At 38.7% G+C, this 57,671-nt stretch carries 56 protein-coding genes, 2 tRNA genes and 1 other RNA gene (2 of these 59 cut by a window edge); 24 read left to right on the top strand and 35 right to left on the bottom strand.

From position 1 onward, the window contains the following. The 5 genes from AC1PJP_RS13950 to AC1PJP_RS13930 all read right to left on the bottom strand — a co-directional run. Nucleotides 1-252: the 5' portion of a hypothetical protein gene (locus tag AC1PJP_RS13950; protein ID WP_479767329.1), read on the bottom strand. Its footprint begins 66 nt before the window's first position; 252 of the gene's 318 nt are visible here — the first part of the coding sequence; its start codon is at nt 250-252; the stop codon falls past the left edge of the window. A gap of 368 nt (nt 253-620) precedes the next feature. Next, a complete protein-coding gene (locus tag AC1PJP_RS13945) occupies nt 621-2,369 on the bottom strand; it encodes an FAD-dependent oxidoreductase (RefSeq protein WP_479767303.1) in 1,749 nt (582 codons plus the stop codon). Nucleotides 2,370-2,725: 356 nt separating this feature from the next. Continuing rightward, nucleotides 2,726-3,070, bottom strand: coding sequence for a DUF3969 family protein (locus AC1PJP_RS13940; RefSeq protein ID WP_250374566.1), 345 nt, complete (start codon nt 3,068-3,070; stop codon nt 2,726-2,728). Nucleotides 3,071-3,311: 241 nt separating this feature from the next. Next, nucleotides 3,312-3,401: transfer RNA gene (locus AC1PJP_RS13935), tRNA-Ser, on the bottom strand. A gap of 85 nt (nt 3,402-3,486) precedes the next feature. Beyond that, on the bottom strand, nt 3,487-5,517 hold the full coding sequence (locus AC1PJP_RS13930) for an NADPH-dependent 2,4-dienoyl-CoA reductase (RefSeq protein WP_111856122.1): 2,031 nt from the start codon (nt 5,515-5,517) through the stop codon (nt 3,487-3,489). Between the two features lie 263 nt (nt 5,518-5,780). Between AC1PJP_RS13930 and argG the strand changes: the two genes are divergently transcribed. Then, entirely contained in the window at nt 5,781-7,139 is a 1,359-nt protein-coding gene (argG, locus tag AC1PJP_RS13925) for an argininosuccinate synthase (RefSeq protein WP_009390370.1), read from the top strand. A 62-nt stretch (nt 7,140-7,201) separates the two neighbouring features. Here argG and AC1PJP_RS13920 read toward each other — a convergent pair whose 3' ends face one another. After that, entirely contained in the window at nt 7,202-8,464 is a 1,263-nt protein-coding gene (locus tag AC1PJP_RS13920; protein ID WP_005303451.1) for a GGDEF domain-containing protein, read from the bottom strand. Between the two features lie 149 nt (nt 8,465-8,613). On the opposite strand from AC1PJP_RS13920, the gene pyrC reads away from it, so the two are divergent. The 4 genes from pyrC to AC1PJP_RS13900 all read left to right on the top strand — a co-directional run bounded on the left by pyrC (nt 8,614) and on the right by AC1PJP_RS13900 (nt 11,215). Continuing rightward, nucleotides 8,614-9,648, top strand: coding sequence for a dihydroorotase (gene pyrC / locus AC1PJP_RS13915; RefSeq protein ID WP_004793881.1), 1,035 nt, complete (start codon nt 8,614-8,616; stop codon nt 9,646-9,648). After that, complete coding sequence (gene rnt / locus AC1PJP_RS13910) at nt 9,633-10,295, top strand: ribonuclease T (RefSeq protein WP_002117536.1); 663 nt, start codon at nt 9,633-9,635, stop codon at nt 10,293-10,295. The genes pyrC and rnt overlap by 16 nt, the downstream gene beginning before the upstream one ends. Nucleotides 10,296-10,313: 18 nt before the next feature. After that, nucleotides 10,314-10,389 (top strand) — tRNA-Glu (locus tag AC1PJP_RS13905). Nucleotides 10,390-10,531: 142 nt separating this feature from the next. Then, entirely contained in the window at nt 10,532-11,215 is a 684-nt protein-coding gene (locus AC1PJP_RS13900; RefSeq protein ID WP_479767301.1) for a glutathione binding-like protein, read from the top strand. Between the two features lie 5 nt (nt 11,216-11,220). On the opposite strand, the gene AC1PJP_RS13895 is transcribed toward AC1PJP_RS13900, so the two are convergent. The 6 genes from AC1PJP_RS13895 to AC1PJP_RS13870 form a co-directional block, all read right to left on the bottom strand. Further along, the gene (locus tag AC1PJP_RS13895) at nt 11,221-12,465 is read right to left on the bottom strand and encodes an NADH:flavin oxidoreductase/NADH oxidase family protein (protein ID WP_004793891.1); all 1,245 of its coding nucleotides are present in this window, start codon (nt 12,463-12,465) and stop codon (nt 11,221-11,223) included. 187 nt (nt 12,466-12,652) lie between these two features. After that, nucleotides 12,653-14,248 (bottom strand): ABC transporter ATP-binding protein, encoded by a 1,596-nt coding sequence (locus AC1PJP_RS13890; protein WP_479767299.1) that lies wholly within the window; start codon nt 14,246-14,248, stop codon nt 12,653-12,655. Beyond that, nucleotides 14,223-15,233 (bottom strand): ABC transporter permease, encoded by a 1,011-nt coding sequence (locus tag AC1PJP_RS13885; RefSeq protein ID WP_447501072.1) that lies wholly within the window; start codon nt 15,231-15,233, stop codon nt 14,223-14,225. The genes AC1PJP_RS13890 and AC1PJP_RS13885 overlap by 26 nt, the downstream gene beginning before the upstream one ends. Continuing rightward, nucleotides 15,233-16,285: a microcin C ABC transporter permease YejB gene (locus AC1PJP_RS13880; protein ID WP_479753832.1), complete on the bottom strand. Its 1,053-nt coding sequence runs from the start codon at nt 16,283-16,285 to the stop codon at nt 15,233-15,235. Before AC1PJP_RS13880 ends, AC1PJP_RS13885 begins: the two co-directional genes overlap by 1 nt. A 34-nt stretch (nt 16,286-16,319) precedes the next feature. After that, entirely contained in the window at nt 16,320-18,152 is a 1,833-nt protein-coding gene (locus AC1PJP_RS13875; protein WP_479753833.1) for an extracellular solute-binding protein, read from the bottom strand. A gap of 15 nt (nt 18,153-18,167) precedes the next feature. Further along, nucleotides 18,168-21,383, bottom strand: a complete 3,216-nt coding sequence (locus AC1PJP_RS13870; RefSeq protein WP_479753834.1) for a lytic transglycosylase — start codon at nt 21,381-21,383, stop codon at nt 18,168-18,170. A gap of 233 nt (nt 21,384-21,616) precedes the next feature. Between AC1PJP_RS13870 and dnaQ the strand changes: the two genes are divergently transcribed. From dnaQ to nudC, 3 genes are all read left to right on the top strand, one after another. Beyond that, complete coding sequence (dnaQ, locus tag AC1PJP_RS13865; protein ID WP_416666922.1) at nt 21,617-22,993, top strand: DNA polymerase III subunit epsilon; 1,377 nt, start codon at nt 21,617-21,619, stop codon at nt 22,991-22,993. Between the two features lie 130 nt (nt 22,994-23,123). Further along, a complete protein-coding gene (locus tag AC1PJP_RS13860; RefSeq protein ID WP_479767296.1) occupies nt 23,124-24,767 on the top strand; it encodes a chemotaxis protein in 1,644 nt (547 codons plus the stop codon). Next, a complete protein-coding gene (gene nudC / locus AC1PJP_RS13855) occupies nt 24,767-25,510 on the top strand; it encodes an NAD(+) diphosphatase (protein ID WP_013198584.1) in 744 nt (247 codons plus the stop codon). Before AC1PJP_RS13860 ends, nudC begins: the two co-directional genes overlap by 1 nt. Nucleotides 25,511-25,538: 28 nt before the next feature. Here nudC and AC1PJP_RS13850 read toward each other — a convergent pair whose 3' ends face one another. The 3 genes from AC1PJP_RS13850 to AC1PJP_RS13840 all read right to left on the bottom strand — a co-directional run bounded on the left by AC1PJP_RS13850 (nt 25,539) and on the right by AC1PJP_RS13840 (nt 27,592). Continuing rightward, a complete protein-coding gene (locus AC1PJP_RS13850) occupies nt 25,539-26,402 on the bottom strand; it encodes an alpha/beta hydrolase (protein ID WP_005303430.1) in 864 nt (287 codons plus the stop codon). 3 nt (nt 26,403-26,405) lie between these two features. Then, entirely contained in the window at nt 26,406-27,113 is a 708-nt protein-coding gene (locus AC1PJP_RS13845; RefSeq protein WP_005303429.1) for a BON domain-containing protein, read from the bottom strand. A 77-nt stretch (nt 27,114-27,190) separates the two neighbouring features. Next, nucleotides 27,191-27,592, bottom strand: coding sequence for a YraN family protein (locus AC1PJP_RS13840; RefSeq protein WP_003652834.1), 402 nt, complete (start codon nt 27,590-27,592; stop codon nt 27,191-27,193). A gap of 208 nt (nt 27,593-27,800) precedes the next feature. On the opposite strand from AC1PJP_RS13840, the gene rsmI reads away from it, so the two are divergent. Both rsmI and AC1PJP_RS13830 read left to right on the top strand, forming a co-directional pair. Next, a complete protein-coding gene (rsmI, locus tag AC1PJP_RS13835; protein ID WP_009390409.1) occupies nt 27,801-28,637 on the top strand; it encodes a 16S rRNA (cytidine(1402)-2'-O)-methyltransferase in 837 nt (278 codons plus the stop codon). A gap of 90 nt (nt 28,638-28,727) precedes the next feature. Next, nucleotides 28,728-29,114 carry a hemin receptor gene (locus tag AC1PJP_RS13830; RefSeq protein WP_151987247.1) on the top strand — a complete coding sequence of 129 codons (387 nt, stop codon included), beginning with the start codon at nt 28,728-28,730 and terminating at the stop codon, nt 29,112-29,114. A 2-nt stretch (nt 29,115-29,116) separates the two neighbouring features. On the opposite strand, the gene AC1PJP_RS13825 is transcribed toward AC1PJP_RS13830, so the two are convergent. Next, the gene (locus AC1PJP_RS13825; RefSeq protein WP_151987245.1) at nt 29,117-30,007 is read right to left on the bottom strand and encodes a LysR family transcriptional regulator ArgP; all 891 of its coding nucleotides are present in this window, start codon (nt 30,005-30,007) and stop codon (nt 29,117-29,119) included. Between the two features lie 105 nt (nt 30,008-30,112). Here AC1PJP_RS13825 and AC1PJP_RS13820 point away from each other — a divergent pair, with 105 nt between their 5' ends. Continuing rightward, on the top strand, nt 30,113-30,715 hold the full coding sequence (locus AC1PJP_RS13820) for a LysE/ArgO family amino acid transporter (RefSeq protein WP_016138876.1): 603 nt from the start codon (nt 30,113-30,115) through the stop codon (nt 30,713-30,715). Nucleotides 30,716-30,771: 56 nt separating this feature from the next. Here the strand turns inward: AC1PJP_RS13820 and AC1PJP_RS13815 are convergent, their stop codons facing one another. Beyond that, on the bottom strand, nt 30,772-31,413 hold the full coding sequence (locus AC1PJP_RS13815; protein WP_151767178.1) for a cation efflux transmembrane domain-containing protein: 642 nt from the start codon (nt 31,411-31,413) through the stop codon (nt 30,772-30,774). Nucleotides 31,414-31,478: 65 nt separating this feature from the next. Here AC1PJP_RS13815 and AC1PJP_RS13810 point away from each other — a divergent pair, with 65 nt between their 5' ends. Continuing rightward, nucleotides 31,479-31,880: a MerR family transcriptional regulator gene (locus AC1PJP_RS13810; RefSeq protein WP_009390419.1), complete on the top strand. Its 402-nt coding sequence runs from the start codon at nt 31,479-31,481 to the stop codon at nt 31,878-31,880. Nucleotides 31,881-31,940: 60 nt separating this feature from the next. On the opposite strand, the gene AC1PJP_RS13805 is transcribed toward AC1PJP_RS13810, so the two are convergent. From AC1PJP_RS13805 to AC1PJP_RS13785, 5 genes are all read right to left on the bottom strand, one after another. Continuing rightward, complete coding sequence (locus AC1PJP_RS13805) at nt 31,941-32,192, bottom strand: hypothetical protein (RefSeq protein ID WP_005303414.1); 252 nt, start codon at nt 32,190-32,192, stop codon at nt 31,941-31,943. 206 nt (nt 32,193-32,398) lie between these two features. Continuing rightward, nucleotides 32,399-33,631 (bottom strand): FAD-dependent monooxygenase, encoded by a 1,233-nt coding sequence (locus tag AC1PJP_RS13800; protein WP_322005140.1) that lies wholly within the window; start codon nt 33,629-33,631, stop codon nt 32,399-32,401. Beyond that, nucleotides 33,628-34,836 carry a 2-octaprenyl-6-methoxyphenyl hydroxylase gene (gene ubiH, locus AC1PJP_RS13795; RefSeq protein WP_004793923.1) on the bottom strand — a complete coding sequence of 403 codons (1,209 nt, stop codon included), beginning with the start codon at nt 34,834-34,836 and terminating at the stop codon, nt 33,628-33,630. Before ubiH ends, AC1PJP_RS13800 begins: the two co-directional genes overlap by 4 nt. A gap of 31 nt (nt 34,837-34,867) precedes the next feature. Beyond that, a complete protein-coding gene (gene pepP / locus AC1PJP_RS13790; RefSeq protein ID WP_479767293.1) occupies nt 34,868-36,187 on the bottom strand; it encodes a Xaa-Pro aminopeptidase in 1,320 nt (439 codons plus the stop codon). Between the two features lie 67 nt (nt 36,188-36,254). Then, nucleotides 36,255-36,884 carry a UPF0149 family protein gene (locus AC1PJP_RS13785; RefSeq protein WP_005303405.1) on the bottom strand — a complete coding sequence of 210 codons (630 nt, stop codon included), beginning with the start codon at nt 36,882-36,884 and terminating at the stop codon, nt 36,255-36,257. A 64-nt stretch (nt 36,885-36,948) separates the two neighbouring features. On the opposite strand from AC1PJP_RS13785, the gene AC1PJP_RS13780 reads away from it, so the two are divergent. From AC1PJP_RS13780 to ssrS, 3 genes are all read left to right on the top strand, one after another. Beyond that, nucleotides 36,949-37,509 (top strand): hypothetical protein, encoded by a 561-nt coding sequence (locus tag AC1PJP_RS13780; protein ID WP_003652857.1) that lies wholly within the window; start codon nt 36,949-36,951, stop codon nt 37,507-37,509. Then, nucleotides 37,506-37,790, top strand: a complete 285-nt coding sequence (locus AC1PJP_RS13775; RefSeq protein WP_003652859.1) for a cell division protein ZapA — start codon at nt 37,506-37,508, stop codon at nt 37,788-37,790. Before AC1PJP_RS13780 ends, AC1PJP_RS13775 begins: the two co-directional genes overlap by 4 nt. Before the next feature lie 189 nt (nt 37,791-37,979). Beyond that, nucleotides 37,980-38,163, top strand: a non-coding RNA gene (gene ssrS / locus AC1PJP_RS13770) — 6S RNA. A gap of 132 nt (nt 38,164-38,295) precedes the next feature. On the opposite strand, the gene AC1PJP_RS13765 is transcribed toward ssrS, so the two are convergent. The 3 genes from AC1PJP_RS13765 to AC1PJP_RS13755 all read right to left on the bottom strand — a co-directional run bounded on the left by AC1PJP_RS13765 (nt 38,296) and on the right by AC1PJP_RS13755 (nt 39,280). Continuing rightward, on the bottom strand, nt 38,296-38,616 hold the full coding sequence (locus AC1PJP_RS13765) for a hypothetical protein (protein WP_192837127.1): 321 nt from the start codon (nt 38,614-38,616) through the stop codon (nt 38,296-38,298). Between the two features lie 92 nt (nt 38,617-38,708). Then, nucleotides 38,709-38,822, bottom strand: a complete 114-nt coding sequence (locus AC1PJP_RS13760) for a hypothetical protein (protein WP_004793930.1) — start codon at nt 38,820-38,822, stop codon at nt 38,709-38,711. 113 nt (nt 38,823-38,935) lie between these two features. Next, complete coding sequence (locus tag AC1PJP_RS13755; protein WP_005303401.1) at nt 38,936-39,280, bottom strand: hypothetical protein; 345 nt, start codon at nt 39,278-39,280, stop codon at nt 38,936-38,938. A 223-nt stretch (nt 39,281-39,503) separates the two neighbouring features. Between AC1PJP_RS13755 and AC1PJP_RS13750 the strand changes: the two genes are divergently transcribed. The 5 genes from AC1PJP_RS13750 to AC1PJP_RS13730 all read left to right on the top strand — a co-directional run bounded on the left by AC1PJP_RS13750 (nt 39,504) and on the right by AC1PJP_RS13730 (nt 45,918). After that, nucleotides 39,504-40,088, top strand: a complete 585-nt coding sequence (locus tag AC1PJP_RS13750) for a 5-formyltetrahydrofolate cyclo-ligase (protein ID WP_192834672.1) — start codon at nt 39,504-39,506, stop codon at nt 40,086-40,088. Between the two features lie 445 nt (nt 40,089-40,533). Continuing rightward, a complete protein-coding gene (gene lon, locus AC1PJP_RS13745) occupies nt 40,534-42,963 on the top strand; it encodes an endopeptidase La (RefSeq protein WP_005303397.1) in 2,430 nt (809 codons plus the stop codon). A 306-nt stretch (nt 42,964-43,269) separates the two neighbouring features. Beyond that, entirely contained in the window at nt 43,270-43,749 is a 480-nt protein-coding gene (gene rlmH, locus AC1PJP_RS13740) for a 23S rRNA (pseudouridine(1915)-N(3))-methyltransferase RlmH (RefSeq protein ID WP_004793934.1), read from the top strand. Nucleotides 43,750-43,861: 112 nt separating this feature from the next. Then, nucleotides 43,862-44,638, top strand: a complete 777-nt coding sequence (locus tag AC1PJP_RS13735) for a DODA-type extradiol aromatic ring-opening family dioxygenase (RefSeq protein WP_005303395.1) — start codon at nt 43,862-43,864, stop codon at nt 44,636-44,638. Between the two features lie 170 nt (nt 44,639-44,808). Beyond that, complete coding sequence (locus tag AC1PJP_RS13730) at nt 44,809-45,918, top strand: META and DUF4377 domain-containing protein (RefSeq protein ID WP_004793936.1); 1,110 nt, start codon at nt 44,809-44,811, stop codon at nt 45,916-45,918. Between the two features lie 54 nt (nt 45,919-45,972). Here the strand turns inward: AC1PJP_RS13730 and gdhA are convergent, their stop codons facing one another. Then, the gene (gene gdhA / locus AC1PJP_RS13725; RefSeq protein ID WP_479767288.1) at nt 45,973-47,376 is read right to left on the bottom strand and encodes an NADP-specific glutamate dehydrogenase; all 1,404 of its coding nucleotides are present in this window, start codon (nt 47,374-47,376) and stop codon (nt 45,973-45,975) included. A 272-nt stretch (nt 47,377-47,648) separates the two neighbouring features. Between gdhA and AC1PJP_RS13720 the strand changes: the two genes are divergently transcribed. Both AC1PJP_RS13720 and nth read left to right on the top strand, forming a co-directional pair. Beyond that, nucleotides 47,649-48,440, top strand: a complete 792-nt coding sequence (locus AC1PJP_RS13720) for an RnfABCDGE type electron transport complex subunit B (RefSeq protein WP_479767287.1) — start codon at nt 47,649-47,651, stop codon at nt 48,438-48,440. After that, complete coding sequence (gene nth / locus AC1PJP_RS13715; protein WP_479767285.1) at nt 48,441-49,130, top strand: endonuclease III; 690 nt, start codon at nt 48,441-48,443, stop codon at nt 49,128-49,130. It begins immediately after the preceding gene. 37 nt (nt 49,131-49,167) lie between these two features. Here nth and AC1PJP_RS13710 read toward each other — a convergent pair whose 3' ends face one another. From AC1PJP_RS13710 to AC1PJP_RS13695, 4 genes are all read right to left on the bottom strand, one after another. After that, the gene (locus tag AC1PJP_RS13710) at nt 49,168-49,305 is read right to left on the bottom strand and encodes a hypothetical protein (protein ID WP_004793939.1); all 138 of its coding nucleotides are present in this window, start codon (nt 49,303-49,305) and stop codon (nt 49,168-49,170) included. 71 nt (nt 49,306-49,376) lie between these two features. After that, the gene (gene adk / locus AC1PJP_RS13705) at nt 49,377-50,030 is read right to left on the bottom strand and encodes an adenylate kinase (protein WP_005303386.1); all 654 of its coding nucleotides are present in this window, start codon (nt 50,028-50,030) and stop codon (nt 49,377-49,379) included. An 86-nt stretch (nt 50,031-50,116) separates the two neighbouring features. Next, nucleotides 50,117-51,430, bottom strand: coding sequence for a DUF445 domain-containing protein (locus AC1PJP_RS13700; protein ID WP_004793941.1), 1,314 nt, complete (start codon nt 51,428-51,430; stop codon nt 50,117-50,119). Between the two features lie 61 nt (nt 51,431-51,491). Then, on the bottom strand, nt 51,492-52,010 hold the full coding sequence (locus AC1PJP_RS13695; protein ID WP_479767282.1) for a hypothetical protein: 519 nt from the start codon (nt 52,008-52,010) through the stop codon (nt 51,492-51,494). 235 nt (nt 52,011-52,245) lie between these two features. Here AC1PJP_RS13695 and mrdA point away from each other — a divergent pair, with 235 nt between their 5' ends. Further along, complete coding sequence (gene mrdA / locus AC1PJP_RS13690) at nt 52,246-54,264, top strand: penicillin-binding protein 2 (protein WP_479767280.1); 2,019 nt, start codon at nt 52,246-52,248, stop codon at nt 54,262-54,264. Beyond that, nucleotides 54,264-54,815, top strand: coding sequence for a 16S rRNA (guanine(966)-N(2))-methyltransferase RsmD (gene rsmD / locus AC1PJP_RS13685; RefSeq protein ID WP_198306848.1), 552 nt, complete (start codon nt 54,264-54,266; stop codon nt 54,813-54,815). Before mrdA ends, rsmD begins: the two co-directional genes overlap by 1 nt. A gap of 41 nt (nt 54,816-54,856) precedes the next feature. Here rsmD and AC1PJP_RS13680 read toward each other — a convergent pair whose 3' ends face one another. The 5 genes from AC1PJP_RS13680 to ureC all read right to left on the bottom strand — a co-directional run. Further along, a complete protein-coding gene (locus AC1PJP_RS13680) occupies nt 54,857-55,426 on the bottom strand; it encodes a HupE/UreJ family protein (protein WP_322005120.1) in 570 nt (189 codons plus the stop codon). Between the two features lie 9 nt (nt 55,427-55,435). Continuing rightward, nucleotides 55,436-56,050 carry an urease accessory protein UreG gene (gene ureG, locus AC1PJP_RS13675; protein ID WP_002117800.1) on the bottom strand — a complete coding sequence of 205 codons (615 nt, stop codon included), beginning with the start codon at nt 56,048-56,050 and terminating at the stop codon, nt 55,436-55,438. Nucleotides 56,051-56,074: 24 nt separating this feature from the next. Continuing rightward, nucleotides 56,075-56,740, bottom strand: coding sequence for an urease accessory protein UreF (locus AC1PJP_RS13670; RefSeq protein ID WP_151827569.1), 666 nt, complete (start codon nt 56,738-56,740; stop codon nt 56,075-56,077). After that, nucleotides 56,727-57,209, bottom strand: a complete 483-nt coding sequence (gene ureE, locus AC1PJP_RS13665; RefSeq protein WP_151821564.1) for an urease accessory protein UreE — start codon at nt 57,207-57,209, stop codon at nt 56,727-56,729. The genes AC1PJP_RS13670 and ureE overlap by 14 nt, the downstream gene beginning before the upstream one ends. A gap of 72 nt (nt 57,210-57,281) precedes the next feature. Continuing rightward, nucleotides 57,282-57,671, bottom strand: the end of a protein-coding gene (gene ureC / locus AC1PJP_RS13660; protein ID WP_479767277.1) for an urease subunit alpha. It continues 1,311 nt past the right edge of the window; only the last 390 of its 1,701 coding nucleotides appear in the window; its start codon lies beyond the right edge, outside the window; the stop codon is at nt 57,282-57,284.

The raw sequence follows: 57,671 nt of genomic DNA, 5'->3' as shown, positions 1-57,671 counted from the left end.
CATTTTCACAGGCCCATCGTTGTAGATTGTTACCTTACAGCCTTTCACGACATATTCCTGTTGAATGCCACCGTACATTTCATCCTCAGAAACAGCAGATGCAACATCACATGCCTCATCAACACGGCACATATCCTCTTGTCCACCTACGGCTTCTGCTCCAGCAGCTTCCATTACATCTAAAGCACTCTCCTGTACTCCAGCATCTACAGTCTGTATTTTTGCTGCATATGTATTTGAAAGACTCATCATAAGAAAAACTGCAAGAAAGAACTTACTACTGTGATTTATTAAATTCATGAATTATCCATATCTCTTAATTTAAATTCGGTACATATCTGGCGATTTTACTTTGCAAATTAGTGATGCAAAAGGGTTAGTATTATAAGGAGCTATTCTACCCATAATTATATATATAGCGGCAATAGTTGACTCGAAAGAATTCTTCACACAATGACAAGATATTGACCATTATGAGGGTGCAATTAACTACAAAATATAAAATTAAGCTGAAGTCTAATTGTGCCCAACTCAATCAAAATTTTTATATGGATTGCTAAGTAATAAAAAAGCCCCTGCTTTTAACAGAGGCTTTTCGAATTTGGTGAAGCAGTGAAATTCTAATTCAAACTAAGTATTGATGATATGGCTTTGTGCAACTCATTGTCCGCCGATTCAATTTTGTTGCTTTGCCAAGCAATATAGCCATCTGGCCTAATCATTATGCAAGCATTTTCATCATTACCCCAAGAGCGAGAAAGTTCTCCATAAGAGTCTTCAACGTCTCTTTTTGGACCTACCTGTATAACTTTAATATCCAAGTTGAGCTGGTTATTAAGTTTGTCTACAGCACACTTCCATTTGTCACCTTGTAACCAACAGAACAGCGTAAACTTTCCATTTCCGATTAAGTCTAAGGTTGATATTTTTTTATGATTTTTAACTAGCCATACATGAGGGAGTTTATGACCAGGGGTAAATGAAGGATAATAATGAAGATCTTCATCTCTACAAGAATCTATTTTATTTTCAATATTATATTCTGCCCCAACAATTGCTGCTGAATGATAACGTACGTTAGTTTCTACGCCTAAGGCAGCAAATTCATAAGCTTTATATTCAATTGCAGATCTTAAATCACGACGTTTAATAGCACCTTTTTCACTACCTTCGCTTAAGGCATTTATGCTTCCTTGCATCGTCTCTGTACTGTACTTTCCATCTAACTCTAAAGCAGAAAATATTGTAGAGAACTCTCTAACACTTTGATTTGCTCGCTTAACAATTCGCTCACCAACAGGTGCTCTTTCGTCATTAAAACTGTCTAATAAACCACTACCCGCTTTGCCATTTAATACAAATGCTAATTTCCAACATAAGTTATAAGCGTCTTGTATAGATGAGTTTGAACCTAATCCATTCGAAGGAGGATGACGATGGACAGCATCGCCAATACAGAAAACTCGACCTTTCGAGTATTGTTCTGCATACATTTCATTTACTGTCCATAACGACTTACTACTTATGTTTATTTCAATGTCGTTATCACCAATAAGCTGTTTGCAAATCGCAATCGCCTCATCATCGGTAAGAGATGGTTCTTCCTTTTCAATGTCGTAACCCCAAACAATCTGCCATTCATTCCAAGGTCTGACCATTCGCAGTAAGCCTAACCCAATCCCGCCAATGTTTGCTCCGGGTTGTATAATCCACCAGAGGTATCCAGGTCGATGCGAAACGTATTTTGTTAAATCGGCTTTAAAAATAATACTGATACTGCCACTTTTTCCCATTTTACCTGCCATAGGTAAATCTAAATCTTTTACGACTTGGCTGCTTGCACCATCAGCTCCGATTAAATACTTACAACGGATTAAGTATGTTTGTTTAGTTAATCTATCTAAAACAGTGACTGTTACGCCGTTCTCATCTTGTACATGAGATAAATATTCTGTATCAAATCTTGGGTGGCTCCCTCGTGATGCTGCATTTGAAAGTAAAATAGGTTCAAATAGGTGTTGAGGGAGATCGCACTGTTCACAGGGGCTCGCTTTAGCATACTCTGACATTCTTTCTGGATGATTCATTCCATAAGGAAAGCGTCCAATTTCATCACCCGTTAAAGATGTGCAATAAACAACATCTCCCATAACTTCTTTTGGTGCTGCTTTTGCTATTACTTCATCAGATATTCCTAAATCTCGAACAATTTCCATAGTTCTTTGACTGATATAATGAGCACGAGGGCTGTTTGCCAGCCATCTATATTTAGTTATTATGATATTTCTAATTCCATAACTACTTAACATAAGTGCAGCAGAAGAACCAGCTGGACCACTTCCAACAATTAAAACATCAGTTTCTAACATTTTTATCCTATTACTTACATATTCTTGGTAGCTAAATCTCTATTGCATAAACTTAACTAAAACAACCATTTTGGATATAATCTTGTTTCTAAAAACAAGCTCAGTTATTAATAAAGTACTCACAACATTAAGCGTAAAATAAAATTTCGCCCTAATTTTTAAATATAAATTATTCCTACAACCCCCTATTTACAAAATAATCATAAATACAATCTCTATCCAATAACAGCTATTTATAAATTTTGATAATTCTTTAAACTCTAAAATTATTCGTAAATTTTCAAAGCTCCTAAACTACTTTCTATAGTATCAAGATCTAATAAAGTGTCAGCAATATTTTTTATATTAAATATATCTCAATTATATTTGTTAAATAAATTTTGATCATACCATTTTTCAAATTCAAAACTAGTTTCAGGAAAATTCTTGATCATATCCTCACATTCCTTAAACATTTTTTCTACTTCACTTTTAAAATCAATCTTTAATTCCCCAAGATCTTCTAGTTCGGTCCCTTTATGAATTATATTAATTAAGTCGATAGAGCAATTATTTTCTTTCAAAAGTCTAAGCATATATGGTGTATACAAAAAATATTCAGCTTCATTTATATCTATATAATTATTTTTTAAAGAGTACAAAACACCTAGATTAATTAGTAAAATTAACTTTTCCAAATCAGTTTTTCCAGATCTACTCATTTTTCTCTCCAACTATTCTTATATTAATCGAAAAATCTTATTAAACTAGCTTTAGTAATAATCGATATGTTCATTTTATATCTAAGTAACTCTATTAAATTTTTCTATTTAAAGCCACTTTAAATCCTACAGAATAAGTATAGTAACCTTCAACCTCCAGACTAGATGCTGACGCAACTCAATCAATTTATGCCATAGAAATAAAAAAAAGCCCCTGCTTTTAACAGGGGCTTTTCGAATTTGGCGGAAGCGGTGAGATTCGAACTCACGGAGGACTCACACCCTCGTCGGTTTTCAAGACCGGTGCATTAAACCGCTCTGCCACGCTTCCATGTGCGTAAGAATACAAAGCTTATTCATTTTATTCAAGAAAAATATCATCTCTTTGTGTTCAAGTGCATATTGTTTCATCAATTTTACAATCGAGCAGCTAATTCTGCTCCTTCTTTGATCGCACGCTTCGCATCTAGCTCTGCTGCGAGCTTTGCTCCACCAATAATATGGTAGTTCGCTATAGTCGACTCACCTTCTTTTGGCATCAAGTCTTTTACCGACTCTTGACCAGCACACACTACAACCGTGTCTACACGTAAAAGTTGGTCTTGACCATTGTGCTCAATCCAAAGCCCTTCATCAGTGACTGCTTTATATTGCACACCACGTAACATACGCACGCCATGTTTTTTAAGCTGTGCACGGTGTACCCAACCTGAAGTCTTGCCAAGGCCAATACCGAGTGGTGTTGTTTTACGTTGTAGTAAATAAATCTCGCGTATTGCTGGTTCAACTACTGGTGGCTGCATACCACCTTCAGAAACATAGTTCGGATCTGGGTCTACACCCCATTCACGTTGCCACTCGGCTAAAGGTTGAGGCTGTGGTTGATGGGGAGGTTTAAGTAAAAATTCAGATACATCAAAACCAATACCGCCTGCACCAATCACTGCTACTTTTTGCCCAACTTCTGCACCTTTTAAAACTTGAGCATAAGAAAGAACTTGTGGTGCATTGCTTCCTTCAATTTTTAATGCGCGAGGGATTACACCAGTAGCAACAATTACTTCATCAAAACCTTCGCGTTCAAGCTGCTCGCGATTCACGCGAGTATTTAAACGTACATCCACCCCTGTTTTTTCGAGTTGTACTTTGAAGTAGCGAATCGTTTCGTGGAATTCTTCTTTACCCGGCACAACTTTGGCAAAGTTAAATTGACCACCCACATCTGAAGTTGCTTCAAATAGCGTCACTGCATGACCACGGCTTGCCGCAACAGTTGCCGCGGACATACCTGCTACACCACCGCCTACAACAGCAATACGTTTAGGCTGCTTGGTTTTTAAATAAACCAGTTCTGTTTCATGGCCTGCACGTGGGTTCACTAAACAAGACACACGCTTATTTTTAAAAGCATGGTCTAAACAGGCTTGGTTACAAGCAATACAGGTATTAATTTCATCAACGCGGTTAGTCGCAGTTTTATTTACCCAAAATGCGTCAGCCAATAAAGGACGTGCCATTTGAACCATATCTGCTTTGCCAGTTGCCAAAATTTCTTCGGCAGTTTCAGGCATATTAATTCGGTTTGATGCAATAATCGGAATAGAAATATGTTGTTTTACATGCGCCGTGTAATCGACAAAAGCTGCACGAGGCACAGAGGTTACAATGGTCGGTACACGCGCTTCATGCCAGCCAATGCCGGTATTTAATAAAGTCACCCCTGCTTTTTCTAACGCTTTAGCAACAGTCACCACTTCTTGCATGGTGTTACCGTCATGTACAAGGTCGAGTAGCGATAAACGGAAACAAATAATAAATTTTTCGCCTACTTTCGCACGGATTGCTTTTACAATTTCAACCGGAAAACGCATACGGTTTTCAATTTCACCACCCCAACGGTCAGTACGCTGGTTTACGTGGCTACTTAAAAACTGGTTAATTAAATAACCTTCCGAGCCCATAATTTCGACACCGTCATAACCTGCTTTTTTGGCAATATCAGCGCACTGTGCGTAATCTTCTATTGTGCTGAGAATATTTTTTTCAGAAAGCTGGCGTGGTTTAAACGGTGAAATTGGAGATTTAATTGCTGTTGAAGACACAACAAATGGTTGATAACCATATCGGCCAGCGTGCAAAATCTGCATTAAGATTTTAGAGCCATGTTTATGAACAGCATGGGTTACCAAACGGTGCTGAGGAACATCAAAGAGACTGTTCATGGTTCCACCCGCAGGTGCCAACCATCCCTGACGGTTCGGAGAAATACCACCTGTCACAATCAGGCCAACCCCGCCTTTTGCACGCTCTTCAAAATAAGCTGCCAGTTTTGGGTAGTTAAAAAAACGGTCTTCAAGTCCCGTATGCATGGATCCCATCACCACACGGTTTTTAATGGTGGTAAAGCCTAAATGTAATGGTTTTAATAAATTGGCGTAACTTGTCATGCTGCGTCCCAATAGTTTTTGCAACTTGTTGCATAATACTTTAATACTTTTTTGATAATTTTGGATGACCCAGAATTATTTTTTATTCGAGATTATGGTCAATCTATATATAAAGAAGACAATCCCTTATTTTCTTCAAATAATAAATACCAATCAGAACAAGTGAATTAATGCTTTTTTTGCCAAAAAAACCACCATGAATAGTGCTACAATAGCCGCCATTCAGAATTCTCGAGACCACCTCAACGGGGTCTTTTTTATAAATGTTAGGATTAGCAATGACTGATAATGCAACTATCTTGCAGCATGTACCAGTAGGCAAAAAAGTTGGGATTGCCTTCTCCGGAGGCCTAGACACTTCAGCTGCTTTATTATGGATGAAACAAAAGGGCGCAGAGCCTTATGCATATACTGCAAACTTAGGCCAGCCTGATGAAGATGACTACGATGCAATTCCAAAGAAAGCAGAACAATACGGCGCTGTAAAAGCTCGCTTAATTGACTGCCGCTTACAACTTGCACTTGAAGGTATTGCTGCAATTCAGTGTGGTGCATTCCATATCAGTACAGGTGGTGTTCCTTATTTCAATACGACTCCATTAGGTCGTGCAGTAACAGGTACAATGTTAGTTACTGCAATGAAAGAAGATGACGTAAACATCTGGGGTGACGGTTCAACTTACAAAGGTAACGATATTGAACGTTTCTATCGTTATGGTTTGTTGACCAACCCGAATCTTAAAATTTATAAGCCTTGGTTAGATCAAAACTTCATCGATGAACTCGGTGGCCGTGCAGAAATGTCACAGTTCCTGATCGACAACGGTTTTGACTACAAAATGTCAAAAGAAAAAGCGTATTCAACTGACTCAAACATGTTGGGCGCAACTCACGAAGCAAAAGATCTTGAATACTTAAATGCTGGTATCAAAATCGTTGACCCAATTATGGGCGTTGCTTTCTGGAAAGAAGAAGTTGAAATCAAACCAGAAGAAGTAACTGTACGTTTTGAAGAAGGTGTACCTGTTGCGTTAAACGGTCAAACTTTTAACAATCCAGTTGAGCTTATTCTTGAAGCAAACCGTATTGGTGGTCGTCATGGTTTAGGTATGTCTGACCAAATCGAAAACCGTATTATCGAAGCGAAATCTCGTGGTATTTATGAAGCACCGGGTATGGCCCTTCTTCATATTGCTTATGAGCGTTTGGTTACTGGTATTCATAACGAAGATACGATCGAACAATACCGCATTAACGGTTTACGCTTAGGTCGTTTACTTTACCAAGGTCGTTGGTTCGACTCTCAAGCGCTTATGTTGCGTGAAACGGCTCAGCGTTGGGTTGCTAAAGCCGTTACAGGTGAAGTGACTCTTGAACTTCGTCGTGGTAATGATTACACCATCATGAACACTGAATCTCCAAACTTAACGTACGAAGCTGAACGTTTAACAATGGAAAAAGGTGATTCAATGTTCTCGCCTATGGACCGTATTGGTCAGTTGACTATGCGTAACCTCGACATTACCGATACACGTGCAAAACTTGGTATCTATACAGATGCTGGTTTACTTTCAATCGGTCAAGGTTCTGCTATTCCTCAATTAGACAGTAAGAAAAAATAATTTTCTTATAGCGTCAAAAAAGGCCACCTATTAAGGTGGCCTTTTTATTTTTAATAATTTATTTAGGCAATTTCGGCGACTTGTAAAGGCTGATAATAAATCTGGTTACGCCCAAGCTGCTTAGCCCGATATAAAGCTTGATCGGCAGCATGAATTAAATTTTCCTGAGTAACTTTCAAGCCCTCTGTGTAAACAGTAAAACCCAAACTAATCGTTACATGCGTAGAGACCAAAGATGCAGCATGAGGAATCGCTTGGCGCTCAATCGCTTTATAAATATTGGCAGCCACAGCATATGCACCTTGAGCAGGTGTTTTTGGCAAAAGAACCACAAACTCTTCTCCGCCATATCGGGCAACAAAATCAACATGACGAATCGAATTTTTAATTGCAGAGGCTATAGACGAGATGACTTTGTCCCCCATCTGATGCCCATAAAAATCGTTATAGTTTTTAAAAAAATCGATATCAATAAATAAAACGGCCAATGGACGTTGCTCTTGTTTTGCCCGATAGTAAAAAAAGTCAAACATCTCATCGAAAGTACGTCGATTAGAAATTTTAGTGAGTGCATCTTGCTGACTTAAATGAAGCAATTCAGATGCCTCAATACGTAAAATCTTTTCGTTAAGCTCAGCAAGCTGATTATTTAAAAAAAGACTTCTTTCTCTAGACGTAAGCATCGTACTAATTGAAAAACCTAAAATACAGCTACCAAACAGTGCTCGCCCCAAAGCAATATAGTCACAATTCGCTTGCAATAGAATCAATGAAGAAAAAACAAAAATTGCTGCTGTTAAACCCACATAAAGCATATGTAGAGGTTTTATACCGCTCAAAATAAAACCGAGCATATATAAAAAAGAAAGTAGCAACATCGACTGATTTTTAAGAGCGATATTTCCTACACTGAGCAGCAACATTGCATTGAAAATAATGGTAAAAAATACAATCCCGCACGCAGCGATGTAAAAATATTCAGTGAGTTTTTTAAACTTGGCAAAAACCCAAAATAGCAGCAGCGCACAAGCAATATTAATTGCGCTCAGTAAGCAATAAATAAAGTCCCAAGTAATGTAAGGTACGCCAATCACTAAGTAGTCTGTTGGGAGCGCTAATAAAATAAAAATTAGATAGGTGAGAACGCCACTTGCCAAAAATTTGGAGATATTTTGTTTAGTTCGTTCAAGATTTAAGCACCAGAACTTTTTTTCTAATTGATGAGGCAAAGGTGTATTGGCATAACGATGGGTATGTAAAGTTACCAGATATTCTATTTCTTCTTTTGCTTTGAGTAATTCCTGTACATTTCCCCTATTTACCACTACCCGATTCCTACCTATTACACATTAACAAAATATAACATTATTTTTTGAGGCCTCTTGCGCTTTATTTTGCCATTTGTCCGTAATTCTCGTTACCATTTTCACACTTTATCGATTATCATTTGTTTTATTTCGAAGTTTGAACTGCCTTGGACTCTATTACCCTGCTCCAGCCAGATGACTGGCATGCACATTTACGTGATGGTTTAGCATTAAAACGTACTGTACCTGATTTGGCTAAACAGTTTGCACGTGCGATCTGTATGCCAAACCTTGTTCCACCTGTAAAAACTGTGGAAGAAGCGCTGGCTTACCGTGAACGTATTCTTGCTCATGTTCCAGAAGGTCTCAATTTTGACCCGCGTATGGTGCTTTATTTTACTGACTTCACCTCACCAGACGAAGTTCGTAAAATTAAAGAATCTGGACATGTAAATGCAATTAAACTTTATCCAGCGGGCGCAACCACCAATTCTGATAATGGTGTGAGTGATATCCGTAAGGTTTATGCAGTTATTGAACAATTAGAAGAACATCAAGTTCCGTTATTACTTCATGGTGAAGTAACTCATAACCATGTAGATATTTTTGACCGTGAAAAACGTTTCCTTGACGAAGTACTCAACCCACTCTTAAAACAGTTTCCAAAACTTAAAGTGGTACTTGAGCACATTACAACAAGCGATGCGGCTCATTTTGTTTTAGAGCATGACCGTAATGTTGCGGCAACAATCACTCCTCAGCATTTATTATTTAACCGTAATGATATGTTGGTTGGTGGCATTAAACCGCATTTTTACTGTTTGCCAATTTTAAAGCGCCAAACACATCAAACAACTTTGCTTGAAGTTGCAACGAGTGGTAACCCTAAATTTTTCTTGGGTACAGACAGTGCTCCACACTCACAAAATGCAAAAGAAAATGCGTGTGGCTGTGCGGGCTGTTATAGTGCACCTAATGCAATTGAGCTTTATGCCCAAGCATTTGACCAAGTGGGTAAATTAGAGCGCTTAGAAGGTTTTGCTAGCCATTTTGGCGCAGACTTCTACGGTCTACCACGTAATACTTCTACCATTACTTTGGTAAAAGAAGATAACCTTGTCCCAGAATCTTTTGATTATTTAGATGATCAAAAAATTATCCCGCTGCATGCCGGGAAAACGCTGCAATGGAGAAAAGTGTGACACAAGAAACCTCTGTCCCGGTCATTGGCCAACGTTTTCGTGGCTTCTTACCTGTTGTTGTTGACGTTGAAACGGCAGGTTTTAATGCCCAGACAGATGCATTGCTAGAAATTGCGTGCATTCCGATTGTGTATGATGCTCAGGGACAATTTGTCCCTGGTCCAGCATTTCATGCGCACATTAACCCATTTGAAGGGGCTAACCTCGACCGTCGTTCGCTAGACTTTATTGGTATTGATCCATTCAATCCAATGCGTATAGCAATGGCTGAAGATGAACGGACTGCATTACGCCGTATTTTTAAATCAGTCAATGAAGTTCGCAAACAGCAGCACTGTACGCATGCAGTATTGGTCGGTCATAACGCTCACTTTGATCTTGGTTTTGTTCAAGCTGCAATTGCACGTACAAGCACAAAAAACCAGAACCCATTTCATAGTTTTTCAGTCATGGATACAGTTACTTTAAGTGCTGTTATGTTTGGACAAACCGTCCTTGCTAAAGCCTGCATTCAAGCTGGAATTGAGTTCGATGGTAAAGAAGCACACTCTGCTTTATACGATACTCAAAAGACTGCTGAACTGTTTTGCTATATTTTGAACAAACTGTCTCCTTACCTACTTGACAGTTTGGTGGCGGCTTCTTAAGATACCGCCATCCTCAACGTCCCTATCGTCTAGAGGCCTAGGACATCGCCCTTTCACGGCGGTAACCGGGGTTCGAATCCCCGTAGGGACGCCATTATTGAAAAAATTATTCATTTTCAAGTCAGTCATTCTTATTAATTCTATTCAACTTAATGATTTTTAAAAATATTTAATTATAGTCACTTTGTCTTCTATACTATACTCAACATAGATCAAAACTATAATTTAGACATAACATGCAAATTCGATTATTTCACCTAAAAAATTCGCGCTCTCAACGCATCATTTGGTTTTTAGAAGAATTAGAACTCAACTATGAACTCATTATTAAAGATCATTCAGGCATAGGCGAAGATAAAAACTCACCTCATCAATTATCAAAATTTCCAACTATCGAAATTATTGAACAAGGAAAAACTTCAGTCTTAGCTGAAACCTCAGCAATTTTAGATTACCTATCTCATTTACACCTACAATTGGGACCGAACAGCCTATCACGCCAACAACTCCCAAATTTTTGTTATTGGAAAAATTATTGCGAGGCAACATTTATTCCCGATTTAGTACTCAAACAAATCTTTCACCAAATTGCACAACGTACACCTTTTCCAATCCGTTTCATTCCTAAACTTTTAAAATATGGATTCGATCAAGGCTATCTCAATCAATCATTACAACGACAAATGAAAATGATTGATGAACATTTAGAGCAACATGCATGGTTTGCCGGAGATCAGTTTACTATTGCTGATATTTTGATGTGGTTTCCATTACTGGCTTGCTCACAAAATTATAGTGAGTTTAAACATATAAACCGTTATCTTGCCCAAATAGAAAACAGACCTGCCTTTAACAATGCTTTAATTAAAGGCCAATGGTCTGCTTCTACATTTAACGCTTACTGGACGACTGCATGGTAATGAAATTATGCAGACTTACGCGAATTCACTTGTCCTTGAATCACCGCTTTAATATTGCCTTTGGCATAATTTAAAAACACCACAAGTGGTGAAAGTTTGGGATTTGGCTTTTTACCTTTTCCAATGGTTTTAAATTGAGCGGCGTACCAAATGATTTCCATGATTGCCATTTTATCGACAAAAGGTAAACCTGTTTTAATCGGTTTTACGGCATAACGCACGTCTTGCCCTGCAATTAAACGTTCTGTTAAATCGGTTTCCACGGCAAATGGGCGAGCAATACCAATAAAGTCACATGCGCCACTTGCGAGCGCAGCATTCATGCCCTCTACAGTACGGAACCCACCTGTCACCATGAGCTTACATTTAACATGCTGACGGATTTTCTCTGCAAAATCTAAAAAGTATGCTTCACGTGCAATCGTGCTTGCCTTACGTTTATCCGCCTTAGCCCCAGCCATTGCTGGTGCCTCGTAAGTACCGCCTGAAATTTCAATTAAATCGATACCAGCTTCATCCACTGCTTTAAATACTGAAATTACATCTTCTTCGCTAATACCACCACGCTGGAAGTCAGCCGAGTTAAGCTTCACGGAAATAATAAAATTTTCTGAGGTTGCTTCACGTACCGCTTTATAAACTTCTAATAAAAAACGGCTACGATTTTCAACTGAACCACCCCATTGATCTGTACGCTTATTAGTTAATGGCGATAAAAACTGACTAATTAAATAACCATGTGCGCCGTGCAATTGCACGCCTTCGAAACCTGCTTTTTCACAGATCTGAGCTGCTTTCGCAAAACGATTAATAATATCTAGAATTTCATCATGAGTAAGTTCACGTGGCGTTCCAAACATGGTTGCTAAAGCTGGGCTAAAAGGTACTGCTGATGGCGCCACCGTTTCTTTATTTAAACCTTTTGGACACTGGCGACCTGGGTGTGACAATTGAATCAATTGCACCATACCATATTTTTTACCTAAGGCAGCCCACTCTTTTAAGCGATCTAGGTCACGTTCAGTTTCAATAACCACAACACCCGGTTCATTCTTTGCTCCAGCATTTACCATGACATTGCCCGTAATGGCACAGCCAAGCTCACCTTTTGCCCAAGCACCATATAAGCCCAAATGTAAATCATTTGGTTGGCCTTCATAATTTGCAAGCGCCTCACTCATCGCACCTTTAATAATTCGGTTTTTAAAGGTGGTATTACGAATTGTGATGGGTTGAGCAATCTGGTTCATGGTTAACCTCTTTTTTTGAATTATAGAGCAATTACTCTAATTTAAATGAGTTATTGGGCGTGTCAAGACATAATCGATAACTGACAATAGCACATGTCAATTTTAAAGAATATAAAAATATGCAACTTTTTGCATAAGATAAATTTTTTAATTATTTTATTAAAAAACAAATAATTAAAATAAAATATTAAAGAGATGCTTTAATTAACTGTATGGTATATTCAGTTTTTGGTTTAGAAAATAAGAGTTCAGTTTCCTGATATTCAACAACTTTAGCATAACGTAATACCATCACTTTATGGCACAGTGATTTCACAATATTTAGATCATGACTAATAAAAATATAACTTAACTGCTCTTTTTGCTGTAATTGTCGCAACAACTTAATCATAGCTTTTTGCGTGGTTCGATCTAAGGCCGATGTAGGTTCATCTAAAATTAAAAGTTTAGGCTGAACCACCAAAGCTCTGGCTAAGGCGACACGTTGACGTTGGCCGCCTGAAAGTTCATGAGGGTAACGATGTTGAAAATCTTCCGCCAATTCAACTTTTACCAAAGCAGATTCAACTTGCTGGGTTACCTCTTTTTCATTCACAGCTTTTAACTTTAACCCTTCAGCAATAATCTGCCCTACTGTCATACGGGGGTTTAAACTGCCAAATGGGTCTTGGAATACAAGTTGAAAATCTGATCTCATCAACCGTAGCACTTTTGGCTGTAACTGATTCAAATCTTGCCCTAAAAAAACAATTTGCCCTTTACTCTTAACAAGCTGAACCAAAGCAAGGGCTAAAGATGACTTACCCGCACCACTTTCACCAACCACTCCAAGTGATTCACCTTGAGCAAGATCGAAACTCAAATCTTCTATTGCAGTGAAATATCCTTGAATGCGATTTAAAATTCCTTTTCTTATAGGAAATTGCACGCTGAGCTGTCGAACTGATAAAACATTCTGTTGAACGGGTCTAGACTCTACACTTCCCAAATCATGATCTAATAACTGTGCTGTATAAGTTGTTTTAGGGTTTGCAAAGATTTGGCTCAGTTCACCTTGCTCTACTACACGCCCACTTTGCAATACAATCAGTTTCTCAGCATAGCGATGTACTAAATTTAGGTCGTGGCTAATTAAAATAAGTGCCATTCCATATTTTGCTTGTAAAGATTTTAATAGCTCTAAAATCTGTATCTGTAAGACCACATCCAACGCAGTCGTAGGTTCATCAGCAATCAAAATTTTAGGCTGAAGCACTAATGTCATCGCAATCATGACACGTTGTTTTTGTCCACCAGAGAGCTCATGTGGATAGCGTTTTAAAAGTTGTTCTGGTTCAACAATTCCCACATCTTCTAGCAGTTCAACTATTTGTTGTCGAACCTCGCGTTTTGAAAAACCTGATAAAAGAAGATTTTCCCCTATGATTTTTTCAACCCTATGTAGCGGATTTAACGCACTAGCAGGCTCCTGAAAAATCATAGCGATTTGACGACCACGTAAATTTGATTGAGCTATTTCATCTAACTCAAGCATATTTTTTGAGCCAATCCAAACCTGACCCGTTACTTCTAATTTTTGTTGTAGCAATCCCATTATTGCTAAGCAGCTTATCGATTTACCTGAACCACTTTCGCCCACAATAGCGAGTGTTTCACCTTCATTTAAGTAAAAATTCAGATGTTCCAATAAAACCTTTTGGTCTTTAGTTTGAACCGAAAGTTGCTCTACTTTTAATAATGTTGAAGTGGGATTTAAATTATTTTCTTGGGTCAAAAGCATCACGGGCCGCCTCCCCAATATAAATTAAAAGTGAAAGAACAATCGCCAAACTAAAAAAGCCTGAAATTGCTAGCCATGGCGCATCTAAATTATTTTTACCTTGCAACAATAACTCGCCTAAAGATGCTGCATCAGGTGGCAGGCCATACCCTAAAAAATCAAGAGCAGTTAAAGCGCTAATATTAGTTGTTAAAATAAAAGGTAACTGAGACAAACTCGAACTGATCGCATTTGGCAAAATATGCCTAAAAATAATAGCGCGATCGGTCACTCCCAAAACTTGGGCTGCACGAACATAATCAAGCTGGCGAGCTTTTAAAAATTCTGCTCTAACAATACCCACCAAAACGGTCCAGCCAAAAAACAACATAATGAAAAAGAGCCAATATACATTTGGAACAAACATACTGACTAAAATCATGACCATAAAAAGCATGGGTAAGCCATTCCAGACCTCAACCAAACGTTGTCCTAATAAATCTACCCAACCGCCATAGTAACCTTGAATGGCACCTACAGTAATTCCAAATAAAGCGGAACAAAAGGTTAAGGCTAAACCGAAAAGCAACGATACTCTTAATCCATAAAGAATACGGGCGAAAACATCCCTTCCTTGATCATCTGTTCCCAACCAGTTTTGCTTGGAGGGTGGTGAAGGTACAGGAACGGCTAAGTCTAAATTGGGTGTTTGATATGAAAATTGAATGAGCGGCCAAACAGCCCATCCTTTAGCCTCAATAAACGCTTGTACGGCAGGATCTTTATAATCAGCTTCTGTTTCAAACACCCCACCAAACGTGGTTTCAGGATAAGTTTTTAACACGGGTAAATAGTAAGAATCTTCATACTTCACTAACAATGGTTTATCGTTAGCAATTAACTCCGCAGCTAAGGATAAAACCAAAATCAGACTAAACAAAATAAAGCTGGCCCAGCCCAATTTATGCTGTCTAAAACGCTGTAATCGTGTGCGCACAATTAAAGACATTATTTGCCTCCTTGTGCGTCAAAGTGAATTCGGGGATCAATCCATTGGTACAACACATCACATATGAGACGTAAAATTAGGCTAAATAAAGTAAAGAAAAATAAAACCCCAAAAATAACAGGATAATCACGCTGAACAATTGCTTCAAAGCCCAACAACCCCACCCCATCTAAATGAAAAATAATTTCTACGAACAGGTTACCGACAAAGAAAATACCTGCTAACACTTCTGGTAATCCTGCGAGCACAACTAAAATGGCATTACGAAATACATGCTTATATAAGACCTGTTGGTCATTCAACCCTTTTGCATAGGCTGCCAAAACGTAGGGTTTATTGAGTTCTTCTAAAAATGAGTATTTAGTTAAATAGGTTAAACTGGCAAAACCGCCTAATACCATGGTAATCAGTGGCAAAGTCATATGCCATAAATAATCGGTAACTTTGTCCCAAAGACTAAGTTGATGAAAATTATCCGATACTAAATTTTGTAATGGAAACCATTGAAAATAAGAGCCGCCCGCAAAAAAAACAACTAACAAAATGGCAAATACAAAACTTGGTACAGCATATCCCACCACAAGAACTAAAGAGGTAGACCGATCAAACCATGAGCCTTGCTGTCTTGCTTTCTTAATTCCCAGCGGAATAGAAATTAAATAAATCAGAAAAGTGCTCACCAGTCCAAGTGAAATCGAAACAGGTATTTTTTCCCACAACAATTCCACGACTGGTTTATCTTTAAAGAAACTTTGTCCAAAATCTAAAGTTAAATAGCCTTTTAACATTAGAAAAAATCGTTCAGGGCCAGAACGATCAAAGCCGTACTGAGTCTTAATTTGCTCAACCATTTCAGGGCTTAAACCTTGAGCACCTTGATAATAAGTTTCTGCACTCAATGCACGGCCAATTCCCAAATCGCTTTGTGCCTGATGTATTGCTTGCTCAACTGGCCCACCCGGTGCAATTTGCACAACCACAAAGTTAATCAATAAAATGACAAACAATGTGGGAATCATTAAAAGAAGTCGCTTGAGAATATATGAACCCATATAACAGGATTTCCTTTATGGCAGGTGCTTTTTATTATTGATGTAAATATTTGGCAACTGTTTTGGCTTTGTTTGCATCACTCCACCAATATTCTATTCCGGAAGAAAGTACTGGTTTAACTTTAGGTTGTTGATACATATTCCAATAAGCATACCAGTTTTCACCTTTACCATAGGTCGGAATTTGATAATAACCAGCTCTAAGCAATCGATCGAGAATGCGAGTATAAATAATCTGTTGTTCACGGCTTTTACTTGCAACGAGTTTTGAAATCACTTGATCAATTACTGGGTTGCGAATACCTGCATAATTGTAATTTCCATCCTGCACTGCGGCGATACTTCCCCAAAACTGAGTTTGTTCATTGCCCGGGTTGAGAGATTGCGGCAGATTCATTGTGGTCATATCAAAATCGTAACGACGAGTCCTTTCTAAATATTGCGGAGCATCGACCTGACGCAAATTAACTGCAATGCCTAACTTTTTTAGGTTACGAATAAAAGGTAAAAGTGTTCGTTGTTTACCATCTTGCTGAATTAAAAACTCAAGCTGAACTTTTTTTCCTTCTGGTGTAAATAGCTGCCCTTCTTTAACTTTATAGCCAGCCTGTATGAGTAATTGCCGTGCAGTTAACAAGTTCTGACGGTTGAACCCACTTGCATCCGACACTGCATATTTCCAGTCGGCTAAAACACCTTGTTGCATGAGTGGAGATAATTTAGGCAATAACGGTTTTAACAAGTCTAATTCAGTTTTTGAAGGTCGATCTGTTGCTGCTAATTCACTATTTTCAAAATAACTTTGAAGACGTTGATATTGACCATAAAACAAAGCTTTATTTTGCCATTCAAAGTCATAGGCATAGGTTAAGGCTTGTCTAAAACGAATATCATTTAAAGGTTTTCGCCTAGTGTTAAACACATAGCTTTCAGTGGCAATCGGGTTATGGTGACGAAATTTATATTGAGTAACCAGCCCTTCTTTTACGGCAGGAAAACGATAATCTGTTACCCATTTTTTAGGATTAGTTTCTTCATGCAAAGTGTATTGCCCAGATTTAAATCCTTCAAAAGCAATATCCCAATTTCGATAATAGACATATTTTAATCGGTCAAAATTATAACGTCCCTTGTTAATAGGCAAATCTTTTGCCCAATAATTTGGGTTTCTTTTATAACTAATGCTTCTACCTGCATCAACTCGTTCAACTACATATGGCCCCGAACCAATAATCGGTTGTAAAGTAATTCGGCTAAAATCTCTTTTTTCCCAATCTGCTTTTGAATAAATCGGTAAGGTTGCCAAAATGAATGGCATTTTAGGATTATGGGTAGACTTAAAACTAAACTTTACTTGATGGGCATTGATGACTTCTGTTTTTGCTAAATCAGCAAGGTACATCTGTAAACCTAAATTGGACTTCGTCTGATAGGCATCAAAACTAAATTTAACATCTGCCGCAGTGACTGGCTGTCCATTACTAAAACGCGCTTTAGGGTTTAAATAGAAAGTAACAGACTGCGTTTTTTCTGGGTCATAACTCACTTTCTCAGCTAAAAGTGGATATAAAACTCCGACCTCATCTAACGACTGCGTCATTAAAGTATCAAAAAGATAATTAACGCCCTCAGTAGCATTCCCCTTACCATTCATACTATTGAGGTTATCAAAAGTTCCTTGAGCAGCCTGACTTAACAGACCACCTTTAGGAGCATTCGGGTTTGCATATGGCATAGCCATCATTCCTAAATATTTAGGTTTGGAATGAATCGCTATATATGAGGTGGTTTGCTGTGCAGAAAAAACTGCATGCGAAACGACACTGAGCCCGACTAGCAGGCTCAGTTGAAAAGATGATTTATGCATAAGTTGCTAATTATTTTATAAATTAGGCACTTTAATAACATCACCAATGCGAAGCTGAGTAGAAGGTGTCAAATTATTCAGCTCAGCCAAGAAATTGGTTTCTAAACCATATTTGCTAGCAAGACCAATTAATGTATCACCACGCTTCACTTTGTATTCCACAACAGTTTTTGGAATTACAATATTTTGGCCGCGCTGTAAATTAGCACTCGCTTTTAATGCATTCATTTCAGCAAGTTCACGCACTGAAATGCCTGCACGGCTCGCAATACTATTTAAAGACTCACCAGATTTCACAGTATATTTTTCAGTGTTTTTACCAGCCACAACTGTTTTAGTTGAAGACTTGGTATCTACTTTAGCTGTTTCTACTGTAGGTACATCACCTGTCAGCTTTAAACGTTGCCCTACACGAACGCTACTGGTACGTGAAAGACCATTTAATGAAGCAAGGTAGTCCAACTGTAAGTGGTAACGGTTAGCGATATTACCTAAGCTATCACCAGATTTGACTGTATAAGTTTCGGGTGTTTCTTCTTTAGTATTTTTAGAAGGCTTAGTTGGTGCTTCTTCTTCAACTGTACCTGTGAGTTTTAAACGTTGACCAGCACGCAACCCAGCAGTACGAGACAAACCATTTAAGTCAGCCAAATAACCTGTTTGCAAGTTATATTTAGCCGCAATCGCATTTAAGCTATCACCCGACTTTACAACGTATTGTTCTGGAACACTTAACCCTGCTGGTACTTTTATCGTTTGACCAAGCTGTACATGGCTATTTGCTTTTAAGTTATTTAACTCGGCTAACTCAGCTAGGCTAATTTTTGATTTCGTTGCAATACTCGATAAAGTATCACCGCGCTGTACTTTATAGCCTTCTGTTTTATAAGAAATACTAGCAGCAGCCTTCTCAGATTTATTAGAAGTTTTAGTTTCAGCAACTTCATCTACAGAAATATCTTGTGTAGGCACATTAATTTTTTGGCCAGCCATCAAGTTACTACCCGCAGATAAACCTGGCGTTAATTCAGCAAGTTCTTGATTAGAGAGCGCATAACGATCTGCAATCAATTTAAGGTATTCACCGCGCTTCACAGTATAACTTTTCGTTGCTATACGTTTTGCATTTGCCTGAACTGCTTTCGGCTCGACTTTCGCACTTGAGCGACTATTCTTCGGCTCTTTTAACAGTAATTTTTGCCCAACAAATAGACCATCTGTTACTGATAAATCGTTATATTCAGCCAATTGTCTTACTGACAAATTAAACTGATTAGCAACACCGCTTAAACTGTCGTTAGCTTCAACTACATATACATCTGGTTTAGCTGTACTTTTAGATGTTGTTTGAGTTTCTTGTGGTTTAGCATCATAGAGGTAAAGTGTTGAACCTACATATAACGTCTTTTCAGGGTCAATCTGGTTCCACTTAGCAACATCGCGCCAGTTTACGCCGTTTTTCATTGCAATAACGGCCAACGTATCACCTGGTAAAACAGTATAGGTACTACGCTTACCTTTAGGCTGTACAACCACTACATCAGTATCAGTCTTGATGTAAGGTTTGTCTTTATTACGCTGTCCGTCTTCAGAGTTAGCTACAGTCACGTCTTCAGCTAAAGTTTTTGGATAAGCAAACCCTCTACTGACCTCTTTACCTTGTTGCTCTGCAACTGACTGGCTCGTCTGAATTGCGGTTAACCTAATTTTGCCATCATACGGATCGACAATTTCGGTTCCTTTAGGCGCGATTGCTTTTAATTCAGCAACGACTTGATCTTTTTCAGCTTGTGTGGGTTGCGGCTCTAAAGCTTGTTGAACTGTTTCTTTTTCACCTTCAGCTCGTACTGCCGCTAAAATCTTCTCACGCTCTGCAGCTGAAATTGGTGGCTCCATCTTAACAGGCTTCGTAATGTTAGCTGCATTGGTCACAGCTACAGGAATACGCGGCGCACTTGGTACATCCGCTGATGCTGCAAAGGCAGCTAACGCATCTGAACCACGTGGAGTAGATTTTGAAATCGTTGAAGTATTCTTCACTGGTGAAGAAGGTTTAACTGGCTGAACTTGTGTTGTTGGTGTTGTTCTTGTTGTCACTGTAGTAGATGGAATAACAGTTGTAGGTGTAGACGGTGAAGTTGCATTTGCCCACCAACCTGAGCTACCACCCGTTTTTTTCCCTTTTAATTTATTATCAATTGAAGGACTTAAATCTGCTGGAATCAAAATACGCATTGGACTCGCAGGGTCTACTGCTTCACCACGATATCCTGGGTTCAATGCATAAAGTTCTGCACGGCTTAATCCTGCTGTAGAAGCAATTTCATTTAACGTTAAAGGTGCAGATAAAGTCACTTCACGGAAATGGGGTCTATTTGCAATAGGTGGTAGTTCTACACCATAAGCCTTTGGATTTTTAATAATTTGAGCAACAGCTAAGAAACGTGGAACATAGTTCATTGTTTCTTGAGGCAATTTTAATGACCAATAATCAGTTGGCAAACCAGCAGCTTGGTTGCGGTTAATCGCCTGCTGAATACGTCCAGGGCCAGCATTATAGGCTGCTAACGCAAGTTCCCAAGAACCAAATTGGTTATAGAGGCTTCCTAAAAACTCATAAGCTGCGCGAGTCGATTCAACCACATCTCGGCGCCCATCATACATACCAGTTTGCTTTAAGCCATAAATACGACCAGTACTTGGAATAAACTGCCAAAGGCCCGCTGCTGCTGCACTACTTGTTGCAGCTGGGTCATAAGAACTTTCAATTACCGGTAATAATGCAAGTTCTGTCGGTAAGCCACGGCGTTCAGCTTCTTTCACAGTATGGTACAAATAACGACTGGCACGAGCACTCAAGCGATCAAGGTAAGGCTGACGAGAAATAAACCAGCTACGCTGAGCTTCAATACGTGAATCCCAATGATTCAAGTCCATTTTGAAACCAACAGACATACGCTTCCAGACATCACCATGCTTCAAAATAAGCAGACGATCGCCTTCTACAGCGCGCATATCGGTTGCTGAGAGTAAGTCTTCCAAAGAGTCAAGACTACTCGCATCTAAATAACCTGCACCACTGACCTGTTTCGATTTTGAGGTTTTTGCAGATTGCGGAGTCGATGAACAGCCTGTTGTAATACCCAACGCAGCTAAAGCAGAGCTAAGTACGGTAATTTTGAACAATGATGCCGCAGATGGCTGCCACACAAATGTGGTTGGTTTATACATAAAAACTTCCAAACAACTCGCGTAATATTTTTTTGGGGTTTGGCCACAAACCCTAGGTCTTCGATGCCATTGTAGTAAAGCGTGCAAGATAGACAAGGCAATAATTTGATGTCATTTGCATGGAAATGTTACAAGAAATTAAAAAAACCTTGCTTTGTAACGATGGAACCGAACTTTTTGCGTATACAATACACCATATTCAGTTCTTTTTCTTTTAGTTTAGGTTTCGATTTATGTCTCAAACAATCACACTGTATGTTGATGGTGCATGTCGTGGCAATCCGGGTTTAGGTGGTTGGGGCGCATATGTCATTACCGAGCAGGGTGAGCATAAATTATTTGGCGGTGAACCTGAGACAACCAATAACCGTATGGAGCTTACTGCTGCGATTGAGGGTGTTTCATTTTGCCCACCCGATGCTCACTTAATTATCTGGACAGATTCAAATTATGTGAAGCAAGGCATTACTGAATGGATTCATGGCTGGAAAAAGAAAAACTGGAAAGATGTAAAAAATCCTGACCTTTGGCAAAAATTAGATGCTGTATGTGCAGGTAGAAATATTGAGTGGAACTGGATTAAAGGCCATGCTGGACATGCAGGCAACGAAATGGCCGATGAGCTTGCAAATATCGGAGCCGATCAAACCGCACTTCAAAAAAAAACAGTTCAAGCGACTGCCCTGCAAGATATAAAAAAGCCTGAAGAGGATTGGTTGCTTGATGACCCTTTTGGGTTTGATATGGCAGAAGTAGCCGAAGAAGATAATATTGATCTTGAACAGCCCGAAGAAGTTGAGATGATTATTGTGGAAGAAGAAGTTATTGAAGTTGAAGCTGCTGAGCCAGAAAGTAAGCAACCCGTTAATAATATTCATCCTCAAATTGTTGTGACCGAAGCCAAATTACAATTACAAGGGCCTCGACAACTGATTCTCGATACGGAAACCACTGGTTTTTATTTCCAAGATGGCGACCGAATTATTGAGGTGGGCGCTATTGAAATGATTAACCGGAAACTTACCGGTAGCTCAATTCATATTTATATTAACCCGCAAAAACCAGTGGGTGACTCAGAAAATATCCATGGTATCAGTGATAATTTCTTAAAAGATAAACCGCTCTATGCGGAAATTGCCGACACGCTCTTTGATTATCTAAAAGGCGCAGAGATTATTGCGCATAACGCAACCTTCGATATGAACTTCCTAGATATGGAGTTTAGACGCGCTGGCCTTCCCGCGCTTTCCGAAGTATGTGAGGTAACAGATACGTTAGCTTTAGCAAAAAGCAAACATCCTGGACAAAAAAACTCGCTTGATGCTCTTGTAAGACGTTATGAAATTCCAGCACGTGACCGTACCTTCCACGGTGCATTACTCGATGCTGAAATTCTTTCAGACGTTTACCTAGCAATGACAGGTGGACAGGTTTCTTTTGATATAGATGCCTTATCCCAAAGTGAAAATAGCCAGAACACAACAAATAAAACTAGGATTCAAATTGACCTACCAGTTATTTACCCTTCTGAAGAAGAGCTAAATACACATGAGACTTGGGTCAAAGAATTTGAGAAAAAACATGGAGAACCTTGCCTTTTTGCAAAATAAATTTTTGATTCTTTAGCGTTTTTAGCTTTTCCCCTTTGTAAGTTAAGTTATATTAGTCACATAGATTTTTAGCTCAAATTACCGAGCACTACGAATATAACAATTGATTTTTTTTCAAAGGGGAACGTTTATGTCTGAGCATACTTCGATTCATTTCGATCCAACAGCTTTACTCATCATCAAACATGAAATTGATCGCTCAATAAAACTGGTTGAAGGTGCAGTAAGCACTTTAATTGAAGAACAAACGCTCCCTTTTGGTATTGATGATGCATTAGAACAATTTAAGCAATGCACTCAAGTCCTACGTTTAATTGATATCCCCTATCTTGCAAAAATCACTCAATATTCAACTGAGCTGATGCAAAAAATTATTGCGAAACCAACGCAAATTAATACTGATGATGTCGTTGCGCTGAGTGAAGGCACGACCATGGTAAAACGATATATTGAGTTTATCTGCTTGCGTGAATTACAAGTTCCTCAGTTTCTTCTTAATACCTTAAATAATTTAGAATTAGCTTTAAATAAACCACTGACCTCTTCTGGGCAAGCGATTGCGCCTTTACTTGCAAATGCTTCGCTTGAACTTCCATTCCCAGAAGTATTCATTAATGAAAAAACTCAGTTTATTCATCAACTCTATAAACTATCGCTACATCAATTTTTAAATAAAACTGAAGCTACTCATCATTATCAGGCTTTTAAACTGATCGGTACCTATTTGGTCAGCTTGGCAAAACACCAGCCAAGCCAACAATATTGGCAACTCGTAAATTATGCTTTCGACCATATTGATAACCTGCTTTTAAATGATTCACGCCTACGTGTACTCATTAATGTTGAAAGTTATATTGGTCAGTTCTTAGCAACGCCGGAAACTTTCAAGCCTGATTTACCTGCACTTGCAGATATTTTAAGTATAGTTATCGCTCAAGAAGATGAGGTTGCTCACCATATTCGCAACCAACTTCATATAGGCGATGAAACACCGACAGATACGCAACTACTGGTTTTAAGCCGCCACCTTTTTGGTCCTGATTTCGACACCATGCACGCAGTCAGCCAATTAATTTTGAGCGAAATGAACAAAGTGCGTAACGATATTGAATATAACTATCAAAATATGTCGACTGAAAAAGCACAACAATTGCAAACGAGTCTTTTACAGCTCGCATATACATTCAAACTACTTAACCTTGATGAAGCCTCAGTTGAGCTTTCTCAACAAGCGAGCAGTTTAAGTCAGCTCAATATATTAAGTAATGAAAACTATGCACAGCAGCTTATGGACAGCATTTTGTCTGCCATGAACTCAATTGGTATTTTGGTCCGCCAATATACGTCTAGTCGCTTACAACTTAATGTGAACAATACGAATATTTCTTTAGATCGCCTTGATGAGGCACATCAAGCCTTACTCACCGAGACAAAAAATCTAATTGATTTTATTTGTCAGAGCCTTACGTTATATGCAAATGATCAGACACAAAATATTGAAGCAATTGCAGGTTCACTAAAAGAGCTAGCAGGCGCGGCCGAATTCCTAGGAAGTGCCATTCAACAAGATGCTTTACTTAAAACTGCTCAATTTGTTCAACAACAACTTGAGCAAAACCAGCCTTTTAATACAGACCAAATTCACTGTATTTTTAACGTATTAGCGGGCCTTGACATGTTGGTTGACAATTTAAAAAATAAACAACCTGTTCTACAATCCATGTTTAATGTAGCATTGTCGAGTAGTCAACAACTTCAAGAAAAGGCAGCTTAATGTCTGAATTATCAATTGCTTATATTTTTCATCATCAACAATTACTGGTTGATCAAAACCTTCAACTACCCAAAGTCGAAAAGTTAGCAAGTGATTTACTTTTCACTCATGATGAGCAGGTCATTGCACGTGACTTGCTTGCTGAGGAACCCATTCCCGAAGGCTTACAACTGGTTCCAATTCGTCAACTCATTACAAGTTGGTCGAAAGAACAGTTCTTGCAAGCAAGCCGCGCTGTACAATTACTTGAATGGCGACGCAATCATAAGTTTTGTAGTCACTGCGGACACCCAACAGAAGTTCATCCAACTGAATATGCAATGGTGTGCCCTTCTTGTCGCTATCACCAATACCCTCGTGTAAACCCGTGCATTATTACGGTCATTACTCGAGGTGATGATGAAATATTGCTAGCGAAGTCAGTCCACAATAAAACCAATATGTATGGTTTGATTGCAGGTTTTGTCGAGGTCGGTGAAACGCTTGAAGAAGCTGTACAACGTGAAGCTTTTGAAGAAGTAGGCCTAAGACTCAAAAATGTTCAATATATGTCAAGTCAGCCTTGGCCTTTCCCAAGTAACCTTATGGTTGCGTTTAGAGCAGAATATGAGTCTGGTGAAATTAAACTGCAAGAAGAAGAAATTGCAGATGCACAATTCTTCAAAATTGATCAATTACCTGAAATTCCCTTTAAAGGCAGTATTGCTCATTCAATGATTATGCAGATTACCCAAGCTGGGTAATCTGCCGTGTTTTAAACGAGATTATCGTTTAAAACACTTCTTCAAGAAAATGTAAGATCGTTCTTTTCGTTCTAAAATAATGACTAATAAAACTAGAAAGACTAGCCAAAATTGTAATATGTCCAGTTTTAGGAATCACAGCGATATGGCTGTGATTTCCACTTTGTCTTAAAGCTCGGTCCAAATCTAAAGTATTTTCTTTGCCTACAAGTTGATCATTTTCAGCCATAAGTAAGTAATGTTTAATACTATTTTGATTGACGAAATAGTATGGCATCACTTCTTGATAAGAAATACTTTGGTCAAAAGCATCTTCGGCCAGTGGATCGCCCTTGTAATCAAAATGATACGGTCCAGCTAAACCAAAAATCGCTTTGATATTGCCCAAACATTGAATAGTGGTGGGTTTTGGATGATAAACAGCAGACATCACATTAAATGCCCCTGCTGAGTGCCCCATAAGCACAACATTTTCTGTAGAGATTTCTAGCTTGTCTTGGTTTTGATGCAAATAATTCAATGCCTGAGTCAGGTCATCAACAAAACTTGGGAAAATATTTTTAGGTGCTAACTGATAGTTAATCACAGCAACGTCATAGCCTTCTTTGGCAAAGGTCTCACCAATAAAAAGGTAATCTCGTTTATTACCATGTTGCCACGCCCCACCATGCACAAACACGATAAGAGGTTGATGAGATAGCTTTTTAACAGATCTATAAATATCCAAACGGTGGCGAGGCTTTAGCCCATAACGAACATTTGGAACCTGTTCAAAACCATCTTTTGGCGTAAAACGGTTTAAAGCAAAACTCCCCAAATCATACAGGCGGAACTCTTTATAGAGAGTTCGCGCCTGTTCAATTTTGCTTTGTAGTTGTTCAATCAGATTCATATATTACTGTGCAGTCGAAGCAGGATCTGTTTGGTCAGGATCAATTGCAACAGGTGTTTGAACTGTTGGCTGAGCAATGACATTATTAATAATTGGTGTAGTCGTTGTGCTACCAGTACTCGCTGCTGGAGCAGGCGCCAAATCAACATTATCAATGAGCGTCACAATTTTGGTCACGTTACCAACATTTTGAAGCACATTATTTAAATCATTAATTTCAGCAGTATTTAAACGGCCCATCACATATAAAACACCATCTTCAGTATGGACAAGTACTTTACTGTCCGATACAACTGGCGCTTTCATTAAAAGAGCACGTGTATTTGCTGTTACACCCGCATCTTGCATGATGGTGTTATAGCTAACTTTGTTACCCACCGTAATATAGTTATGTACAGCTTTCACATCACTCATGGCTTTAAGATTGTCTTCTGCCAATTGTTTCAAGTACGGGTCTGGCACTTGGCCAGTTAATAAAACTGTACTGTGGAAGCTTTCAATATTAATACGTGACTGCTTGAAACGTTGATCAAGTTTATAAATGTTGATATTCGCCGTACGTTTAATTGAAGAGTCAATGAATACTTGGCCTAGACTGCGGACACCGCTATCTGTGCCCACTGGAGCTGTGCCTGTTCCACCAGAAATAAAACTTGCGCAACCTGATAAACTTGCGACACAAAGCATTGTTACAGCAATACGGTTTAACACTCCACCAGACTCCTATCAATTTCTTGGCTTGATCATAAAGCATCAGACTTAAATTTGCTCAAAAGAGTAATGAACTCTTAATCCAAAGTAAATGCATTTTCGATCCATTGCAGATCATAATGGAATTTTGAAAAGTCATGCTGTACTGTTTTTGCAATTTTCTGTGGAAAATCAAAACAAATCACATCAAAACGACAATAAAAATCCTGATAAGATGGATAGCGCTGTAAAAAACGCATCGCAGTTTTGATAATTTTCTTCTGTTTTGTCCACGTTACCATTTCACAAGCTTGTCCATAATTTCCTATAGTGCGTGCTTTTACTTCAACAAAAACTAACTCTTGCCCTCTTTTGACGATTAAATCAACTTCGCCACGGCGTGAATGATAATTACTTGTGACCCATACATAGTTTTGTGCTTGTAAAAGGTTTAAAGCAGTTTGCTCTGCCCATTTCCCCAACTGTTGCGCCAATAACATTTTTAATTTCCCCAATGAAAAGCATCTCTAGATGTTTTTATAAATAAGTTATTTTCTTAAATTCATCTGACATATCAGATCCAAATCGAACAAATGAAAATCAGATCATTTTCGAAAAGCTCAAGCTAGCAGACATTGTTCACGCCCAAATCATAATTTCGGGTAAACTACCCCATTAAAATTGTTTATCTGTACGGAGTAAAACCAAATGAGTGCTCAGTTATTTGTTGTAGCCACCCCAATCGGGCACTTAGATGATATGACTTTCCGTGCAATTGATATTTTAAAATCAGTTTCTATTGTAGCTGCCGAAGATACTCGCCAATCAGCACAATTATTTAAGCACTATAATATATCGACTCAACTTACTGCATGCCATGACCACAATGAAAGCAATAAAATTGAGCAGTTAGTTCAAAAATTACTTGCTGGCGATAGCGTTGCTTTAATTAGTGATGCAGGCACACCGCTCATCAGTGATCCAGGCTTTAAATTAGTCCGTGCTGCTCAAGAGAACGGCATTAAAGTTGTTCCTGTGCCAGGTGCATGTGCTGCTATTGCTGCCTTAAGCGCGGTAGGTTTGCCAAGTGACCGTTTTAGCTTTGAAGGATTTTTACCATCTAGAGCTTCACAACGTATTTCTCAATTAGAAAAACTTAAAAACGAAACCCAGACCTTAATTTTCTATGAAGCACCCCATCGTATTTTAGAGTCCATTAAAGATATGGCTCAGGTATTTGGTGAAGACCGTCCTGTAGGGTTTGCACGTGAAATTACCAAAACCTTTGAAACCATTAAAAAAATGACCTTAAAAGATTTGGTTAGCTTCATTGAAAATGACCACAACCAAGAAAAAGGTGAAATTGTAGTGGTTGTAGGTGGTGCAGCTGCAAAAACCGATCTAGAACAAGAAAAACTAGATGAACTGTTAAAGCGTTTACTTCAAGACTTATCTGTTAAAGCTGCATCTCAACTCGCTGCCGATTTAACAGGAATTAAGAAGAAAGTCGCTTATCAACGTGCGCTCGAGTTAACTCAATCTTAATTTTTTAATTAGATATGGTGATGACACAGACTATTTGTCATCACCATCTGTTAATTTTGCATAATAAAATATAAGAATAAGAGTATTAATATGACTCAACAAATGGGCAAACTTGGCCCCCATGAAGGACAAGAGCTAGAATTATTACTTTCAGGCGAGAAATCTATCGCTCTATTTTACGATCTATTACCTGTCAGTTTCTTAAAGCATCTCGAACAAGGTACTTTATCAATGCTGAGTAAAGATATTGAAACTTCTCTGCCTTTACCCTTTTCAATTATGCTGATCTATAAAGATGCAGCTTTAGCAGATTTAAATGAACTCATGATATGTATTGAAACTTTATTTAAAGAAACTAATTTTGAAAAATGCATAGAGCTTGAACGAAGAATTGGACAACTTTTAGGTTACTCAGCGCAAGATATAGAGTTTTATATTCAGCATATTTCCAATCGCCATTTAAAGAGAAACCTCTAAAACTATCTCAATATGTGTTTTGCTGACTCGACAATAGTTTCCGTCAGTGCATCCAACTGTTTAGACTGCCTTTTCCAATGGTGCCAATATAACGGAATGTCGAGCCCAGCCTCAGGTATAACATCCACTAAAGTTCCATTGCTTAGTAAAGATTGAACCTGAAGTTCAGGCACCATGCCATATCCCAAACCTAATTGGATTGCTTTCACAAACGCATCTGTAGCAGGAATAAAACTATAAGGATAGCTCTGCAAAGGCAAACCATAATATTTCAGTAATACCTCTGAATGCATAAGATCTTTATGGTTAAAAATTACAGCTGGTGCACTTCTTAAAGTTTCTCGGTTTACGCCATGTTTAAACCAGTCAGCTGCAAATGCATCAGAAGCCAACATTTTATAACGCATTTTCCCGAGTGGTTGAGCTAAACAGCCTGACATGACCTGCTCTTCTGCAGAGATACATGCGTTGACTTGCCCTGTTTCTAATAAAGTATGCGTATGCGATTGATCATCAATTTTTAGTTCTAAGACTATTTTTTCTTTAAAAAGTGTTTGCTGAATGCTCGGTAAAAGCCAAGTCGCTAGCGAATCTGCATTGGACGCTAGAGCAATTTTATAAAATTCCGATTCAGATGATTTTCCCATCAAACCTTGTAATAAGTTTTGCTCCATTAATCTCGTATGACGTAAATGTTGCAATAGCGTTTGCCCAGCTTGTGTGAGTACACATGGCCGCCCACGGATAATTAAAATTTGGCCTAAATACTTTTCTAAAGCTTGCACGCGTAAGGACACTGCCGAAGGCGTAATATATAAATGCTCACCTGCCGCGTCAAAACTTCCCACTTCTGCGACTGCAAGAAAGGCTTCACACTGTTTGCTATCTAACATATAAAACCTAAATTTTTTTTAGCCAAACCTAAATATTCTTAATTTTACTTATTTCTCAATAAAAAGTCAGATAATTCCCACATCTGATTTTTCCACCTTATTGTTATGTTCTCTCTTAGTATATTTTTTAAAGGTTTCGGTATTGGTAGCGGGCTTATTGTAGCAATTGGAGCGCAAAATGCTTTTGTTTTAAAACAAGGGCTCAAACAGCAATACGTATTTTGGCTATGTTTAATTTGTGCGCTGTCCGACTCAATTCTAATCGCGTTTGGTGTGTTAGGTTTTGCCGAAATCATGACAGCATCACCCATCTTAATTACGGTCGCTAAATATTTAGGGGCAACATTCTTATTGGTTTACGGTGCCAAAGCATTCTATGCTGCCTTGAAAACTACCCAGAGTATGGAGCTTGATAGCAGCCAGAAACAGACCTTAACCCAAGCATTAGTGACCTGTCTTGCCTTTACTTGGCTTAACCCACATGTCTATTTGGATACCATTGTTCTGATTGGTTCAGTTGCAACCCAGTTAGAAGACAAAATTAGTTTTGCTTTGGGCAGCATTGTTGCCTCTTGGATTTTCTTTTTCAGTTTAGGTTATGGCGCAAGATTATTAAAACCATTATTTATCAATCCTAAAGCATGGAAAGTTTTAGATTTTATTATTGGTTGCGTTATGTGGAGTATCGCAATATCACTACTTATCTAATGCATTCAAACAGTAAAAAGTACCACGTATGAATGGTACTTTTTATGCGCTCATAATTATGCTTGAGAACCCAACACCAGTTTTGACTGTTTTCTTTCTTGCTGAGACTGTTTTATGACAGCGTAACCAGAAGACACACCCAAGTACGCAATTACAAAGGCAACAAATAAATCTGGAAATACACTACCTGTTCCAAATACGCCAACGGCCGCTAAAATCACAGCAATATTGGCAATAGAATCGTTTCTGCTACACAACCAAACAGAACGCATATTGGCATCTCCATCACGGTACGCATAGAGCATAAGTGCGACTGAAACGTTAGCAATTAAAGCCATCACGCCAATTGCTCCCATGACCATTGGTTCAGGTGAAACACCATAAAAATAAGACCAAACCACTTTTGCAATAACAAAAATACCGAAAGCGGCCATCGTTATTCCTTTAAGTAATGCAGCTGTTGCGCGCCAATATAAACTCATCGAAAGCACAACTAAAGATAATGCATAATTTGCTGCATCTCCGGCAAAATCTAATGCATCGGCCCATAGCGAAACAGATTGAGCCTTATAACCGCCCAATATTTCTACCACAAACATCAAAGCATTGATCACAAGAGCAATCCATAACGCTTTTCTAAAACGTGGACTCACTTTCTTTGAAGGAGAACATGTTGAAGCACAACCACATCCAGCCATTTTATTTCCTCAAGAACTCTTTTATAGTGATTAAAAACCCTTGAGTAACTCCAGAGTCAAGCCTTATGAGTCTTTCTATTGGTCAATTATCAAAAAAAGCGGATGTTCCAATTGATACGATCCGTTATTACGAAAAAGTAGGTGTGTTGGACCGTATTCAACGTTCAGAAAATAATTATCGTGTTTATACCGAGCAGACCCTCAACGATCTATTGTTTATTAAGCATTGCCGCGAATTAGATATATCACTCAGTGATATTAAAACGTTAAAAGAAATGAAAGCTCAGCCTAAACAGGCATGTACAAAAATTGATAATTTAGTAGATAAATACTTAAATGAAGTATCTGAAAAAATTGAAAGATTATTACTTTTAAAAGAATCTTTAATTGATTTAAAACAGCACTGCTCTACCAATCGAACAGTAGATGAGTGTGGAATTTTAAAAGAACTGCAAAGCTCGCCTTAAACCTATTTTGATAAATTCATACAAATAAAAAAGCACCACTCATGTGATGCTTTTTTAAGATTAATGGTCGCTATGCTCATCAGGAGGAACTTCGGTAATTCTACCCCCTCGAGCTAAAAATGCGGCAACTTCATCTTCCAACGCTTGGCGCTGTTTCTGCTTAGCAGTTACAGTCAGCGTTTCTGCTTCGGCAAGGTCAGTATCACTCAAACTGCCTGCTTCTTCATCAGCTGCACCGCTTTCGGCTGCTTTCGCTTCATCTTCATCTACAGCAGAATCTTCTGCATCTTCATAATCATTGATATCTGACATTTCACACTCCCCAGAATGATTTTATTGCATCATTGCTATGGTCCCAAGACCTCAGAAATTTAGCAACCTCTTTGCATTTAGCAAAGAGCCAATTTGGTCAATTCCGTATCTTTTATGACCAAATTGGTAATGATATATAAATGATTGTTCAAAAAATATCTACTGGTATTTAATTCACTCAGTAGAGTATAGACCCAGTAAATATTTTAATGCTTATAGCGGGTACTTTGTAAAGCCCCTAAACCATTTGCTTGTTGCATAAATCGGTCTTTTAAAACCGGTGTCAGCTCAACTTGCTTAAGCCCCATATTGCGAGCCCACACGACTGGAAATAGCTCACTACTTTCAAGCCAACCAATTGCCGACATGCTATGCATCATTGCATCATTCTGACCTTTACGGCGATGTTCATAGCGCAATAAAGTTTGCTCATGTGCCCATACACCACGCTTTAAATCATGAAGCAACACATCACACAGTACTGCGGCATCAAGACAGCCAATATTTACCCCTTGCCCAGCAAGTGGATGAATCACATGTGCTGCATCACCAATCAAAGCTAAACCTGCTTTTACATATTGTTTTGCAGCGCGAGCTTTGAGCGGAAATTGTGCTCTTGAACGAACCTCTAATACCTCACCCAACATGTGTTGACTTTCTTGAGTTAAAAGCTGCATAAAGGCGGTATCGCTTAAAGCTGAATATTCATCGGCATAATCATCTGGTAGTGTCCAGACAATCGATTGCCAATATCCATTTTCAGCTTCTTCAAGACTTGCCATTGGTAAATATGCCAAAGGTCCTGTAGGTAGGAAAATTTGGCGGGCAACATAGTGATGAGGCTTTGCTGTTCTAATCGCACAGCTAATAGCTGCTTGTTTGTAATCTAGTACATCGAGGTCAATAAAAGCCTGTTCGCGCACAAATGAATCCGCACCATCTGCACCAATAAGCAGTTTAGTTTTAAGTGTAGTACCATCTGCTAATTGAATATGCCAACATCCAACACCCTGCTCAATACGTGTAACACGAACTTGAGTACGGTAATCTGTAAGCTGCTGCAACATTTTTTGCTGAATAGCAACGTTCAGTACACTTGGTTCCACCATAGAACCCAAGGCTTGCTCAGCTAAAGGCTGACATACAGAATCTTGACCAAAATTAATTTCACCGTAGCCATTAAGATTCCAGACCTGCATGCCTGTATAAGGCATTTGACGTGCAAGATCATCCCAAACATTTACGGTTTTAAGCAAATGAATAGTCGCTTGGCTAAGTGCTAAAACACGTGGATTCATTACGCTTAATGTTTTCTCAACATCAAGCACCGGAGCCGCATCAAGCACAGTGGGTTGTACACCACCTTGCGCAAGTAATAAAGCAGTTAAACCACCAACCAATCCACCTCCAACAATGACGACATCCAACACTTCACTCATGCTTTTAACCCCATTGCATAGTTAGCCACCAATGGTTTTACACCTGGGATAACATCAAACGCAATTAACCCCGTATTACGAATTAATTTTAATAATGGGTTTTGATTACTAAAACCACGAACTACAGTGTCACAGAACTTAATTACGCGCTGCTGATCTGATAAACGAGCTTGCTCATAGGCAAGTAAGTTATCAGGGTTACCTAAATCATCAGAAGTAGTTAATTGGTTCACTAAATAACGCACTAAAACATCGGCATCACGTAGGCATAAATTAAAGCCCTGTCCTGCAACTGGATGAATTGTATGCGCTGCATTACCCATTAGAATAACGCGACCAACAGCTTGTTTATGTGCAAGTACTTGTGAAAGTGGATAGCTAAAACGCTTACCCGTTTTTTCAAATTTACCCGCTCGGTCACCGTAAGTTTGTTGTAAAGCACTTAAGAAATGCTGGTCATTTTCATCGCCCAACCATTCATTTTCAGTGCCTTTTTTAACAGGCCACACCACTGAGCGGCGGTACTCACCCGGTAAAGGTAATAAGGCTAAAGGACCTAATGCGCTAAACCGTTCAAAACCTACCTGCTCATGCGGTTTTGATGTCTGAACCGTAGTCACAATTGCAACCTGATCATAATCATGAACATCCACACCCACACCAATTGCCTGACGACAAAAAGAATCGCGTCCATCAGCCGCAATTAATAATTTTGACTCAAGTTTTAAAGTTTCCTCACCACGCAAAGCTTCAATATGTACTTGCTCAGCATCTTGAGTTAAAGCGGTAACCTGTACACCATCAATGAGTTCAATCAAAGGTTGCTGACGCACTTGAGTTAACAACACACGACCAAGCCAAGCATTTTCAATTACCTGACCAAAGCTTTCGACTTTCTCTTGTTCTGCAATTAAACGTGCTTTACCAAAACTGCCTTGCTCAGTAATGTGGACTTGCAAAATTGGGGTCGCATGTTGCTGTAATGCATCCCATAACCCTAGCTTCTGATAAATCTGTACGCTACGACGCGATAAAGCCGTATTACGCGCATCAAAACTCGAATGGTAAGGAGCAACATTTTGATCATCATAGTTTGGGTATTTCACAGCTTCTAATAGCTTTACCGCAATATTAGCCTTCGCGAGCATGAGTGAAAGGCTCAAACCCACCATTCCTCCACCTACAATAATCACTTGTTGTTGCATCGAGTTTTGCTCCTTTGGCGAATACGTTTAATTATGCTTTAGCTTGCGCCATTAAATGTTCAATATCTGCAATATCTTTAACCACATTAGCAGTTAAAACTCGTGGTCCTTTCGAGGTTGCGACCACATCATCTTCAATACGAATACCAATACCACGCCATTTTTCATCTACAGTTTCATCATCTGGTGCGATGTATAAACCAGGTTCAACTGTAATAACCATACCCTCTTCATATTGACGCCAGTCTTCACCCTTTTTGTAAGACCCGACATCGTGTACATCCATGCCTAGCCAATGACCTGTGCCGTGCATATAAAACTGACGGTATGCTTCGGTTTCGATGAGTTCGTTAACATCACCTTTGAGTAAACCTAAATTAACTAGACCTTCAGTTAAAATTTTAACTGCTATTTCATGAGGTTCACGGTATGAATTACCAATACGAACTGCGTCAATCGCTGCATATTGGGCAGCCAATACAACTTCATATAATGCTTTTTGTTCAGCACTAAATTTACCATTGACTGGAAAAGTACGAGTAATATCAGAAGCATAGAATTCATATTCACATGCAGCATCAATTAAGACTAAATCACCATCTTTGAGTGGCTTGTTATTTTCAACATAATGTAAAACACAAGCATTAGCTCCACCGCCTACAATACTGTTATAAGACGGAACACAGCCATTTTTCCCAAAAATATAATTGAGTTCAGCTTCAAGAGCATATTCCATCATTTCTGGGTGCACCGTTTGCATCGCACGCTTATGTGCTTCAGCACTAATATTTGCAGCAATTTGCATTAGCTCAAGTTCTTGTGGTGACTTAACTAAACGCATTTCATCAACAATACGGTCGAGCTGGAGTAATTGAGCTGGGGCATTCTCATGTCGATGCTCGGCATCTGCTTTTTTAATCCACTGGCTCACTCGCGCGTCAAACTCAGCATCGTGCCCAATCCGATAATAAAGACGCTCTTTATTTAATAATTTTTCAATAATTTCTTCATCAAGCAAATCAATTACATATGCTTCATCAGCATCGTAGTCTTCAACTGCACCATCAACTCCAGCACGGAAACCATTCCAGATTTCCATCTCGCGATTACGTTCACGGCAAAAAAGACTATAGCTATAGTCTTCATCGTCGAAGGTTTCAATGACAGCAACTGCCTCAGGCTCAGCAAAGCCCGTCAAATAGAAAAAACTACTATCGGCACGGAATTTATAATCCGCATCACGATTACGGTACATTTCTTCACGCGTTGCAATAATTGCAATGCTGTTTGGACCCATTTTTTCTGCCAGACGGTCTCTACGATGTCGAAAATCAGCTTGAGGCAATTTCATAATGATCTACTTGATTTAGAATTTTAAAGTCAAAAAATAAAATACAACCAATAACACATCGCCTCAATTAGCTTGGGCGATGTGGAGTAAACATTTCTACAATATTTTGTTCTGTGTCTAACGCAGCAGATTTACTTTTTGCATGAAATTTTTTCAATAAAGAACTTTCAGCTACAGTAATTTTTTTTCTGCCAATAGACAAACTTACAGGAATTAAGCGTACAAATTCATATAACTCTTCGTAGCTGCTTTCACCTTCTTCATCATTGTCAGAGTCTTCAAATTCGACTGCTGCAATATCTTGAAGGTTCTCAATCAACTCAAGTTCATCTGGACGAATATGACCCGATGCCAATCCAAAACCTAATACAACGCCTGCACACCAATCTGATAAAGCTTGTACACGCTCTTGAAGTAGATGGTCATCGTCAGGAAGCATAGGTAAATAATCTAATTCATCTTCAGATAACGCATGAATAACATCTTCTGCTTCATCAGTTAAAAGCGTTAGAGCATCTTCACTTAACTCTGGCACATTAAGGGTTGTTAAAATTTGTGACCATTGTTCACGCGTCGGCGCTTCTGTCACACAAACAATACCTGTTAATAGACCATGTAACTCACTAGGGCTTGAAATTTCTTCAATTCCTTCAAAATGAGCGTTCCAATCTGTCCAGCCTGAAATATCGTCTTGCATTCGTTTATCCAATCTCTATACTTTGTATATATTACCTTTGATTGCAATTCTGTGCGACCTCGTTATGTTAGAACAATTACAGCGGCTACAAGCGCATATTAGCGTATTAAAAACACGCTTACATCATTTAGAGAGTGAACATGCGGCACTCTCAGAAGCTAAAGAACTGGCTGAAACAGAGCATCACGCACAAGTTGTGCAAAAAAATAGTATTATCACTAAAAAACAAGAGGAAATTGAGTCGGTAACTGAGCAACTATCTCAGTTAAAAGGTCAATTTCAACAGTTGAATCAGGATGCTAACACACTTGCGGAACGTTATAGCCGATTAGAAAAAAGTACGACTGATTTAAAAAATCGTTTTCAAGAAATTCTTGCCGAACGTAATGAATTACGTGTCGCAAAAGAAAAGTTACAAGCCCACCAGCGTCAAACTCAACAAGAGCTTCATGATTTACAACAAGATCGTGATCGTTTGTTACAAAAAAATGAGCTTGCTAAATCAAAAGTTGAAGCCATCATTCAACGTTTAGGAATTTTAGGCACTGCTCAAGATCAGCATGCTCAAGAAATTCAGCAGCTTGCCCATCCCAATGCTGAAACTGGTGAGGAGACCCAATCATGAGTGAACAAGTCATGGTAGAGCTTAGGCTGATTGAGCAGACCTTTAGACTCGCGACTACTTTAGACAAAAAAGATGAACTTGAACGTGCAGCAGAACTTCTCAATGAGAAATTTAATGAGATGCGTCGTAGTGCTCCACGTGTTGAGCACAACAAACTGGTCATTATGGTTGCTCTACAATTGACTCAAGAAGTACTGAGCCTTAATAAGTCTTTGCAAGAATACACTCACTGTGAACGTTTACTGCAAACGATATTGGATGATGTTGAACAAATTGTTTAAATAAATTATCCATACAAAAACGCCTTGCTCTATGAATAATAGATGCAAGGCGTTTTTTATTGACACTATTAAGCGTAATTGAAATTACTTTATGCCTGTTAATGTACAAAGCTTCATCAAACGCAAACTAAGTTTACAGTTCCAGAGGTTTAGGTGATTGCCAACATGGTCAGATCGGTTATACTTAAACTGTCTCTGGGATGTTCGCCAGCGGGTCTATTCCCCTGCCGATACTTAAACTTATGGATGTGTTCTGTATATTTAGAGTGTATGCCTACCTTCGTGTAGGAAACCCAGCAAGTATACGTCGCCTCCACCTTGAACTCATCGGGTTCAGGGTAACGACACATGCAGCGGCATCTTCGGAGCATTTAGTTTTAACTTTAAGAAAAATTCAAAATATTTATTTTAATTTAGCTTTCCATACAGACCTTTCAGTCTAAAATTTTCTTTTTAAACATTAAATTGCAGCTTATCTGATTAATCTACTCCGCCTTCTCTAATATTATTTTTCATTTCTACTCAGACACTCTTCATACCAGCCTGCTTGAAAATCTTCTATTGCCTTTCTTTTAAAGAAATTGGTTCTAAATATTTTGGCAGAGTAAGCCGAGTTAATTAAATCTTGGTAAAGTTGTTTGGCTTCTGGGTCTTCAAGACCATTCGCTATCTGTTGCAAGTCTTGAGATGGAACTTTTTGTTGACGTGCTTCCATGACAGTATAAGCGACTTTTTTTACTACATTACAAATATCAGGATCTCTTACATTGTCGTCGGCATGACATCCTAAAGCTAAAAAACTAAGAATAAATAATTGAAACTTCATGATCCTACCTTATTTTTATAGTTTGAAATTTATAACAAAATTTAATTATAAAAAAAGAAATAGAAGATTTCTTACTATTTCTTTTTAAAAGATTACGCTGGATTAATCACGTAAAAATAAATAATAAGCCCAGCTAAAACAGTTGAAGCAATCGTTAAGTATGTACCAACCGTATTAAAACTCTGTAAGAATTTCAAGATTTCCATATCTAGAACCCCCTAAATTAGCAACTATAAAGACAAAATGAAATTTACCACAACTTAATAATGCCAATCAATTCACACTTATCGGATTTTTTGAGAGTTAAAACATCAATTAATTATTGGTTACACCGAATCGCAAAGGCATCTTTGTAGTAATCAGTTGCACTCTTCAAATCTGACAATAATTTTTCTTCGGTATAAGGTTTAGGTGAAATTTTAATTAATGCAGGCATATATTGGGTCTTATAAACCTCAGGATAATCATGGCACAAGATTTTGACTTTAACTTCTTGTGGTGTATTCGGATTATCCAGTTGATCTAAAAACTCTCCAATTTTACGGTCAGACTCTTCAAATTGAGCTTTATAGTCAACTTCAGCAGCTTCAGGTTCTGTTTGTTTTGTACACCCGCCTAGCATCAATACGGCGCTTATTGTAATGGTTAAAATTTTTAACTTCATAGGCTTAACAATTTCACATTCATCCTTTTAAATATTCTTATCTGATTAAATGTAAATAAATACTGGTAATACGTAAAGAAATAGAATTTTTTATCGCTAAAGAAGAACCCTCGCATGAAGTAAATTTAAAGTTATTTCTTAATTAGTTCTCTATTTCCATAAATCTTAAGAAAAATAGGTATAATTTTGCTCGACTGATCTCAAATCTTTGTTAGATTTACGCATGAATGAACTTAGTTTTATTAGAAAAAATTTAAGATCTAAAAGACGCTCTTTGTCCCCCTTAGAGCAAAAAAAAGCTCAGCTTAGTGTTCTGCATCATTTAAACAGTCTTGCTATTTTTCATTCATCAAAAAAAATGGGTTTATATTTACATGCCTTTGGAGAAGTTCATACAGATCTGATCATAAAGTTATGTTTTCAAAAAAATAAACAAGTTTATTTACCTATGATTTGTTCTATGAATCAACGTTTAGTTTGGGTAAAAATATCTAGAAACCAATATTTAAATCGACGTTTTTCTCATCATCCATTGGGTATGAAAGAACCCATGGCAACAAGAGGAAAACATGTATCAAAACTTGATTTACTGTTGATGCCACTTTTAGCTTGTGATCAATACGGTACGCGTATTGGTATGGGAGGCGGCTATTATGACCGTACATTGGCTAGTGCAAAACATAAACCTTATCGTTTGGGAATAGCTCATCAATTTCAATTTATTGAACATACTTTAAAACGTCAAAGTTGGGATCAACCCTTAGATGCTTTACTCACCCCTCAACATATTTATTATTTTAAAAGATAATATCTATATGAAAATTAAAATTAGTCTTAAGTTTTTAATGCCCCTAAAATCATAAAAGTAACCACCCTAAGGATGGTTACTTCTACGTGACAGACCGTTTTACCAACTTATAGTAACACGACTATTTAATGTTCAATATTAAATAAGTTTTGCATTATTGTTAATTATACAATGCCGATAAATGACATAAGAAAATGGTTATTTTCCATCCAAACGTCTTTTCTACTATATGAATATTTCATAATTATTAAGCTAAATTACCTATCCTTTCTACAAAATTTTATTCTTCTTAAGAATTAATCCGTTGATTCATAATATTTTAATAAAAAAGTTGACTAAATTAGTCATTTTTTCCACATTTTCTATAGAGAGGCCCTTGTAATTTTTGAAATACACATCACTATAAAAAACATGGCAACCTCGTTGTCACTCATTAGGAGTGCCCATGTCTGAACTTATTATGAATGAAAAAACTGACTTAGAGCCTCAGGTTCCAAGTGTATTACCACTTTTAGCGTTACGTGATGTAGTGGTCTACCCACACATGCAAATTGCGTTATTCGTGGGTCGTGAAAAATCGATCAATGCAGTTGATGTGGCTCGTAACAGTGACAATTTAGTATTTGTAGTTGCGCAAAAAGATTCGCTTACAGAAGATATTGATCACGATAACCTTTATCAGTACGGAACTGTCGCTAAGATTGTTCAGGTCGTAAATCATGAGAATGATGAAAACTGTATCAAAGTACTTATTGAAGGGTTACAGCGCTCTAAGCTTGAAAAAATTATCGATGAAGATAGCCATTTGACTGCTGAGCATAGCTTAAGTCCAATGACAATTAACGTAGATAAAGCTACTCAAGAGACTCGTTTACAGGAGTTGCGTAATTTATTTGCTCAATATGCTGAAGCAAAATTACGTAATGCACGTGAACTCGTTGCAGCTGCTAATAAAATTGAAGACTTGCTACAGCTTATGTTCTTCGTGGCAACACGTGTACCTCTAAATATTGAAATTAAACAGAAGTTTTTAGAGCACGATGAATTTGAAGCACATTTGCAAGAGCTTATGAGCTACTTGGTAAATCAATCTGCCGAACAGCAAATTGAACAAACTTTGCATGACAGCGTAAAACGCCAAATGGAAAAAAACCAACGTGAATACTTTCTAAATGAAAAAATGAAAGTCATTCAACGTGAACTTTCTGACATGAATGGTGGCGCTGAAGATGACGTTGCTGAAATAGAAAAACGTCTTACTGAAGCTGATTTACCTGAACACGTACGTAAAAAAGCTGAAGCTGAGTTCCGTAAGCTTAAAGCAATGCAACCTGCATCTAGTGAAGCGGCTGTTGTACGTAACTATCTAGAAGTAATTTTAGATACGCCGTGGAATAAAGCGAGCAAAGTCAGCATTAACCTTGCGAAAGCTCAAGAGATTCTTGATACCGATCACTACGGCTTAGATGACGTTAAAGATCGTATTGTTGAATACTTAGCTGTTCAGTCTCGTGTTAAAAAACTCAAAGGCCCGATCCTATGTTTAGTAGGCCCTCCTGGTGTAGGTAAAACTTCGCTTGGTGAATCAGTTGCGAAAGCAACAGGTCGTGAGTTTGTTCGTATGGCACTCGGTGGCGTACGTGACGAAGCTGAAATTCGTGGTCACCGTCGTACTTATATTGGTGCGATGCCAGGTAAAATCGTGCAGTCTTTAACAAAAGTTGGCGTGAAGAACCCACTGTTCTTACTCGACGAAATTGACAAGATGGCACAAGACTACCGTGGTGATCCTGCTTCTGCATTGCTTGAAGTATTAGATCCATCACAAAACAGTAAGTTCAACGATCACTATTTAGATCTTGATCTTGACCTATCTGAAGTGATGTTCATCTGTACTGCAAACAGTATGAATATTCCTGAGGCATTGCTTGACCGTATGGAAGTTATTCGTCTACCGGGTTATACCGAAGATGAAAAAGTTAACATTGCTGAACGTTACCTTGTTCCAAAAGCGATTAAGAACAATGGTCTGCGTGCAAAAGAGTTAACAATTCATGAAGAAGCGATTCGTGACATTGTTCAGCGCTATACACGTGAAGCTGGTGTACGTAGTTTAGAACGTGAAGTGTCTAAAATTGCGCGTAAAGTGGTAAAAGAAGCAGTAAGTAAAAAGTCTAAAAACTTACAACTTGATGTGACTTCTGCCAATCTTCCAGAATACTTAGGTCCACACAAGTTTGACTTTGGTATTGCAGAAGATGAAGCGCAAGTAGGCCGCGTAAATGGTCTAGCTTGGACATCTGTAGGTGGTGAGTTGCTTACTATTGAAGTTGCAGCTGTCAAAGGTAAAGGTAAATTCATTACAACTGGTTCACTCGGCGACGTAATGAAAGAGTCTATTACCACAGCAATGACTTTAGTACGCACACGTGCCGATGAGCTAGGTATTGAAGCTTCTCGTTTTGAAGAAACTGATGTACACGTTCACTTACCAGAAGGTGCAACACCAAAAGATGGTCCATCTGCTGGTTTAGCATTAACAACTGCGCTTGTATCAGCATTTACAGGTATTGCGATTCGTCCTGATATTGCAATGACTGGTGAAACAAGCTTAGGTGGTCGTGCAATGCGTATTGGTGGCTTAAAAGAAAAACTTCTTGCAGCACACCGCGGTGGAATTAAACTTGTATTTATTCCACAAGATAACGTTCGTGATTTGGCAGAAATTCCAGCCAATGTTAAAGAAGGTTTAGAAATCAAAGCTGTGAAAAGTATTGATGACATCTTACCTTTAGCATTAGTTTCGATGCCAAAGCCTTTACCTAAAACACCGATTGTAAAACCGGTGGAAGGTTCAAAAGCAGCACGTCACTAATTAAAATACGAAAAAAGAGAGCTTCGGCTCTCTTTTTTTTGTTACACAATTTGATTGAAAAATATCCAACCATCCTCATAATAGGTATTAAGAGTATTTAATTAAATTAAGTATTCTTCGTTATCTATTATTTTATAGATAGCCTTGTTTTTTTATTCTCTATGATCATCTGAACTCCAGACAGATGATCATTTGATCGCAGTCCAACACCGTTTTTTGGACTGCGTTTTTTATGCCTATTTTACTACCACGAACTTATCTCTTCCTCAGGTATAATGCGCCAGCTGTTTTAAATGAATAGATAATATGAAAATTCGTATTCTGACCATTGGTCAAAAAATGCCTGCTTGGGTTCTCACTGGTTTTGAAGATTACTTCAAACGTATTCAGCCTTTTGTGCAAACTCAAGTCATTGAACTTCCTATGGCCAAACGTGGTAAGAATGATTCAGAAGCGGATATTTTAAAATATTGTCAAATTGAAGGTGAAAGCATTTTGAATGCTTTAAAACCAAATGAAACTTTAATTGCTCTAGAGGTTGGTGGCCGAGAACTCAGCACAGAGAAACTGGCTGACACCATGAAACAGTGGATGCTTGAAGGCAATGATGTAGCACTTGCTATTGGTGGACCAGACGGTTTATCAGATCAAGTACGTAAAGCTGCCGCATGGCATTGGTCACTTTCAAAACTCACAATGCCCCATCCTTTGGTACGCGTGTTATTAATTGAGCAACTATATCGGGCAATGACTATTAATCATAATCATCCCTATCACCGTGCATAAAAACAACAACCGTTTCATTTTAGGAACAATCCGTTGAAATCAGGATACTTTTAACATGTCCTGATTTTGGCATAATAACTATTATTCTGCTTTTTAACTCAGGTGTAATGCAATGGAACTACAAACCCTTCCCGGACTGTTTATTTCACATGGTTCACCCATGCTTGCACTTGATCCAGAACAAGTAGGCCCCGCTCTACACCGTTTAGGAGCAAATCTTCCCGTACCAAAGGCAATCATTGTGATGTCTGCGCATTGGGAAAGTAAAGCACTTGAAGTGAGTATTTCGACTCGCCCTGAAACATGGCATGACTTCCGCGGCTTTCCTAAAGAGTTATATGAAATTCGCTACAGCGCACCTGGGCAACCAGAACTTGCTGAAGAAATCTTAAAATTACTGGCAGATGCTCATTTAGTTGCACATGCGAATAGTACGCGTCCTCGTGACCACGGCGTATGGATGCCTTTATTGCATATGTATCCTGATGCTGACATTCCTGTCGTCGAGATTTCTTTACCAACCAATTTAAGCGCACAAGAAATTTATCGTATAGGACAAACACTCGCGCCTTTACGTGACAAACAGATTTTACTCATTGGTTCAGGCAGTATCACTCATAATCTTGCAGAGCTATCTTGGCAAGGAGACAACTCTAAAGTTCCAGAATGGGCTTCAACGTTTAGAAATGCTGTGGTGAATAAACTTACCCATCAAGATTATGATGGCGTACTGGACTGGCAATCATTGCCGTTTGTAAAACGTAATCATCCTACCCTTGAACATTTTGCCCCGTTGTTTTTTGCTATGGGTACAGGCAATCGTTTTACGATTGTTCACAGCAGCTTCACAATGGGCTCACTAGGCATGGATATCTATCGTTTTGATTAATTATTAGCAAATACCCCGTTTCGCGGGGTATACCATTATTTTTGTTGAAAATTAGAATAACTTACAAACTTATACATTTTAAAAACCGAAACAATCAAATGTTTACATTTTCTTTTTTTAAGAATGTTTTAAGCTTATTGCTGTTGTTTTTTTACTTGAAGTTTTTTTAAATGAAAATTAAATATTTAATTCTTGCGTTATTACCTTTTTCTTTGATGGCGTGTCAAACAGTTACCAACACTCCTGCTCCAATTGTATCTGAGCAACAACAAAACCTTGCAGCCACTTTAGGTGAATATGCTTGGACTTATCAAAATGTAAAAGCTTCTAAACCACTTATCCTTAACTTTAATGCAGATGGCAAATTAGCAATCAATACAGGTTGTAATGGCCAAGGCGGTACTTGGAAAGTTGAAGGTAACCAACTTGTTACATCTAACCTTGTTTCAACAATGATGGCTTGCCAAGATGATTTAATGAAACAAGAACAACTTTCTAATAGCATCTTTAGTGACGCAAAATTACCAATCGAAATTAGCAACAATAATGGTCAGGTGATTTTAAGCGTGACAGACAAAACTGGTCAAAAGCATATTTTCCAAGGTCAAAAAGCAGTGAATACTCAAGCTTTAACAGACTACTCTTGGTCTTATCAGCCTGAAAATACAAAAAAACCTATCGTTCTTAACTTTACTAACGACCGTTTATCAATCGCAACGGGCTGTAACCGCCAAGGAACAACTTGGAAAGTTGAAAACAATACCATCGTCACTGCTGATGTAATGTCAACAATGATGGCGTGTGAACCTGCTTTAATGAAACAGGAACAATTTTCTAGCAGCCTTTTCCAAAAACGTGCGATTCCATTTGAACTCAACACCACAAACGTTGACCAACCAACACTAACGGTATCTGATGCTCAAGGTCAAAAATATACCTTTACTGGTAAAATGACACCTGAAGCAAAATATCAATCTGAAGGAAAAACTGTTTTCCTAGAAGTTGCTCCACAAACTAAATCATGTACTGGTGTTGCACCACAAACTTGTATGCAAGTTCGTGAAATTAAATATGATGACAAAGGCGTTAAAACTTACGCTGACAAAAACTGGTCATTATATTATGGCCAAATTGAAGGTTTTGAACACAATCCAGATCAACGCGTAATTTTACGTGTAAAACGTTTTGAAGTGAAAAACCCAGCAGCAGACCAATCTAGTCAAGCTGATGTATTAGATATGGTTGTAGAGCAAGAATTAGTTAAAAAACCTAAAAAATAAGTTTTTAGACTAAAAAAATCCGATGCTTTTGCATCGGATTTTTTATTTCTATTTTTAGAAAATACCTTGAGCAAGCATTGCATCAGCCACTTTTACAAAACCTGCAATATTGGCACCGTCAACATAATTAACAGTGCCGTCTTCTTTAGTACCATATCTTACACAATTCGCATGAATGTCTTTCATAATTGCATGTAGACGCTCATCGACCTCAGCATGTGTCCAGCTTAAACGAATTGCATTTTGAGACATTTCTAAACCAGATGTTGCTACCCCACCCGCATTAGATGCTTTTCCTGGCGCATACAAAATTTTAGCTTCGATAAAGTGTTCAACTGCTTCAAGTGTAGATGGCATATTAGCGCCTTCAGCCACACAAATTACGCCATTTGCAATAAGCTTTTTAGCATCTTCACCTGTTAATTCATTTTGCGTAGCACATGGTAAAGCAATATCGACAGGAATATGCCAAGGCGTTTTTCCTTCAAAATATTCAAAACCATGTTTAGAAGCAAACTCAGAAATTCGACCACGCTTAACGTTTTTCAGCTCCATGACTTCAGCAAGCAACTCATCTGTAAAACCATTTTTTACATAAACTGTGCCGTTTGAGTCAGATAAAGTAACAACTTTCGCCCCTAAGAACATAGCCTTCTCTGCTGCATATTGTGCAACGTTACCAGAGCCAGATACTGAAACAGTTTTACCAGCAAAAGATTGTCCACGCGCTTTGAGCATTTCTTCTGCAAAATAAACCGTACCATAGCCGGTTGCTTCAGGGCGCATTAAACTACCACCAAATGAAATTCCCTTACCGGTAAAGACACAAGCGGTGTCATTACTCAGCTTTTTCATCATGCCTGCCATATAACCGACTTCACGTGCACCCACACCAATATCACCCGCAGGAATATCTGTATTTGGTCCTAAATGGCGATAAAGCTCAATGATTAATGCCTGACAGAATCGCATAATTTCAGCATCAGATTTACCTTTAGGATCGAAATCTGAACCACCTTTTCCCCCACCCATTGGTAAGGTAGTAAGTGAGTTTTTAAAAGTCTGCTCAAAACCTAAAAATTTTAAAATTGATAGATTGACCGATGGGTGGAAACGCATTCCCCCTTTGAATGGACCAATTGCTGAATTGTATTGAACACGGAAAGCTCGGTTAACTTGAGTCTGACCTTGATCATCCATCCATGAAACACGAAATTGAATCACACGCTCAGGTTCAACTAAGCGTTCTAACAAACCCTGCTCTGCATATTCCGGATTTTTTTCAATAAATGGCCACAAACTCGTCATTACTTCTTCGACAGCTTGTAAGAACTCAGGTTGATGCGGATCACGCGCTTGCACGTAATTCAGGAATTCATTCAGGTTGTTATATTTCAATGCACGGTCCTCAGCATAGTAATGAATTAAATTGGTGCAATACATTATTAAATGCATCATTTAGCAGCAAAATATTAAATCCCTTTCCATCAATTTTAACAATAGTTATTTTAAATTATTTTATTACCCTTAATTATCAAAAACTTATTTTTAGAAAAACTACTTAAAGATAAGAAATAGTCATTTAACTTTTCACTTTTATTGATCTATTATTGTGCAGAATTAGCGACATTTTAGGTCAATTAAAAACCCGATAAATTCGTTAAAATCCATTGACCTTACTTAGGTTTTTCTTCATTATCGCATCGTTTTAACCAAGCTATTTGCCCACTATGAATTCATCTATTTCTCTCATACGCGAGATTGATGCGTTATTACCACAAACACAATGTGGTCTATGTGGACATCGTGATGGATGTCTACCCTACGCAAAGTCGATTGCTGAAGGTGAAGAAGCAAATAAATGTGTTCCAGGTGGACAACCTGTTGCTGATGCAGTCGCAAACCTATTAAATCGCTCTCCATTAACTGCAGAAAGTAGCGTATGGCCTATACAAACAGATGGCCGACCGCAGCGCATGAAAGCAATTATTCGTGAAGATGAATGCATTGGCTGCACCAAATGTATTAGTGCTTGTCCTGTAGATGCTATTATTGGCAGTGGTAAGCTCATGCACACTATCTTGACGGACTTATGTACAGGTTGTGAGTTATGTATTCCACCATGTCCCGTAGATTGCATTGATTTGGTCGAAGACACTCAAGCCTTACCAAATGAACAACAGCGTACCGCAGAACAAAATGATTTAAGACAACGCTATTACGCTCATATTCAGCGTGAAGAAAAGCGTCGTAGTCACCGTAAAGGGCCTGTGGTACGTGCTGAAATAGATACTCAACTGTTTGCGCAGTTTTCTCAGGCACTTGATGAATTACCTTCAATTGAAATCATTGAGAAATCTAAAGAGACTGTGCCAACTGATGCTAAAACTACAATTGAGTTAGCTAAAATTCGTACACAAATTAAGAAACTGGAAAAACAGCTAGGTGTACGTGAAGATGCTAAAAAACGTCTTCAACTCGAAGAACTACAACAGCAACTCATGCAATTACAGGAGGTCTGAATGGCTGTCAAAAATATGACGAAAAAGCAGATTCAAATTTTCTTTGAACGCCTTCGCGAACAACGGCCCTCTCCTCAAACAGAGTTAAAATACTCATCTTCTTTTGAGTTACTCATTGCAGTTATGTTGTCAGCTCAAGCGACCGACGTGAGTGTGAATAAAGCAACTGATAAACTTTACCCTGTGGCTAATACAGCCGAGAAAATCTATAACTTGGGCGTAGATGGGTTAAAGGAATATATTAAAACAATTGGCCTTTACAATGCTAAAGCCGAAAATGTCATTAAGACCTGTAAGATTTTAATGGAACAATTTAACGGCGAAGTTCCAAGCAACAGAAAAGACTTGGAAGCTTTACCGGGCGTCGGACGTAAAACCGCAAATGTTGTTTTAAATACAGCTTTTGGACAACCAACTATGGCTGTCGATACCCATATTTTCCGAGTGGGTAATCGAACTGGCTTAGCCGTAGGTAAAAATGTACTTGAAGTTGAGCACCGCTTAATTAAGGTCATTCCTAAAGAATTTATTGTAGATTCACATCACTGGCTCATATTGCATGGTCGTTATTGTTGTATTGCCCGTAAACCTAAATGTGCTGAATGTGTAGTTGCAGATGTTTGTAACTGGCCTGATCGCTTTGAATTTGGTGCACAAAAGCAAATTGCTATTAAAAATATTGAAGCTTAAAAATATGGTTGGGTATAGGTAATATACCCAGTCAATCTTACTTTAGACGTTTTTTCTCATTACGCTCTTCTTTTGCTTGTTTTTGTACCTGTCTAAGCATTTTATAGCTCTGATAACTTAAAAATATGACGAGTGCCAGACTTAGCAATACCACCAAAATCAATATGATTTTCATATTGTTCTCCTGCACTGAATGAAAGAAAAGAGCCCTCACAAAGAGGGCTCATTATCACAAACAATATTAAATTATTTGTCTAAGATATTGAACAAATCTTTTTGTACATCTTCAATTGTACGCAAGCCATCAAGCTTGTCATAAGTCGGTGCATTCTCACCAGATGCAGCACGGCTTTGATAGAATCCAACCAATTGCTCAGTTTCTGTATGATAAGAAGCTAAACGTTTACGGATTGTTTCTTCTTGGTCATCTGGACGTTGAACAAGATCTTCACCAGTTTCATCATCTTTACCTTCCACTTTAGGTGGATTGTAAACTGTATGATAAACACGGCCAGAAGCTGGATGCTGACGACGACCAGAAAGACGTTGTACGATTTCTTCGTCAGGAACATCAATTTCAATCACGTGATCAATGTTAATCCCTTCTTTTTCCAAAGCTTCAGCTTGTGGAATAGTACGTGGGAAACCATCGAAAATGCAGCCATTTACACAGTCAGGCTGAGCAATACGTTCTTTTACTAAACCGATAATAAGTTCATCTGAAACCAAACCACCAGATTCCATTACACTTTTAGCTTTTAGACCTAATTCAGTACCTTCACGAATTGCAGCACGGAGCATATCACCGGTTGAAATTTGTGGGACATTGTAGCGCTTACAGATCAACTGAGCCTGAGTCCCTTTGCCTGCTCCAGGTGGTCCGAGTAAAATAATGCGCATAAAAAACATCCTCATTTAAAACAATGAATATGAAGTCCGGCAGAAAAAGTCTCGTTAATCTTCAATAGATCCTGCCCGACGTCGAATTATAAGAAAGCCACAAACAAATGTATTGTACCAGCAATAAATCCGGTTACCCCACCTAGTACAATAAGAATCCACTCATCCTCCTGAAATGCAGGACGCAATAAATTCTGAAACTCTTTTGGTGTCAGTTCGCGAATACGCTCTTTAAACATTTGAAAAATCTTCTGTGCCCGGCTTGCGTTCAGCGCTGGGTCACATACGGGTCCCATCGTAATTTCAATTGATCGATCAATCAAGTCCGTCTTTAATCTTGCGTACTCTCTTGGCCCTAAAGAAAGCTGTAAAGATGTACGAACTAACGGTGTTTCCATAATTTCGTTAATATGACGCTTCACAATGCGGCGGGTCTTATCTTTACGTGGCCCATACATCATTTCGGTCATAATCGATTTTAACGTAATTAAATCTTCTGTTACTACGCTTGAAAACACGTCAGAGACTTCCTCTTGACGCTTCATGAAAGCACCTTGGAAATTATAGGTACCAATTCGAAGAACGGGTACAATCCAAGGGAACTTACGATCTTTTGTTAATCTAAAAATCTGTGGGTAACGAATATAATGTGGTTCAATCGGATTAAATACCATCCAGATCGCAATCCAGTTCGTTAAAAAGCCCCAAATTGAAGCCCAAAACGGTACAGTCCAGTGCCAAGGTACGACAAACCAAACAATCATTTGGAAAATACCAAAGAACATTCCAATTAAAGCACTAATATGCCAAATAAAGTTGATTTCTTTTTGCCCAACTTTTAAGAACATACGTACCATTAAACGACGGTCACCTTCCATTTGGCTAACCACCATTTCGCGCATATTAACCAGTGACTCAACGTTCATGGTCAGCTCAGTCACTAATTCCCTTAATACACCGGGTAATTGTTTATGCGCCTGTGCATAAATACGGCGTTTAATTGAATAAGGTAAATTTTCCCAAAGAACAGCATTACGATCGATCATGACTTCATCAATCAGATGTTCAAGTTCAAATCCAACCTGCTCACCAATAATGCGTGCCATATCTTCAGGGTCCATTGCTTCTAAAAATTCACGCAATGAACCTAACTTAGATAATGTATTGTCGGTAATAATACCCGAGATACGTCCAGCTTTACGTGGCACAATACCTTGCCAACCTACTGGTAATGGACCTAAATGGAATCCCCAAAATTTAATTGGGTAAAACACCATTTTTAAAGCCATCCAAACGTGTGCCCATGTAACAAAGGCAGTGACTGGAATGATACTCAAAACGGCCCAAAAATCAGGTCTGTGTAAAAAGGTCTGCCACAATCCGCTGACGTACTCTAACATGTAAGACTCTCGTATTTATTTGTGCTCTGCTTATGGCGAGTTAACGATAAACTGCTTTGTTTTATAAACCAAAACTTAGAGAATAAGAAAATTGGATTTGTGGTTTAGTATCCGCAGCAACTGCTCCATTCTGGTCAGTTAGTTTTTCCGCCGCGCCAATACCCACACTAAAAGTACTAATTCTTTCTGAATTCAACAATACATAGGCCAAATCGACACCAGCGCCTAAACGGGACTTATAATCACCATCGACCTCTTTACTATCGAGATGCCCAGCATAAAAACCAATATAGTAACCATTTTTATCTGTGCCGGTAAGATAGTAAGGATATCGAAATCCGACTTGACCACCAGCAGTTTTGTCACCATTCAAAAATGCGCCAAATTTGGCATAGGCGATACCATAAGGATTTACCCATTCGCCGTTTAAATGTAATAGTTTTTGTGTAAAACCGGCACCCACATTCCACGTAGATGCAGTATGTCCTGCTAATTTTGCTTCTGGAAGAAACGAATAGTCTTGAGCATGTGCCCAACTACTTACCGTCAGAACTGCAAGTAAGGGATAAATTTTTCTCATTATTTTCTCCATTTTCCCTAATCGTATGGTGAGAACAACCCTATTCTATTGAATGAGAGACTTTAACAGAATTATTTTGCTTCTTATATACAAGTATCTACAATTTTATTGTCTGCAAAGTCAAAACGTATCTTATCGAAATGCACGGAAACTTTGAAAATTATGCAATATTTTAAGTGCTCTTGCGTTAGAATAAGCAGCTATTTTTCTACCCTATGTCATTAAGTCGATCCTTATGAAGCAGCACTTTCCTTTAAAAGATATCCAGCAAGAAAAGCGCATTTATCGAGGACGAATCTTTTTTGCCGTAGGCCTTGTTATCGTTTGCTTATTAGTACTGATTAGCAGATACGCTTATCTGCAAATTTTTCACTACGACGAGTTTTCTACCGCATCTGATAAAAACCGAATTCGCTTACAACCACTTCCACCTGCTCGTGGTTATATCTATGACCGAAATGGCGTATTACTGGCAGATAATTATCCTGTTTTTACAGCAACTTTAAGTAAAACAGATGTAGAAGATGTGGATGGTGTTGTTGAGCAGCTACAGCCTATTTTAGATTTAACACAAGAAGATATTGACCGTTTCAAAAGTCGTATAAAAACTGCTCGAAAAACTGAACGTGTCGCAATTAAACTTAATCTAACTGAAGCCAATATTGCCAAGTTTAGTGAAGCTAAATATAAATTTCCCGGCGTAAGAATCGAAACACAGATGACCCGTTACTATCCACACGGTGAGTTATTTGCTCATGTGATTGGTTATGTAGGGCGTATTAACGATAAAGAATTAAAAAGTATTGATAAAGATTTATATGCTGGAACCAACCTAATTGGAAAGATTGGCGTTGAGAAAAGCTATGAAGATTTGTTACATGGAACACCAGGTTATGAATCTGTTGAAGCAGATGCTCACAGTAACATATTGCGCCATTTAGGCCGTAAAGATCCTACTCGCGGCAATGACCTCTATTTATCTTTAGATTATGGTTTACAGGTTGTTGCATCTCAACAGCTCGCAGGCCGTCGTGGCGCCATTGTTGCCATCGACCCTCGTACTGGCGAAATTCTGGCTTTAGTATCTAGTCCAAGTTTCAACCCTAATTTATTTGTGACGGGTATTAACCATAAAGATTATAGTTCTTTACGGGATAATTTAGATCAACCGCTTTATAACCGTGCGGTGCAAGGTGCATACCCACCAGGTTCTACCATTAAACCAATGGAAGCGATGGGTGGTTTACACTACGGCATTGTAAACTGGTCAACAGCCATTTCTGACCCAGGCTATTTCCACTTACCTGGCGATTCGCATAAGTTCCGCGACTGGAAAAAAACTGGTCATGGAATCGTAAACATGCATAAAGCCATCATTATGTCATGTGACACCTATTTTTATATTCTCGCCCATCAAATGGGTATTGATCAAATGAACCAATGGATGCGTCAATTTGGGTTCGGTCAAAAAACAGGTGTCGATCTACCAAGTGAAAGCGAAGGTCTTTACCCAAATCCTGAATGGAAAATGCGTACTCGCAAAGCCAAATGGATGAAAGGTGAAACGATTTCTGTGAGTATTGGTCAAGGTGCATTTACAGCTACACCTTTACAACTTGCTATGGCGACTGCAATTACAGCCAATCATGGTTCTCATGTCACCCCTCATGTCTTGCGTGCAACGCATGGTGCAAAACCATTTACTGTACGTAATGCACCGGATGGCAAAATCAACTTCAACGGAACAGATGAGGACTGGATTCAAATGCGCGATGCCATGATTGATGTAATTCAATCAGGTACTGGTCGAGGCATTCGTACACCTCTCTATCAAATTGCAGGAAAGACAGGAACTGCGCAGGTTAAAAGTATTGCACAGGGTAAACGCTACAATGAAGCAGCCCTGAGCGAACGCCAACTTGACCATGGTTTATTCGTTGGATTTGCACCTGCTGATAAGCCAGAAATTGCGATTGCCGTGATTTGGGAAAATGGTCGTCATGGTGGTTCTGCTGCTCAACTTGCAAGACCTATTTTTGATTACTGGTTATTAACTCGTAAGAAAAACCCAGTTCGACCAGCAAACCATCAAGTCAATGGTGGACTAATGACCGCTGGAATTAAGCCAGGTGAGCTATCAAGCGGCGGCGAAGTTGCTAGCTCTACTCCAGCATCAGCTACTTCAACTGCACCCGCAGCCTCAACACCACAGGCTATACCAGCTCGCCCTGCAACCAATGAGGTCGATGAATAATGAAAAACCAATTACGCATTATTGGTGGCGAATGGAAAAGACGAGTACTTCCCTTCGCTAGCATTGAGGGCTTACGCCCAACGCCAGACAGGGTACGTGAAACTCTATTTAACTGGCTCATGTGGGATATTCAAAATGCTCATGTACTTGATATTTGCACAGGCTCTGGCGCATTAGGTTTTGAAGCGTTGTCACGTGGTGCTGCGTCAGTTTATATGATTGAACCAGACAAAACTCAGGCACGTTTTTTAAAAGATAATGTTGAGCTATTAAAAGCCAAAAACTGTCATTTAATCAATGCGACTGCTCAACAAGCTTTACCTCGTTTAAAAGAACAGTTCGATGTTGTATTTTTAGACCCACCTTATAGTCTAGATTTATGGCAAGAACTTTCAAACTTGGCAGAACCCCATATTAAAAAGAATGGGTATATTTATGTTGAAGCTGATCGAGATTTATCTCAACTTCTCCTCCCTTCAACATGGCAACAAGTTAAAACAACGAAAGCTGGTACTGTTCACGCAGGGCTTTATCAAAAAGTAGCTGAATAAAAAAGGTAGCCTAGTGCTACCTTTTATTTTCGAAATGATGACTAACTTAATCCAATCACTGCAACAACTGCTGCACAGGCGCCAACAATTTTTTTGCCATATGGCACATATCGTGTAAGTGCAGCACCCAATGCTAAGCCACCACAATAAATTAAAGCCATAGCTGAAACCATACCCATTACTAATGCAACAACATGGCCTGAGTGTGCTAATTCAACACCATGCGCTATGCCATGAAAACTCGCAAGTAATGCCGCGGCGATAGGTAAAATTCGATTTGATTTTGTCCATAGTGCAATTGCTGTAACGACTAAAGAAGCAACAATTCCATATTCAGCAACATTTACAGGGACTAAGCCTTGAGCACCGATTAAAAAGCCAATAATTAGGGTTACACTTAAAGTTATGACACCTGCAATTTTCCATTGCTTAGCTGCCGACCAGAGTAGAACACCAAAAGCCAAAGCCATGATTAAATGATCTAAGCCAGTAAATGGATGAATAAAACCTGCTATAAAACCAGAATGTTCATGGTCATGTCCTGGGTGTGCCATTGCAAGTGCCGGCAATAATGCAAGGAGCCCTATGCCCCATTTTTTAATGAAGTTCATAATCTCTCCTTAAGCTTTAAACAGCCCTTGTTTCTCTATAAATTGAATGATTTCTTCAAGACCATCTTGCGTTTTCATATTTGAAAATAAGAATGGTTTTTCTCCGCGCATGCGTTTCGCATCTTGATCCATCACATCAAGATTTGCGCCGACCATTGGTGCAAGGTCTGTTTTATTGATAATGAGTAAATCTGATTTGGTAATGCCCGGCCCACCTTTACGAGGAATCTTTTCTCCGCCTGCGACATCAATCACATATAGAGTTAAATCAGAAAGCTCAGGACTAAATGTTGCAGCTAAATTATCGCCACCACTCTCAATGATAATAAGCTCCAAGCCTTCGAACTTTTCACATAAATCATCAATTGCAGCCAAGTTAATTGAAGCATCTTCACGAATTGCCGTATGAGGGCAACCACCTGTTTCTACACCCACAATACGATCTGGCGACATCGCTTCGTTACGGGTTAAAAAGTTTGAATCTTCTTTGGTGTAAATATCATTTGTCACCACAGCCATGTTGTATTTATTACGCAAGGCTAAACATAAATTAAGTGTAAGCGCAGTTTTACCCGAACCTACCGGTCCGCCAATTCCAACTCGTAATGGACTACGTTCTGTCATGATTTTTATCCTTCTTTCCTAAACTTAAGATCTGAATAACCGTGAATATTGTGTTTCGTGTTTCATGCTCAGCATTGCATAACGGGGTAAAGCACTACTCAATTGCTCATCAACAAGTTGCAAAGCTTTTTCCACAGCTTGGGGCACCAAACCATGTAAGTGCCATAAAATTCTTTGTCCAGCCATTTGCCCTAAAGGAACAGTTTTTACTGCTGCTAAAACCTGATTTTCTAAAACGGTAAAGGTATAAGCTGTGAGCACGTCAACATCGGCAAGCCCAAGTCGACCACAGAGCTGTGCATAGACAGGCACAAAACCAAACTGCTTTTTAACCTCAACAGGTTTTTTTAAAACATCTCTAATCCACGCATTCAAAGAAAATGCCAGCTGTTGAGACTCTGCCAAAAGCTCTTTAGTTTCACGACTTGCCTTATATAAATTTGCCCAAACCAGAAACTGATCTTGGTCATCATGATGTTGCATAAGACGTTTTAATACGGGTAGCTCAAACCTTACTAACAGCATTTCCAGCACTTCTTCGAAATAAGAAATTGCCGAGTTTTCATCGTGTATTAAGCCAATATCGATGGCTGTTTCTACACCTTGTGAATAACAATATGCTCCAACTGGCAGTGCCGTAGAAGACAATGTCAGCAATTGAAGTAATTGCGCTGCGTTATGAATGGACATGGTGCAAAGCTTTGATTGGGCTTAAGCGGTGGTCATGACTATGCTGTGCATACGCGCCGCTTTCAGGTTCAAAAGGATGATCAGTTTCTGAAACTGTCAGCCCCAGTCCCTCCACCATTTCTGCAAGCACATGATCAGGTTCAAAATATAAAGCTGTAGGCGTCAACATTAATGGCACATGTCTGTTACCAAGGTGATAAGCCGCTTTAAGCAAATCAAAATCGCTTGTTGCACTGACTTGCATCAGACGTTCAGGCTTAGCATCTACACGTAGTACATCACCTTGTTGAGTTGCAATATATGAGCCACTACGCAAAATGCCAGTACGAGGTAAATCAGCACCAATATCTACACCACTCGCTAAAGTCGCCCGAAAGCGGGATTTTTGGCGGGTATCAAAAGTCAGTTCAACCGTTTCAAATGCTTGATCAGGAGAAATATGTTCAAGGCGTTGTGTATAGATTTTCATTTAGCTCTTCTCTCCTTATTTATTTCATTCACGTATATAAATTAATGAGGCAAATCACCTCGACAAAATTCATCAAAACAAGAAATAACGCTGAGCCATGGGTAATACATCAGCAGGTTCACACGTTAATAACTCACCATCAGCTCGTACCTCGTAAGTTTCGGGATGTACATGCATAACAGGGCAATATGTGTTGTGTTTCATGTCAGTTTTGCTAATTTCGCGTGTGTTTTTACACGGACTAATTAACTTCTTGAGGTTTAATTTTTCAGCAACTTTTTCATCAATCGCTGCTTGAGATAAAAAGGTAATGCAAGTGTTATGAACACCACGTGGATAGGCACCAAACATTGGACGGTAATGCACTGGTTGAGGTGTCGGAATTGAAGCATTAATATCACCCATTGGTGCTGCTGCAATCATGCCGCCTTTAATAATCATCGAAGGTTTCACACCAAAAAA

Source organism: Acinetobacter sp. V116_7, from assembly GCF_056735735.1.
This window is presented reverse-complemented; position numbering and strand designations above follow the sequence as displayed.

Coding starts and splice junctions, on each gene's coding strand:
- AC1PJP_RS13945 (WP_479767303.1), bottom strand. CDS start 2,369: ATGTTAGAAACTGATGTTTTAATTGTTGGAAGTGGTCCAGCTGGTTCT.
- AC1PJP_RS13940 (WP_250374566.1), bottom strand. CDS start 3,070: ATGAGTAGATCTGGAAAAACTGATTTGGAAAAGTTAATTTTACTAATT.
- AC1PJP_RS13930 (WP_111856122.1), bottom strand. CDS start 5,517: ATGACAAGTTACGCCAATTTATTAAAACCATTACATTTAGGCTTTACC.
- argG (WP_009390370.1), top strand. CDS start 5,781: ATGTTAGGATTAGCAATGACTGATAATGCAACTATCTTGCAGCATGTA.
- rnt (WP_002117536.1), top strand. CDS start 9,633: ATGGAGAAAAGTGTGACACAAGAAACCTCTGTCCCGGTCATTGGCCAA.
- AC1PJP_RS13900 (WP_479767301.1), top strand. CDS start 10,532: ATGCAAATTCGATTATTTCACCTAAAAAATTCGCGCTCTCAACGCATC.
- AC1PJP_RS13895 (WP_004793891.1), bottom strand. CDS start 12,465: ATGAACCAGATTGCTCAACCCATCACAATTCGTAATACCACCTTTAAA.
- AC1PJP_RS13885 (WP_447501072.1), bottom strand. CDS start 15,233: ATGTCTTTAATTGTGCGCACACGATTACAGCGTTTTAGACAGCATAAA.
- AC1PJP_RS13880 (WP_479753832.1), bottom strand. CDS start 16,285: ATGGGTTCATATATTCTCAAGCGACTTCTTTTAATGATTCCCACATTG.
- AC1PJP_RS13875 (WP_479753833.1), bottom strand. CDS start 18,152: ATGCATAAATCATCTTTTCAACTGAGCCTGCTAGTCGGGCTCAGTGTC.
- AC1PJP_RS13870 (WP_479753834.1), bottom strand. CDS start 21,383: ATGTATAAACCAACCACATTTGTGTGGCAGCCATCTGCGGCATCATTG.
- dnaQ (WP_416666922.1), top strand. CDS start 21,617: ATGTCTCAAACAATCACACTGTATGTTGATGGTGCATGTCGTGGCAAT.
- AC1PJP_RS13860 (WP_479767296.1), top strand. CDS start 23,124: ATGTCTGAGCATACTTCGATTCATTTCGATCCAACAGCTTTACTCATC.
- nudC (WP_013198584.1), top strand. CDS start 24,767: ATGTCTGAATTATCAATTGCTTATATTTTTCATCATCAACAATTACTG.
- AC1PJP_RS13850 (WP_005303430.1), bottom strand. CDS start 26,402: ATGAATCTGATTGAACAACTACAAAGCAAAATTGAACAGGCGCGAACT.
- AC1PJP_RS13840 (WP_003652834.1), bottom strand. CDS start 27,592: ATGTTATTGGCGCAACAGTTGGGGAAATGGGCAGAGCAAACTGCTTTA.
- rsmI (WP_009390409.1), top strand. CDS start 27,801: ATGAGTGCTCAGTTATTTGTTGTAGCCACCCCAATCGGGCACTTAGAT.
- AC1PJP_RS13830 (WP_151987247.1), top strand. CDS start 28,728: ATGACTCAACAAATGGGCAAACTTGGCCCCCATGAAGGACAAGAGCTA.
- AC1PJP_RS13825 (WP_151987245.1), bottom strand. CDS start 30,007: ATGTTAGATAGCAAACAGTGTGAAGCCTTTCTTGCAGTCGCAGAAGTG.
- AC1PJP_RS13820 (WP_016138876.1), top strand. CDS start 30,113: ATGTTCTCTCTTAGTATATTTTTTAAAGGTTTCGGTATTGGTAGCGGG.
- AC1PJP_RS13815 (WP_151767178.1), bottom strand. CDS start 31,413: ATGGCTGGATGTGGTTGTGCTTCAACATGTTCTCCTTCAAAGAAAGTG.
- AC1PJP_RS13810 (WP_009390419.1), top strand. CDS start 31,479: ATGAGTCTTTCTATTGGTCAATTATCAAAAAAAGCGGATGTTCCAATT.
- AC1PJP_RS13805 (WP_005303414.1), bottom strand. CDS start 32,192: ATGTCAGATATCAATGATTATGAAGATGCAGAAGATTCTGCTGTAGAT.
- AC1PJP_RS13800 (WP_322005140.1), bottom strand. CDS start 33,631: ATGAGTGAAGTGTTGGATGTCGTCATTGTTGGAGGTGGATTGGTTGGT.
- ubiH (WP_004793923.1), bottom strand. CDS start 34,836: ATGCAACAACAAGTGATTATTGTAGGTGGAGGAATGGTGGGTTTGAGC.
- pepP (WP_479767293.1), bottom strand. CDS start 36,187: ATGAAATTGCCTCAAGCTGATTTTCGACATCGTAGAGACCGTCTGGCA.
- AC1PJP_RS13785 (WP_005303405.1), bottom strand. CDS start 36,884: ATGCAAGACGATATTTCAGGCTGGACAGATTGGAACGCTCATTTTGAA.
- AC1PJP_RS13780 (WP_003652857.1), top strand. CDS start 36,949: ATGTTAGAACAATTACAGCGGCTACAAGCGCATATTAGCGTATTAAAA.
- AC1PJP_RS13775 (WP_003652859.1), top strand. CDS start 37,506: ATGAGTGAACAAGTCATGGTAGAGCTTAGGCTGATTGAGCAGACCTTT.
- AC1PJP_RS13765 (WP_192837127.1), bottom strand. CDS start 38,616: ATGAAGTTTCAATTATTTATTCTTAGTTTTTTAGCTTTAGGATGTCAT.
- AC1PJP_RS13760 (WP_004793930.1), bottom strand. CDS start 38,822: ATGGAAATCTTGAAATTCTTACAGAGTTTTAATACGGTTGGTACATAC.
- AC1PJP_RS13755 (WP_005303401.1), bottom strand. CDS start 39,280: ATGAAGTTAAAAATTTTAACCATTACAATAAGCGCCGTATTGATGCTA.
- AC1PJP_RS13750 (WP_192834672.1), top strand. CDS start 39,504: ATGAATGAACTTAGTTTTATTAGAAAAAATTTAAGATCTAAAAGACGC.
- lon (WP_005303397.1), top strand. CDS start 40,534: ATGTCTGAACTTATTATGAATGAAAAAACTGACTTAGAGCCTCAGGTT.
- rlmH (WP_004793934.1), top strand. CDS start 43,270: ATGAAAATTCGTATTCTGACCATTGGTCAAAAAATGCCTGCTTGGGTT.
- AC1PJP_RS13735 (WP_005303395.1), top strand. CDS start 43,862: ATGGAACTACAAACCCTTCCCGGACTGTTTATTTCACATGGTTCACCC.
- AC1PJP_RS13730 (WP_004793936.1), top strand. CDS start 44,809: ATGAAAATTAAATATTTAATTCTTGCGTTATTACCTTTTTCTTTGATG.
- gdhA (WP_479767288.1), bottom strand. CDS start 47,376: ATGATGCATTTAATAATGTATTGCACCAATTTAATTCATTACTATGCT.
- AC1PJP_RS13720 (WP_479767287.1), top strand. CDS start 47,649: ATGAATTCATCTATTTCTCTCATACGCGAGATTGATGCGTTATTACCA.
- nth (WP_479767285.1), top strand. CDS start 48,441: ATGGCTGTCAAAAATATGACGAAAAAGCAGATTCAAATTTTCTTTGAA.
- AC1PJP_RS13710 (WP_004793939.1), bottom strand. CDS start 49,305: ATGAAAATCATATTGATTTTGGTGGTATTGCTAAGTCTGGCACTCGTC.
- adk (WP_005303386.1), bottom strand. CDS start 50,030: ATGCGCATTATTTTACTCGGACCACCTGGAGCAGGCAAAGGGACTCAG.
- AC1PJP_RS13700 (WP_004793941.1), bottom strand. CDS start 51,430: ATGTTAGAGTACGTCAGCGGATTGTGGCAGACCTTTTTACACAGACCT.
- AC1PJP_RS13695 (WP_479767282.1), bottom strand. CDS start 52,010: ATGAGAAAAATTTATCCCTTACTTGCAGTTCTGACGGTAAGTAGTTGG.
- mrdA (WP_479767280.1), top strand. CDS start 52,246: ATGAAGCAGCACTTTCCTTTAAAAGATATCCAGCAAGAAAAGCGCATT.
- rsmD (WP_198306848.1), top strand. CDS start 54,264: ATGAAAAACCAATTACGCATTATTGGTGGCGAATGGAAAAGACGAGTA.
- AC1PJP_RS13680 (WP_322005120.1), bottom strand. CDS start 55,426: ATGAACTTCATTAAAAAATGGGGCATAGGGCTCCTTGCATTATTGCCG.
- ureG (WP_002117800.1), bottom strand. CDS start 56,050: ATGACAGAACGTAGTCCATTACGAGTTGGAATTGGCGGACCGGTAGGT.
- AC1PJP_RS13670 (WP_151827569.1), bottom strand. CDS start 56,740: ATGTCCATTCATAACGCAGCGCAATTACTTCAATTGCTGACATTGTCT.
- ureE (WP_151821564.1), bottom strand. CDS start 57,209: ATGAAAATCTATACACAACGCCTTGAACATATTTCTCCTGATCAAGCA.